This window comes from Pseudomonas sp. MPR-R2A5, from assembly GCF_058793055.1.
This window is the reverse complement of sequence record NZ_JBXAFK010000046.1, coordinates 1-56,105: the sequence shown is the minus strand read 5'-3', so window position 1 is coordinate 56,105 and position 56,105 is coordinate 1. Positions and strand designations below refer to the sequence as shown.

General features: G+C 60.0%; 53 protein-coding genes (1 of these 53 running past the window's edge). 26 read left to right on the top strand and 27 right to left on the bottom strand.

The features are described 5' to 3' along the window. On the top strand, window positions 1-3,397 hold the 3' portion of the coding sequence (locus tag AC1Q6I_RS27060) for a transporter substrate-binding domain-containing protein (protein ID WP_102625060.1). It extends 239 nt beyond the left edge of the window; the window shows 3,397 of its 3,636 coding nt (coding positions 240-3,636); its start codon lies beyond the left edge, outside the window; its stop codon occupies window positions 3,395-3,397. A 39-nt stretch (window positions 3,398-3,436) separates the two neighbouring features. Here AC1Q6I_RS27060 and AC1Q6I_RS27055 read toward each other — a convergent pair whose 3' ends face one another. After that, a complete protein-coding gene (locus AC1Q6I_RS27055; RefSeq protein WP_024074243.1) occupies window positions 3,437-3,919 on the bottom strand; it encodes a GAF domain-containing protein in 483 nt (160 codons plus the stop codon). After that, complete coding sequence (locus tag AC1Q6I_RS27050; protein ID WP_024074242.1) at window positions 3,916-4,806, bottom strand: ATP-binding protein; 891 nt, start codon at window positions 4,804-4,806, stop codon at window positions 3,916-3,918. Before AC1Q6I_RS27050 ends, AC1Q6I_RS27055 begins: the two co-directional genes overlap by 4 nt. Before the next feature lie 170 nt (window positions 4,807-4,976). Here AC1Q6I_RS27050 and AC1Q6I_RS27045 point away from each other — a divergent pair, with 170 nt between their 5' ends. Further along, entirely contained in the window at window positions 4,977-7,286 is a 2,310-nt protein-coding gene (locus tag AC1Q6I_RS27045) for a hybrid sensor histidine kinase/response regulator (protein WP_102625061.1), read from the top strand. Here the strand turns inward: AC1Q6I_RS27045 and AC1Q6I_RS27040 are convergent. From AC1Q6I_RS27040 to msrB, 3 genes are all read right to left on the bottom strand, one after another. Beyond that, window positions 7,267-7,731: a MarR family winged helix-turn-helix transcriptional regulator gene (locus AC1Q6I_RS27040; RefSeq protein ID WP_024074240.1), complete on the bottom strand. Its 465-nt coding sequence runs from the start codon at window positions 7,729-7,731 to the stop codon at window positions 7,267-7,269. The genes AC1Q6I_RS27045 and AC1Q6I_RS27040 overlap by 20 nt on opposite strands. Further along, entirely contained in the window at window positions 7,728-8,213 is a 486-nt protein-coding gene (locus tag AC1Q6I_RS27035; RefSeq protein ID WP_024074239.1) for a glutathione peroxidase, read from the bottom strand. The genes AC1Q6I_RS27040 and AC1Q6I_RS27035 overlap by 4 nt, the downstream gene beginning before the upstream one ends. 125 nt (window positions 8,214-8,338) lie before the next feature. Next, window positions 8,339-8,731, bottom strand: a complete 393-nt coding sequence (msrB, locus tag AC1Q6I_RS27030) for a peptide-methionine (R)-S-oxide reductase MsrB (RefSeq protein ID WP_024074238.1) — start codon at window positions 8,729-8,731, stop codon at window positions 8,339-8,341. Window positions 8,732-8,932: 201 nt separating this feature from the next. Here msrB and AC1Q6I_RS27025 point away from each other — a divergent pair, with 201 nt between their 5' ends. Together AC1Q6I_RS27025 and htpX are read left to right on the top strand one after the other, a co-directional pair. Then, a complete protein-coding gene (locus AC1Q6I_RS27025) occupies window positions 8,933-10,144 on the top strand; it encodes a pyridoxal phosphate-dependent aminotransferase (RefSeq protein WP_024074237.1) in 1,212 nt (403 codons plus the stop codon). Between the two features lie 303 nt (window positions 10,145-10,447). After that, window positions 10,448-11,335 (top strand): protease HtpX, encoded by an 888-nt coding sequence (gene htpX, locus AC1Q6I_RS27020; RefSeq protein ID WP_024074236.1) that lies wholly within the window; start codon window positions 10,448-10,450, stop codon window positions 11,333-11,335. A gap of 58 nt (window positions 11,336-11,393) precedes the next feature. Here the strand turns inward: htpX and AC1Q6I_RS27015 are convergent, their stop codons facing one another. Beyond that, window positions 11,394-12,050, bottom strand: a complete 657-nt coding sequence (locus AC1Q6I_RS27015) for a thiopurine S-methyltransferase (RefSeq protein WP_024074235.1) — start codon at window positions 12,048-12,050, stop codon at window positions 11,394-11,396. A 103-nt stretch (window positions 12,051-12,153) separates the two neighbouring features. Here AC1Q6I_RS27015 and AC1Q6I_RS27010 point away from each other — a divergent pair, with 103 nt between their 5' ends. Then, entirely contained in the window at window positions 12,154-12,921 is a 768-nt protein-coding gene (locus AC1Q6I_RS27010) for a DODA-type extradiol aromatic ring-opening family dioxygenase (RefSeq protein WP_024074234.1), read from the top strand. A 102-nt stretch (window positions 12,922-13,023) separates the two neighbouring features. On the opposite strand, the gene AC1Q6I_RS27005 is transcribed toward AC1Q6I_RS27010, so the two are convergent. Next, window positions 13,024-14,697 carry a DEAD/DEAH box helicase gene (locus tag AC1Q6I_RS27005; RefSeq protein WP_024074233.1) on the bottom strand — a complete coding sequence of 558 codons (1,674 nt, stop codon included), beginning with the start codon at window positions 14,695-14,697 and terminating at the stop codon, window positions 13,024-13,026. Between the two features lie 422 nt (window positions 14,698-15,119). Between AC1Q6I_RS27005 and AC1Q6I_RS27000 the strand changes: the two genes are divergently transcribed. Then, on the top strand, window positions 15,120-15,911 hold the full coding sequence (locus tag AC1Q6I_RS27000; RefSeq protein ID WP_102625062.1) for a crotonase/enoyl-CoA hydratase family protein: 792 nt from the start codon (window positions 15,120-15,122) through the stop codon (window positions 15,909-15,911). A 115-nt stretch (window positions 15,912-16,026) separates the two neighbouring features. On the opposite strand, the gene AC1Q6I_RS26995 is transcribed toward AC1Q6I_RS27000, so the two are convergent. Continuing rightward, window positions 16,027-16,782, bottom strand: coding sequence for a spermidine synthase (locus tag AC1Q6I_RS26995; RefSeq protein ID WP_069075562.1), 756 nt, complete (start codon window positions 16,780-16,782; stop codon window positions 16,027-16,029). A 125-nt stretch (window positions 16,783-16,907) separates the two neighbouring features. Between AC1Q6I_RS26995 and AC1Q6I_RS26990 the strand changes: the two genes are divergently transcribed. Then, window positions 16,908-18,254 carry a class II 3-deoxy-7-phosphoheptulonate synthase gene (locus AC1Q6I_RS26990; protein ID WP_041160874.1) on the top strand — a complete coding sequence of 449 codons (1,347 nt, stop codon included), beginning with the start codon at window positions 16,908-16,910 and terminating at the stop codon, window positions 18,252-18,254. Window positions 18,255-18,667: 413 nt separating this feature from the next. Here the strand turns inward: AC1Q6I_RS26990 and AC1Q6I_RS26985 are convergent, their stop codons facing one another. Continuing rightward, a complete protein-coding gene (locus AC1Q6I_RS26985) occupies window positions 18,668-19,885 on the bottom strand; it encodes a winged helix-turn-helix domain-containing protein (protein WP_102625063.1) in 1,218 nt (405 codons plus the stop codon). Between the two features lie 45 nt (window positions 19,886-19,930). Continuing rightward, window positions 19,931-20,137, bottom strand: a complete 207-nt coding sequence (locus tag AC1Q6I_RS26980) for a DUF1127 domain-containing protein (protein WP_024074228.1) — start codon at window positions 20,135-20,137, stop codon at window positions 19,931-19,933. A 70-nt stretch (window positions 20,138-20,207) separates the two neighbouring features. Here AC1Q6I_RS26980 and AC1Q6I_RS26975 point away from each other — a divergent pair, with 70 nt between their 5' ends. After that, complete coding sequence (locus AC1Q6I_RS26975; protein WP_024074227.1) at window positions 20,208-21,089, top strand: LysR family transcriptional regulator; 882 nt, start codon at window positions 20,208-20,210, stop codon at window positions 21,087-21,089. Here AC1Q6I_RS26975 and AC1Q6I_RS26970 read toward each other — a convergent pair. Continuing rightward, entirely contained in the window at window positions 21,079-21,828 is a 750-nt protein-coding gene (locus AC1Q6I_RS26970) for a sulfite exporter TauE/SafE family protein (protein WP_102625065.1), read from the bottom strand. The two genes, AC1Q6I_RS26975 and AC1Q6I_RS26970, sit on opposite strands and share 11 nt — an antisense overlap. Window positions 21,829-21,937: 109 nt before the next feature. Here AC1Q6I_RS26970 and AC1Q6I_RS26965 point away from each other — a divergent pair, with 109 nt between their 5' ends. The 4 genes from AC1Q6I_RS26965 to AC1Q6I_RS26950 all read left to right on the top strand — a co-directional run bounded on the left by AC1Q6I_RS26965 (window position 21,938) and on the right by AC1Q6I_RS26950 (window position 25,125). After that, the gene (locus AC1Q6I_RS26965; RefSeq protein WP_024074225.1) at window positions 21,938-22,888 is read left to right on the top strand and encodes a LysR family transcriptional regulator; all 951 of its coding nucleotides are present in this window, start codon (window positions 21,938-21,940) and stop codon (window positions 22,886-22,888) included. Between the two features lie 80 nt (window positions 22,889-22,968). Continuing rightward, window positions 22,969-23,421 (top strand): MarR family winged helix-turn-helix transcriptional regulator, encoded by a 453-nt coding sequence (locus tag AC1Q6I_RS26960; RefSeq protein WP_024074224.1) that lies wholly within the window; start codon window positions 22,969-22,971, stop codon window positions 23,419-23,421. 241 nt (window positions 23,422-23,662) lie between these two features. Next, on the top strand, window positions 23,663-24,082 hold the full coding sequence (locus AC1Q6I_RS26955; protein WP_024074223.1) for an organic hydroperoxide resistance protein: 420 nt from the start codon (window positions 23,663-23,665) through the stop codon (window positions 24,080-24,082). A gap of 26 nt (window positions 24,083-24,108) precedes the next feature. Continuing rightward, a complete protein-coding gene (locus tag AC1Q6I_RS26950) occupies window positions 24,109-25,125 on the top strand; it encodes an alpha/beta hydrolase (RefSeq protein WP_069075547.1) in 1,017 nt (338 codons plus the stop codon). Between the two features lie 65 nt (window positions 25,126-25,190). On the opposite strand, the gene AC1Q6I_RS26945 is transcribed toward AC1Q6I_RS26950, so the two are convergent. After that, window positions 25,191-25,763 (bottom strand): elongation factor P, encoded by a 573-nt coding sequence (locus tag AC1Q6I_RS26945; protein ID WP_024074221.1) that lies wholly within the window; start codon window positions 25,761-25,763, stop codon window positions 25,191-25,193. A gap of 49 nt (window positions 25,764-25,812) precedes the next feature. Further along, complete coding sequence (gene earP / locus AC1Q6I_RS26940; RefSeq protein WP_102625166.1) at window positions 25,813-26,946, bottom strand: elongation factor P maturation arginine rhamnosyltransferase EarP; 1,134 nt, start codon at window positions 26,944-26,946, stop codon at window positions 25,813-25,815. A 132-nt stretch (window positions 26,947-27,078) separates the two neighbouring features. Between earP and AC1Q6I_RS26935 the strand changes: the two genes are divergently transcribed. Beyond that, a complete protein-coding gene (locus AC1Q6I_RS26935; RefSeq protein ID WP_069075549.1) occupies window positions 27,079-27,447 on the top strand; it encodes a hypothetical protein in 369 nt (122 codons plus the stop codon). A gap of 12 nt (window positions 27,448-27,459) precedes the next feature. Further along, window positions 27,460-27,942 (top strand): GreA/GreB family elongation factor, encoded by a 483-nt coding sequence (locus AC1Q6I_RS26930; RefSeq protein ID WP_024074218.1) that lies wholly within the window; start codon window positions 27,460-27,462, stop codon window positions 27,940-27,942. Between the two features lie 5 nt (window positions 27,943-27,947). Here AC1Q6I_RS26930 and cysB read toward each other — a convergent pair whose 3' ends face one another. The 5 genes from cysB to AC1Q6I_RS26905 all read right to left on the bottom strand — a co-directional run bounded on the left by cysB (window position 27,948) and on the right by AC1Q6I_RS26905 (window position 31,868). Further along, window positions 27,948-28,922: an HTH-type transcriptional regulator CysB gene (gene cysB / locus AC1Q6I_RS26925; protein ID WP_017849520.1), complete on the bottom strand. Its 975-nt coding sequence runs from the start codon at window positions 28,920-28,922 to the stop codon at window positions 27,948-27,950. 105 nt (window positions 28,923-29,027) lie between these two features. Then, window positions 29,028-29,528 (bottom strand): universal stress protein, encoded by a 501-nt coding sequence (locus AC1Q6I_RS26920; protein ID WP_024074217.1) that lies wholly within the window; start codon window positions 29,526-29,528, stop codon window positions 29,028-29,030. Between the two features lie 70 nt (window positions 29,529-29,598). Further along, window positions 29,599-30,516, bottom strand: coding sequence for a 5'-nucleotidase (locus tag AC1Q6I_RS26915; RefSeq protein ID WP_024074216.1), 918 nt, complete (start codon window positions 30,514-30,516; stop codon window positions 29,599-29,601). Between the two features lie 15 nt (window positions 30,517-30,531). Beyond that, on the bottom strand, window positions 30,532-31,485 hold the full coding sequence (locus AC1Q6I_RS26910; RefSeq protein WP_024074215.1) for a putative 2-dehydropantoate 2-reductase: 954 nt from the start codon (window positions 31,483-31,485) through the stop codon (window positions 30,532-30,534). Further along, a complete protein-coding gene (locus AC1Q6I_RS26905; protein WP_024074214.1) occupies window positions 31,482-31,868 on the bottom strand; it encodes a YbbN family protein in 387 nt (128 codons plus the stop codon). The genes AC1Q6I_RS26910 and AC1Q6I_RS26905 overlap by 4 nt, the downstream gene beginning before the upstream one ends. Between AC1Q6I_RS26905 and AC1Q6I_RS26900 the strand changes: the two genes are divergently transcribed. After that, window positions 31,867-32,301, top strand: a complete 435-nt coding sequence (locus tag AC1Q6I_RS26900) for a PilZ domain-containing protein (protein WP_102625165.1) — start codon at window positions 31,867-31,869, stop codon at window positions 32,299-32,301. The genes AC1Q6I_RS26905 and AC1Q6I_RS26900 overlap by 2 nt on opposite strands. Window positions 32,302-32,432: 131 nt before the next feature. Next, window positions 32,433-33,509, top strand: a complete 1,077-nt coding sequence (locus AC1Q6I_RS26895; protein ID WP_024074212.1) for a 3-deoxy-7-phosphoheptulonate synthase — start codon at window positions 32,433-32,435, stop codon at window positions 33,507-33,509. Between the two features lie 79 nt (window positions 33,510-33,588). Here the strand turns inward: AC1Q6I_RS26895 and AC1Q6I_RS26890 are convergent, their stop codons facing one another. Continuing rightward, window positions 33,589-33,870, bottom strand: coding sequence for a GNAT family N-acetyltransferase (locus tag AC1Q6I_RS26890; RefSeq protein ID WP_003189869.1), 282 nt, complete (start codon window positions 33,868-33,870; stop codon window positions 33,589-33,591). A gap of 611 nt (window positions 33,871-34,481) precedes the next feature. Here AC1Q6I_RS26890 and oprI point away from each other — a divergent pair. Next, complete coding sequence (gene oprI, locus AC1Q6I_RS26885) at window positions 34,482-34,733, top strand: outer membrane lipoprotei OprI (protein ID WP_024074210.1); 252 nt, start codon at window positions 34,482-34,484, stop codon at window positions 34,731-34,733. 139 nt (window positions 34,734-34,872) lie between these two features. On the opposite strand, the gene AC1Q6I_RS26880 is transcribed toward oprI, so the two are convergent. The 3 genes from AC1Q6I_RS26880 to AC1Q6I_RS26870 form a co-directional block, all read right to left on the bottom strand. Further along, window positions 34,873-35,841, bottom strand: a complete 969-nt coding sequence (locus AC1Q6I_RS26880; RefSeq protein WP_024074209.1) for a L,D-transpeptidase family protein — start codon at window positions 35,839-35,841, stop codon at window positions 34,873-34,875. 86 nt (window positions 35,842-35,927) lie between these two features. Beyond that, the gene (locus AC1Q6I_RS26875; protein WP_016972348.1) at window positions 35,928-36,221 is read right to left on the bottom strand and encodes a hypothetical protein; all 294 of its coding nucleotides are present in this window, start codon (window positions 36,219-36,221) and stop codon (window positions 35,928-35,930) included. 58 nt (window positions 36,222-36,279) lie between these two features. Next, window positions 36,280-36,885 (bottom strand): arylesterase, encoded by a 606-nt coding sequence (locus tag AC1Q6I_RS26870; protein ID WP_024074207.1) that lies wholly within the window; start codon window positions 36,883-36,885, stop codon window positions 36,280-36,282. 10 nt (window positions 36,886-36,895) lie between these two features. On the opposite strand from AC1Q6I_RS26870, the gene AC1Q6I_RS26865 reads away from it, so the two are divergent. Continuing rightward, window positions 36,896-37,579 (top strand): ABC transporter ATP-binding protein, encoded by a 684-nt coding sequence (locus AC1Q6I_RS26865; RefSeq protein WP_102625164.1) that lies wholly within the window; start codon window positions 36,896-36,898, stop codon window positions 37,577-37,579. Then, on the top strand, window positions 37,579-40,089 hold the full coding sequence (locus tag AC1Q6I_RS26860; RefSeq protein WP_024074205.1) for an ABC transporter permease: 2,511 nt from the start codon (window positions 37,579-37,581) through the stop codon (window positions 40,087-40,089). Before AC1Q6I_RS26865 ends, AC1Q6I_RS26860 begins: the two co-directional genes overlap by 1 nt. 45 nt (window positions 40,090-40,134) lie before the next feature. Here AC1Q6I_RS26860 and greB read toward each other — a convergent pair whose 3' ends face one another. After that, window positions 40,135-40,608, bottom strand: a complete 474-nt coding sequence (greB, locus tag AC1Q6I_RS26855) for a transcription elongation factor GreB (protein WP_041161124.1) — start codon at window positions 40,606-40,608, stop codon at window positions 40,135-40,137. 126 nt (window positions 40,609-40,734) lie between these two features. Continuing rightward, complete coding sequence (locus tag AC1Q6I_RS26850; protein ID WP_024074203.1) at window positions 40,735-41,910, bottom strand: hypothetical protein; 1,176 nt, start codon at window positions 41,908-41,910, stop codon at window positions 40,735-40,737. 254 nt (window positions 41,911-42,164) lie between these two features. On the opposite strand from AC1Q6I_RS26850, the gene AC1Q6I_RS26845 reads away from it, so the two are divergent. From AC1Q6I_RS26845 to AC1Q6I_RS26835, 3 genes are read left to right on the top strand one after another with little or no spacing between them, the layout of a single operon-like run. Continuing rightward, window positions 42,165-43,091 carry an ABC transporter ATP-binding protein gene (locus AC1Q6I_RS26845; protein ID WP_024074202.1) on the top strand — a complete coding sequence of 309 codons (927 nt, stop codon included), beginning with the start codon at window positions 42,165-42,167 and terminating at the stop codon, window positions 43,089-43,091. After that, window positions 43,088-43,813 (top strand): ABC-2 transporter permease, encoded by a 726-nt coding sequence (locus AC1Q6I_RS26840; RefSeq protein ID WP_069075556.1) that lies wholly within the window; start codon window positions 43,088-43,090, stop codon window positions 43,811-43,813. The genes AC1Q6I_RS26845 and AC1Q6I_RS26840 overlap by 4 nt, the downstream gene beginning before the upstream one ends. Before the next feature lie 15 nt (window positions 43,814-43,828). Next, window positions 43,829-45,517 (top strand): Gldg family protein, encoded by a 1,689-nt coding sequence (locus AC1Q6I_RS26835; RefSeq protein WP_102625163.1) that lies wholly within the window; start codon window positions 43,829-43,831, stop codon window positions 45,515-45,517. 4 nt (window positions 45,518-45,521) lie between these two features. On the opposite strand, the gene AC1Q6I_RS26830 is transcribed toward AC1Q6I_RS26835, so the two are convergent. The 3 genes from AC1Q6I_RS26830 to AC1Q6I_RS26820 form a co-directional block, all read right to left on the bottom strand. After that, on the bottom strand, window positions 45,522-45,830 hold the full coding sequence (locus AC1Q6I_RS26830; RefSeq protein ID WP_041160873.1) for a hypothetical protein: 309 nt from the start codon (window positions 45,828-45,830) through the stop codon (window positions 45,522-45,524). A 259-nt stretch (window positions 45,831-46,089) separates the two neighbouring features. Further along, window positions 46,090-46,524, bottom strand: coding sequence for a DoxX family protein (locus AC1Q6I_RS26825; protein ID WP_024074198.1), 435 nt, complete (start codon window positions 46,522-46,524; stop codon window positions 46,090-46,092). Between the two features lie 103 nt (window positions 46,525-46,627). Further along, window positions 46,628-48,049 (bottom strand): MltF family protein, encoded by a 1,422-nt coding sequence (locus tag AC1Q6I_RS26820; RefSeq protein WP_102625162.1) that lies wholly within the window; start codon window positions 48,047-48,049, stop codon window positions 46,628-46,630. 236 nt (window positions 48,050-48,285) lie between these two features. On the opposite strand from AC1Q6I_RS26820, the gene AC1Q6I_RS26815 reads away from it, so the two are divergent. The 4 genes from AC1Q6I_RS26815 (at window position 48,286) to AC1Q6I_RS26800 (ending at window position 55,988) form a co-directional block, all read left to right on the top strand. Then, window positions 48,286-49,092 carry a TatD family hydrolase gene (locus tag AC1Q6I_RS26815; protein WP_024074196.1) on the top strand — a complete coding sequence of 269 codons (807 nt, stop codon included), beginning with the start codon at window positions 48,286-48,288 and terminating at the stop codon, window positions 49,090-49,092. A gap of 96 nt (window positions 49,093-49,188) precedes the next feature. After that, the gene (locus tag AC1Q6I_RS26810; RefSeq protein ID WP_102625161.1) at window positions 49,189-50,670 is read left to right on the top strand and encodes a methyl-accepting chemotaxis protein; all 1,482 of its coding nucleotides are present in this window, start codon (window positions 49,189-49,191) and stop codon (window positions 50,668-50,670) included. Window positions 50,671-50,868: 198 nt separating this feature from the next. Further along, a complete protein-coding gene (locus tag AC1Q6I_RS26805) occupies window positions 50,869-55,578 on the top strand; it encodes an RHS repeat-associated core domain-containing protein (RefSeq protein WP_492618409.1) in 4,710 nt (1,569 codons plus the stop codon). A 2-nt stretch (window positions 55,579-55,580) separates the two neighbouring features. Then, entirely contained in the window at window positions 55,581-55,988 is a 408-nt protein-coding gene (locus tag AC1Q6I_RS26800) for an Imm50 family immunity protein (RefSeq protein WP_102642603.1), read from the top strand. The last annotated feature ends 117 nt before the right edge of the window (window positions 55,989-56,105 follow it).

Genomic DNA, 56,105 nt, shown 5'->3' with positions numbered 1-56,105 from the left:
CGACTACGAAGGGCTGACTGCCGACTACGCCGGGTTGCTGGCCAAAGCGCTGGACTTGCCGATCAAGGTGATGCGCTACCCGTCACGGGAAAAGTCCATCCAGGCCCTCGAAGCAGGCGAGATTGACTTGTTGGGCTCCTCCAACGGCTTCGAGGCCGCGAATCCGAACCTGGTCCTATCAGCCCCCTATGCCGTGGATCAACCGGTGCTGGTCACTCGGGAGGGTGAGACACGCAGCCTCAGCGAGGCCCTGGCTGGGCTGCGCCTGAGCCTGGTCTACCATTACCTGCCCCTGAGCGAAGTGGAGAAGCTGTACCCCGATGCAATCATCAGCACCTATCCCTCTTATCAAAATGCCCTGAATGCGGTGGCGTTCGACCAGGCAGACGTGTTTCTCGGCGATACCATCTCGACCCACTACATGATCAACAAGGGCTACCTGAAGAACATTCACATGGCCAACTTCGGCAAACATGAAGCCTATGGCTTCAGTTTTGCCCTGCGCCGGGACCAGCACGTGTTGCTGGGCATTGTGAACGCAGTGCTGGCGGCCGTGCCCACCAACGAACGCGAGAGCATCGCCAAGCGCTGGAGCGCCGGCAGCGATATTTTGCTGACCGACAAGAAACTGCAATTAACCCCGCGCGAGGAGCGCTGGCTCAAAGAGCATCCCGTGGTGAAAGTGCTGGTGAACGAAACCTTCGCGCCCCTGACCTTTTTCGACGCGGACGGCAATTTTCGCGGCATTACCGCCGACCTCCTGGAGCTGATCCGCCTGCGCACCGGCCTGCGCTTCGAGATCCAGCGCGGGCGGGATGTGCACGCGATGATCGAACAGGTCAGCAACCACGACGCCGACATCATCGGGGCCATGACGCCCAGTGTCGAACGGGAAGCGCAACTGGATTTCAGCCGGCCCTACCTGGAAAACTCCTACGTGCTGCTGACACGCAAAGAGCCCGGCGCCCCCTCGAACCTGGAGCAGATGGCAGGCAAGCGCCTGGCGATTACCCAGGGCAACCCGCTGCATGCGGTCCTGCGCAGGGACTTTCCACTGATCCGCCTGGTGGAGACCAGTGACACCTTCAAAGCCTCGGAGCTGCTCGCCCAGGGCCAGGTGGAGGGTGCGGTGAATTCGTTGGTAATCGCCAACTATTTCCTGTCATCGCCGATGTTCCAGGACAAACTGCAAATCAGCACCAGCATCGGCACTCTTCCGGCCACCTTTTCCCTGGCGACCTCACGCCATGCCACCGAACTGAGTTCAATCCTCGACAAGGCCCTGCTGAGCATCGCCCCGGATGAACTGGGCGTGATCAACAGTCGCTGGCGGGGCTACACCGCCGCCTCCGACAGCTACTGGCGCAATTACCACCACTTGATCGCCCAGATCATCATCGGCACCGGCTTGCTGCTATTGATTTCCCTGACCTGGAACGCCTACATGCGTCGCCAGATCAAGCACCGCCAAATGGCTGAGCGCGCCCTTAACGATCAGTTCGAGTTCATGCGCGCGCTGGTCAACGAAACGCCCCACCCGATTTATGTACGCGACCGCAACGGCCTGCTGCAGACCTGCAACGACAGCTACCTGCAGGTGTTCGACGCCAAGCGCGAGGACGTGATCGGCAAAAGTGTGGTGCAGATCGGTACGGCGCTGGAAACGGAGGCCGCGCAATACCATGCGGACTATTTGCGCGTCGTGGCACAGGGCGACCCAATGATCCTGGATCGCCCGCTGCACATCCGTGGAAAAAAACTGACGATCTACCACTGGATCCTGCCCTACCGCGACTCAACCGGTGAGGTCCAAGGCATTATCGGTGGCTGGATCGACATCAGCGAACGGCGCCAACTGTTCGATGAACTACGCGCCGCCAAGGAGCAGGCCGACGAGGCCAACCGGGCCAAAAGCACGTTTCTGGCGACCATGAGCCACGAAATCCGCACGCCGATGAACGCGGTGATCGGCATGCTGGAGCTGACCCTCAAGCGCGCCGACCAGGGTCACCTCGATCGACCGGCCATCGAGGTCGCCTACAACTCGGCCAAGGACTTGCTGGAGCTGATCGGCGACATCCTCGACATCGCGCGCATCGAATCCGGCCGCTTGAGCCTGGCCCCCGAGCGGGTCAACCTGAAGGAAGTGATCGAATCGGTGGTCCGCGTGTTCGACGGCCTGGCGCGTCAGAAAACCTTGAGTCTGTTGCTGGAGTTCAAGCCTGAACTCGAAGACACCGATGTGCTGATCGACCCACTGCGCTTCAAGCAGGTGCTGTCCAACCTGGTGAGCAATGCAATCAAATTCACCGAACGTGGCCAGGTAAAGATCAAGGTGGACGTTCAAGCCACCGAAATGCCCCAGCAGGTCGAGCTCAAGCTGGTGGTCGAGGACACCGGCATCGGCATCAGCCGGGACGACCAGCTACGCCTGTTCGAGCCCTTCGCCCAGGCCGATAATTCCGGCCACTTGGCCAGGAGTGGCGCGGGTCTTGGGCTGGTCATCTGCCGTAGCCTGTGTTCAATGATGGGCGGGCAACTGAGCCTGAGCAGCGTGCCGATGGTGGGCACCCAAGTGCATGTCAGCCTGAAGATGAACCGCCTGCTGCCGGTCGTGGCCGCGGACGAATCCAAGCCCATAGCAGCGGCACCGGCGCCGGTGCTCAATGTGCTGGTGGTGGACGATCACCCCGCAAACCGCCTGCTGATGTGCCAGCAACTCGGTTACCTCGGCCATCAGTTCACCGCCGCCCAGCACGGGGCGGCCGGGTTCCAGGCGTGGCGCCAGGAACACTTCGACCTGGTCATCGCCGACTGCAACATGCCAATCATGAACGGCTATGAGCTCTGCCGCTCGATCCGCGAATATGAGCAGCGAGAGCAACTGCCCGCTTGTGTCGTGCTGGGCTTTACCGCCAATGCCCAGCCCGAAGAGAAACTGCGCTGCGCCGAAGCGGGCATGAATGATTGCCTGTTCAAGCCCATCAGCCTCACGGCATTGGAGCGGCAACTGGCGCAGATCGAGCCACAACGGCCGGCCATGCAGCTGGACCTCACCAGCCTCGACGCCCTGACGGGAGGCGACCCACAGTTGAGTCGACGCCTACTCGAGGAGTTGTTGAGCAGCAGCGCCCATGACCGCCAGGAACTCGTCGCGATGTTGGTTCGACAGGCCTCGCCCCAGGACATCATCGAGCAAGCCCACAAGATCAAGGGCGCCGCCCGCATCGTGCAGGCCGTCGGGCTGGCCGGTCAGTGCGAAGCGCTGGAACAGGCATGCGCCCGAGGCGATGACTACCGCGTGATCGAAACCGGTATCAAGGCCCTGGAGAAATGCATGCTGGAAATGGAGCGAATGCTGCACATGCAGCTCAACAGCCTGAATTCATCGGGATAGGCAGACGCGAGCTTGACCGCTCGCGCCTGCCGCCACCTGTCAGCAGTCGGTCAACCGCAGGAAAATCGCCGCCAACTGTTCGATACCGGCCTGGTCCTGCACGGTAAAGCGGGCCAGCGAAGGGCTATCGAGGTCGAGGACGCCAATCAGTTGGCCGTTCTTGACCAGCGGCACCACCAGCTCACTGTTCGAGGCACTGTCACAGGCGATATGCCCGGGGAACGCGTGCACGTCTTCCACTCGCTGGGTTTGCCGCGTTGCCGCGGCCGCCCCACATACGCCACGACCGAAGGGGATACGCACGCAGGCGATCTGGCCCTGGAACGGGCCGAGCACCAATTCATCATTGCGGTTGAAGTAAAAGCCGGCCCAGTTCAGGTCGTCCAGCTGGTTGAACAAGAACGCAGAAAACTGCGCGCTATTGGCGATGAAATCCCGCTCATCGGCCAGCAGCGACTCCAGCTGCGCGCACAACAGGGCATAGCCATCCAGACCGGTACCGGCCTGTTGCAAATCGATCATGGTTGACGCTCCAGCAATTTAAGGCCCACCCAGTAACGGGCGAACTGATACGCGCACCGGCCGTTGCGATTGCCACGCCCGGTGGCCCAGCGTACGGCGAGGATGTCGAGGGCTTCATCGCGCTGCCACGGCAAGCCGGCCTTGTTCGCCAGCTCACCGATCCAGTGCTCGACCACGTTAAGGAAGTGTTCCTGGGAAAACGGGTAGAACGACAACCACAGGCCAAAACGGTCGGACAAGGCGATCTTGTCTTCCACCGCTTCACTGGGGTGCAGCTCGCCATCCACGCGCTTCCAATTGTCGTTGTCGCTCTGGTTTTCCGGCACCAGGTGACGACGGTTGGACGTGGCGTACAGCAACACGTTCTCCGGGGCCTGCTCCAGGGATCCGTCGAGCACGCTCTTGAGTACGCGGTAGTCGCCTTCGCCAGCCTCGAACGACAAATCATCGCAGAACAGGATGAAACGCTGCGGCAACTTGAGCAATTGCTCGACCACGCGCGGCAGGTCAGCCAGGTGATCACGTTCGATCTCGATCAGGCGCAAGCCGGCCTTGGCGTGCTGGGCGAGTAAGGCCCGCACCATGGACGATTTACCGGTGCCGCGCGACCCCCACAGCAACGCATGGTTGGCCGGCAAGCCGTCGAGAAACTGCTGGGTGTTGCGCGCCAGTTGTTCACGCTGCTTGTCGACGCCGATCAAGTCAGACAAGCGCATGTCCAGGCTCACGTCCAGGGGCAGCAAAAAGCCGCTGCGACCGTCACGCTGCCACCGGGCGGCGAGGCACTGGTTCCAGTCGATGGTTTGGCGCGGAGCGGGTAACAAGGGTTCCAGGCGAGCGAGCACAGCGTCGGCACGCTCAAGAAAGGCATTCAATCGAGAATCCACGACTATTCCTCTGGCAAGTTCTTGCAAAAGATGGCGTATTGGCAACCCTACGGCTGACTGCTGGGGGCTGCCCCCATAAAACCTAACGATTCGTGCCGGGCAAGCCAGAGCCTGTGGATGTTCAGCTATGCTTGCCGGGCGAAGGGACACGTGAAGTGGTTCAACACTCGATGGATATCAAGTTCGCCCACCGCTTGTCTTATAAACAAGCCAGATTGACGGTGCTGGTCGGTTTCGTCTTGGGAACCTTGCTCAGCCTTATCCAAATCGGCATTGATTATGCCAGCGAAGACGCATCCATCAACCGTGAAATTCGTTCCCTGATCGAAATCAGCCATAACCCCGCGTCTCGCATTGCCTACAACATTGACGCCGAACTGGCCCAGGAATTGACCCTGGGTTTGTTGCATTCCCCCGCTATCATCCGCGCACAGTTGATCGACAACAACGGCGTGGTGCTGGCCGACGTCGACCGACCGCGCAAGGAAAGCCCGTATCGGCCCTTCAGCGACTTCCTGTTCGGCGCCAACCGCCAGTTTGAAGACCGCCTTTTCCTCAGCCATATGCCCAACGAAGCCCTGGGCGTGTTGCGCCTGGACGTTGACACCTACGCTTTTGGCAGTCGCTTCCTGCGTCGCGCCGAAATCACCTTGCTCAACGGCTTCGCGCGCAGCCTGCTGCTGACGGGGATCTTGCTGGGCCTGTTCTACACCATGCTGACCCAGCCTCTGGTGCGCATCATTCGTGAGCTGAGCACCCGTAAACAGGCACGCCTGGACTGCCCGCCAGGGCATGAACACGATGAAATCGGTGTGCTGGTCAACGTCGCCAACCAGCAATTCGAAAACATGGAAACCGAGATACAGCAGCGTCGCCACGCCGAGGACCGTCTCACCGAGTACCTGGGGCAACTCGAGGACATCGTCTCCGCCCGCACCCTTGAGCTCAAGGCCAGCAACCAGCGCCTGAGCCAGTCCAACAAGGAACTGCAGGCGGCAAAGCTGACCGCCCTGAACATGGCCCAGGCGCGGGCGGCGTTCCTGGCGAATATGAGCCACGAAATCCGCACACCGCTCAATGGCTTGCTGGGCATGATCGCACTGTCCCTGGACAGCCCGCTGACCGCCGAACAACGCCAACAACTGTCGATCGCCCACGACTCCGGCAAAGTACTGGTGGAATTGCTCAACGATATTCTCGACCTGTCCAAGTTCAACGCCGGCCAGTTGGAGCTGGAACGCATCCCCTTCGACCTGGGCTCGCTGGTGGAAGACACCGCCAACCTGCTGTCGCAGAACGCCGCGCCCAGTGTCGAACTGACGTGCCTGATCGACCCGCAGTTTCCGGCCCAGGTGCTCGGCGATCCGACGCGCGTGCGGCAGATCGTCAGTAACCTGCTGTCCAACGCCCTCAAGTTCACGCGCTTTGGCCGTGTGGATGTTCGCCTCAGCGCCCACGATGGCCGGGTCAAAATTGATGTATGCGATACCGGTATCGGCATTGCCCAGGACGCACAGGTCAAGATCTTCCAACCGTTCACCCAGGCCGGCGCGGGGATTACCCGGCAGTTTGGCGGCACCGGCCTGGGCCTGGCACTGACCCATAACCTGTGCGAGGCAATGAAGGGGCGGTTGAGCATCAGTTCGGAGGTCGGCTTTGGCAGCCAGTTCTGCGCCGACCTGCCCCTGCCAGCCCATTTGCCCGCCACCCGGCAACCGCCGCTCAAAGGTGAAGTGCTGGTCATTACCAACGCCGGCAGCGGCCTGACGGAACTGCTCACCACCCTGCTGCCCCACTGGGGGCTGACCGCCCATTGTCGTGCCCTGGATGATGATTTGAGCGGGCAAGCCCCGGACCTGCTGATCACCGACTGCCCGGAGTGCCTGTTTCGCCTGCGGCCGGCGATCACGGCGCCGATCCTGCTGGTGACCGCTTATGGCAATTTCATGCCCAGCGAAGAAGTCGCGGCGCTGGCGCCATTACAGCAACAGGCTCGCCCGTTGAGCCGTACCGCGCTGTACCAGATCCTGCAACGCAACCTGCGCAGTGATCCACAACTGATCCTTGAGTCCATCCCGCTCGACGCCGCGCCGCCTGCAAACCGCGCGCGGATCCTGCTGGTGGAGGACAACCCGGTCAATCAACTGGTGGCCAAGGGCATGCTGAGCAAGCTGGGTTGCGAAGTGATCGTCGCCGCCCATGGTGGCGAGGCGCTCAAGTGCCTCGAAGAGCGCCCCTTCGACATGGTGCTGATGGACTGCAACATGCCGGTGATGGACGGTTACGAAGCCAGCCGGCAGATTCGCCGCAGCGGACGCTGGCCAGACCTGCCCATTGTCGCTTTGACGGCCAACGCGCTGTCGGAGGAGCGCGAGCGTTGCCGTGCCGCGGGAATGAATGATTACCTGGCCAAGCCGTTCCGCCGGGAAGAACTCAACGCCCTGCTGGACCTGTGGGTGCCTAAGGCGACAACGCTCTGATCTGAGCCAGCAATTGGTCCAGGCCGTCGCGCAGGGCGTCGGCCTGGTTGAGGTCGACGCCGCTGTCGCACAGCAATCGGGTTTTCAATTGATGGGCCTGGCCGCGCAATTGCACCCCGGCTTCGCTCAGGCTCAAATGCACTTCACGCTCATCGCGCAGGCTGCGTTGGCGCTTCACGGCGCCAAGCTGCTCCAGGCGCTTGAGCAACGGCGTCAAGGTGCCCGAATCGAGCATCAGGCGCTCACCCAAGGCCTTGACCGTGGCCTGGGTCGCCGCTGCGTCATGCCATTCCCACAGCACCAGCATCACAACGTATTGCGGGTACGTCAGGCCCAACTGGTCCAGCATCGGCTTGTAGGCGCGTGTCACCGCCCGCGACGCCGCGTAGAGCTTAAAACACAGCTGGTCGTCCAGGGCCAGGGACACGGAAGGTACGCCAGTCATTTGAGCAGGGCTTCGATCTCTTGGGTCAAGTCCTGCGGCTTGGTCGTCGGGGCAAAGCGCTTGACGACCTGACCGTCGCGGCCGATCAGGAATTTGGTGAAGTTCCACTTGATGCCCTTGGAGCCCAGCAGGCCCGGCGCCTGTTTTTTCAACTGCACAAACAGGGGATGGGCCGCGCTGCCGTTGACATCGATCTTCTTGAACAGTGGAAAGCTGACGCCGAAGTTCAGCTCGCAGAACTCGGAAATCGCGCCTTCGTTGCCCGGTTCCTGCTTGCCGAACTGGTTGCAGGGGAACCCCAGCACCACCAGGCCCTTGTCCTTATAGGTCTGCCAAAGCTGCTCCAGCCCCTTGTACTGCGGGGTAAAACCGCACTTGCTGGCGGTATTGACCACCAGGATGGCCTTGCCGGCGTAATCGGCCAAGGTCTTTTGCTCACCCTTGATGGTGGTGCAAGGGATACTCAGCAGGTTGTCGCTCATGGCAGTGCCTCGAATCGGGAGAGAAGCGAAAACATAGCGCTCAATTCAATTGCGTGCAATTTAATTGATCGGACTGATACCTCGCCATAGATCGTCCCTGCCGACATCACAGGGACGCCTCACGCTCAACGTGGCACCAGGTCCAGGCACACCGAGTTGATGCAATAACGCAGGCCCGTCGGCGGCGGACCGTCGGGAAACACATGCCCAAGGTGCGCATCGCACTTGGCGCAGGTGACTTCGGTGCGGATCATGCCGTGGCTGACATCGCGGATCTCGATCATCGCGCTGTCGGCGATCGGCTCATAAAAGCTCGGCCAGCCGCACCCGGAGTCGAATTTGGCCTTGGAGTCGAACAGTGGCTCATTGCAGCATATGCAGTGGTACACGCCATCCGTCTTGGTGTCGTTGTACTTACCGCTGAAAGGCCGCTCGGTGCCTTTGAGCCGGCACACGTTGTACTGCTCTGGATCGAGCATTGCCTTCCACTCTTCAACCGTTTTTTGCAACTTTTCCATCGATACACCTCGGCAACTTAAAAAGCCTGATCTGTGTCTTTTCCATGAACCAGGCGGCACGTATGATTGCGCCTCTTCAACACGCCAGTCTGGCACCCGCGTTAGCGGCATTCAAACGTATTTATGGGTGCACCAACGCAGGATTCCCGGCACGGTAGGCTCCGCACCGTCTGGATCGTTCATTTTCAGGATCACATCGCCATGCAGGTCAGCAAATCGAACAAGCTCGCCAACGTCTGCTACGACATTCGCGGCCCAGTGCTCAAGCACGCCAAGCGCCTGGAAGAGGAAGGCCATCGCATCCTCAAGCTGAACATTGGCAACCCGGCGCCCTTTGGTTTCGAAGCACCGGACGAAATTCTCCAGGATGTGATCCGCAACCTGCCCACCGCCCAAGGCTACAGCGACTCCAAGGGACTGTTCAGTGCGCGCAAGGCGGTCATGCAGTACTACCAGCAGAAGCAGGTCGAAGGTGTTGGCATTGAAGACATCTACCTGGGCAATGGCGTGTCCGAGCTGATCGTGATGTCGATGCAGGCCTTGCTCAACAACGGCGACGAAGTGCTGGTGCCAGCGCCCGACTACCCGCTGTGGACCGCTGCGGTGACCCTGGCCGGTGGCCATCCGGTGCATTACCTGTGCGACGAGGGCGCCGACTGGTTCCCGGACCTGGCCGACATCAAGGCCAAGATCACCCCGAACACCAAGGCCCTGGTGATCATCAACCCGAACAACCCCACTGGCGCGGTGTACTCCAGGGAAGTGTTGCAGGGCATGCTCGAACTCGCACGCCAACACAACCTGGTAGTGTTCTCCGACGAGATCTACGACAAGATCCTCTACGACGACGCCGTGCATATCTGCACCGCGTCCCTGGCGCCGGACCTGCTGTGCCTGACCTTCAATGGCCTGTCCAAGTCCTATCGCGTGGCGGGCTTCCGCTCCGGCTGGATCGCCATCTCCGGTCCCAAGCACAATGCCCAGAGCTACATCGAAGGCATCGATATGCTGGCCAATATGCGCCTGTGCGCCAACGTACCGAGCCAGCATGCGATCCAGACGGCGCTGGGTGGCTACCAGAGCATCAACGACCTGGTATTGCCCCAGGGCCGCCTGCTTGAACAGCGCAACCGCACCTGGGAACTGCTCAACGATATCCCAGGAGTCAGTTGCGTGAAGCCAATGGGCGCGCTGTATGCCTTCCCGCGGATCGACCCGAAGGTCTGCCCGATTCTCAACGACGAGAAGTTCGTACTCGACCTGCTGCTGTCGGAAAAGCTGCTGGTGGTGCAAGGCACAGCGTTCAACTGGCCGTGGCCGGATCACTTCCGCGTGGTGACCTTGCCGCGTGTGGATGACCTGGAAATGGCCATTGGTCGTATCGGCAACTTCCTCAAGTCCTATCGCCAGTAAGGGCCATGGCGCTGTACGACCGGCATTCGGTCGTACAGCGATTATCTGGCAACACTTCTTTGCCTTCATTCTCCCCGGCAGGTCCGTTGCCCCCTGCAAAGCATCTACCCCCTGTAATTACAGGGCGGCAAGGGGATGGGAGACCGATAACATGCGAGATTTCTTGTCGGAAAATCCTTTCAAGGCTTTACATTCAGGCTGTAGGACACAGTTTGAAATAGTCGCTCGGTTGAATCACCCCAGGCCGCACCTTATATACCCCGCAGTACGCGACATATTAAGCATGAGGAGAACTCTACAACCATGATGCGCATCCTGCTGTTCTTGGCCACTAACCTGGCGGTCGTGCTGATTGCCAGCATCACCCTGAGCCTTTTCGGCTTCAACGGGTTCATGGCGGCCAACGGGGTTGATCTGAACCTCAATCAGCTGCTGATTTTCTGTGCGGTCTTTGGTTTTGCCGGCTCGCTGTTCTCGCTGTTCATTTCCAAGTGGATGGCGAAGATGAGCACCAGCACCCAGGTCATCACCCAGCCACGTACCCGCCACGAGCAATGGCTGCTGCAAACCGTTGAGCAGTTGTCCCGCGAGGCAGGCATCAAGATGCCCGAGGTCGGGATCTTCCCGGCCTATGAAGCCAACGCCTTTGCCACCGGCTGGAACAAGAACGACGCGCTCGTTGCAGTGAGCCAGGGCATGCTGGAACGCTTCTCGTACGATGAAGTGAAGGCGGTACTGGCCCACGAGATCGGCCACGTGGCCAACGGTGACATGGTCACCCTGGCGCTGGTCCAGGGCGTGGTGAACACCTTCGTGATGTTCTTCGCGCGGATCATCGGCAACTTTGTCGACAAGGTGATCTTCAAGAACGAAGAAGGCCGTGGCATTGCCTATTTCGTGGCGACCATCTTCGCCGAAGTGGTGCTGGGCTTCCTGGCCAGCGCGATCGTGATGTGGTTCTCGCGCAAACGCGAATTCCGCGCAGACGAAGCGGGGGCCCGCCTGGCCGGTACCGGGGCGATGATCGCAGCCCTGCAACACCTGCGCTCCGAACAGGGCCTGCCGGTGCATATGCCGGACAGCCTGACCGCATTCGGCATCAACGGCGGTATCAAGCAGGGCCTGGCACGCATGTTCATGAGCCACCCGCCGCTGGAAGAGCGGATCGACGCACTGCGTCGTCGCGGCTGATAACCCGCAGTCACGCAAAAAGGGGCGATCTGATCGCCCCTTTTTTTGTGCGTGCGATTTACCCCTTGGTCAAGCGATAGACACGCTCTTCAAGGCGCGTGACGCCGTCCTGAACGAACTTCCAGCTATCGCCCAGGATGTCCTGCTCCTCGAGGATGTCCAAGGTCCAATGTGCGCCCAACAATACTTTCACCTCTTCATCGGTGACCGCAAAGGGCGGGCCGGCCTTTTGCGTCTGATCGTAATCGAGGGTGATCAGCAGCCCCTTGCAGCCCGAACCCAGCAGGCGATTGAGATGCTCGGTGTATTGCGCCCGCATCAGCGGCGGCAGTGCAATCAACGCCGCGCGATCATAGAGCGCGCAGCAATCGGCCACGGCCTCAGCATCGAGGGCGAAGAAGTCGCCGCACCACACCTCGATCACATCAGCCTGATACACGCTGAACACGCCGTGCTGGCTGATACGTGGCGTCAGCCCCTGCTCGCTGAAGAAGGCTTGCACCGCCTGCTCCGATAACTCCACCCCCAGCACGGGGTGCCCATGGCTGGCCAGCCACACCAGGTCCAGGCTTTTGCCACACAGCGGCACCAACACTTTTGCTCCATCCGCCAAGCCCAGTTGCGGCCAATGCCGTTGCAGATGTGGATTGACCTGCGGCAAGTGAAAGCCGATCTGATTGCGCGCCCAGCGCTCCCGCCAAAATGTAGGCTCCATAAATCACCCTGAAAATTCGATCAAAAGGCGCTAAAACTTATATTAGATTTAGATCAATGATCTGATTGAAGATAGCGCCATATTAACGCTCAGGATCCCTCCTATGTTCCCCAGCCTATTTATCTCTCACGGTTCGCCCATGCTCGCCCTGCAACCGGGTGCCAGCGGCCCGGCCCTGCAGCGCCTGGCCGCTGAACTGCCACGGCCCAAGGCGATCGTGGTGGTGTCGGCGCATTGGGAGAGCCAGGAACTACTGGTCAGCGGCGGCGCCGCCCCCGAAACCTGGCATGACTTCGGCGGCTTCCCGCGCGAATTGTTCGCGGTCCAATACCCAGCGCCGGGCGATCCGCAACTGGCCGCCGAAATTGTCGAACTGTTGCATGCCGATGGCCTGAATGCCCGCATCGACGAGCATCGCCCGTTCGACCATGGCACATGGGTACCGTTGTCGCTGATGTACCCGGCGGCGGATATTCCAGTGGTACAGGTCTCCCTCCCCAGTCGCATGGGCCCTGCCCTGCAGACACGAGTCGGGCATGCTCTGGCCAGCCTGCGCGAACAAGGTGTGCTGCTGATCGGCTCCGGCAGCATCACCCACAACCTGGGTGAACTGAACTGGCACGCCGGCCCCGAGAGCATCGAACCGTGGGCGCGGGAGTTCCGCGATTGGGTGGTGGACAAGCTCGCTGCCAATGACGAAGCCGCGCTGCACGACTATCGCCGCCAGGCGCCCCATGCAGTGCGCAGCCATCCCAGCGATGAGCATTTGTTGCCCCTGTACTTCGCGCGGGGTGCCGGGGGGCCCTTCAGCGTGGCGCACCAGGGCTTCACCCTGGGGGCCCTGGGCATGGACATCTATCGCTTTGGCTGATGGAGATCTAAATGTGGGGGCCCACCCCTTTTCCACATGACAAAAAAAATCCCCGAACCAGTCGGGGATTTTTTATGTGCGATCAATCAGCCCAAGGGCGGATCAATCTTCGCGGTAGCGACGCAGTTTGAGCTGCTTACCGGCAACGCGAGTGTCTTTCAGCTTGGTCAGCAGTTTTTCCAGACCGTCTTCCGGCAGTTCCACCAAGGAGAAGCTGTCACGGACCTGGATACGACCGATGGCTTCACGTGCCAGGCCACCCTCGTTGAGGATAGCGCCCAGCAGGTTCTTAGCCGCGATACCGTCACGCGCGCCCAGCGCGGTACGGCAACGAGCACGACCTTCAGCCAATGGGACCGGAGCACGACGCTCACGATCACCACGGTCTGGACGGTCGCCCGAACGCTCTGGACGATCACCGCGTGGCGCGCTGTTCGGAACCAGTGGACGTTCTTTCTCGATGGCTGCCAGGGTCAGGGCCTGACCGTTGGTGGCCTTGCGCAGCAGGGCTGCGGCCAGGGCACGCGGGGTGCAACCGATATCGGCGGTCAGGCGGTCCAGCAGGTCGCCGTGGGTCGACTCAGCGTCAGCCACCAGCGGCGCCAGGCTGTTGGTCAGTTTCTTGATGCGGGCATCGAGAACGGCCTGGGCATCCGGCAGGCGGACCTCGGCAACCTTCTGGCCGGTGACACGCTCGATCACTTGCAGCATGCGGCGCTCACGCGGAGTCACCAGCAGCAGTGCACGACCTTCGCGACCGGCACGGCCAGTACGGCCAATACGGTGAACGTAGGACTCTGGATCGTAAGGCATGTCAACGTTGAACACGTGGGTGATACGTGGAACGTCGAGGCCACGGGCAGCAACGTCGGTCGCCACAACGATGTCCAGACGGCCATCCTTGAGGGAGTCGATCACGCGCTCACGTTGGTTCTGGGCGATGTCACCGTTCAGCGCAGCGGCTTTGTAGCCTTTGGCTTCGAGGGCACTGGCCAGGTCCAGGGTCGCTTGCTTGGTGCGCACGAACATGATCAGGGCGTCGAAGTCTTCGACTTCCAGCAAGCTCAATACAGCCGAGGTCTTCTGGTCAGCGTGAACCAACAGGTGAGCCTGTTCGATCGCGGTAACGGTCTGGGTCTTGGTCTGGATCTTCACGTGTTGCGGATCGCGCAGATGGCGTTCGGCAATGGCACGGATCGACTGTGGCAGGGTGGCCGAGAACAGTACGGTCTGACGGGTCGGTGGCAGCGCCTTGAAGATGACTTCCAGGTCATCCATGAAGCCCAGCTTCAACATTTCGTCAGCTTCGTCCAGAACCAGGTGGTTCACGGTCGACAGGACTTTCTCGTCACGACGCAGGTGGTCACACAGGCGACCCGGGGTGGCGACAACGATCTGTGCGCCATTACGGATTGCTTTCAGTTGTGGGCCCATTGGCGCACCGCCATAGACGGCCACAACGGTAACGCCCGGCATTTGCTTGGCGTAGGTTTCAAAAGCGGTTGCTACTTGCAGCGCCAACTCACGAGTTGGCGCCAGGATCAGGGCTTGCGGTTCGCGCTTGGCAGGATCGATGCAGTGCAGGATAGGCAGGGCGAACGCGGCGGTTTTGCCGGTACCGGTTTGCGCCTGGCCAATCATGTCCTGGCCGGCCATGATGATCGGGATCGATTGCTGCTGAATCGCCGAAGGTTCTTCGTAGCCGGTCGCAATGACGGCAGCAAGAATGTTCGGGTTAAGATTAAAAGCGGCGAAGCCGCCGGTTTCCTGGGTCATGGGTCTGCCTCTAAGTGCATCCGCAAAGACCCATGCTCCAAAGCTGCGCATGCCGTGTTGAGACTCAAGAGTCGCCCTGGCTGCTTTGTCGGCGGGGATTTGCGAAAACGAATGAATGAAAAAGATTCGTCAAGGAAGAGTCCGCTGTGCGGACGTGCAGCCGAAGCTGACTTCGGGGAATTGCGCTACCTAAACGCGGCCCGGTTAAAGGCCGGCGCGCACTATACCGGAAATAGCTGAAAAAGGGAGCTTTTTTTATCGCCAAGCGCCGATAAACCGCACCGCGTCACAGCCTTTGCAGTTAAGTGCGGCAGGGTCTATTTTTCAAAGGCCCGGCCCTGTTGGCCAGAACACTTAAACGGTTCACCTCCCCCGTGAGACCTTTGGTCTGAAACCTTCCCCTGCGCCCGAGGGCACACCCGATGAATCAAGCCAGCAGCAGCCGCGTCAGCCGTGAACTCCGGGACCATGTCCTGCTGTTAGGCCTGGACAGGGTAGCCAAGCGCAACGCCTTTGACCTGGATCTACTCAATGAGCTGAGCCTGGCCTATGGCGAATTTGATCGAAACGATGAGGCTCGGGTTGCGGTGGTCTTTGCCCATGGCGACCACTTCACCGCCGGGCTGGACCTGGCCAATGTCAGCGGCGTGATGGCGGGGGGTTGGCAGCCCCCGCTGGGGGGCTGTGATCCGTGGGGGGTATTCGCCGGCCCCAGGGTCAGCAAACCGGTGATCGTCGCCGCGCAGGGCTACTGCCTGACCATCGGTATCGAGTTGATGCTGGCAGCGGATATCAATCTCTGCGCCAGCAACACCCGCTTCGCGCAGATGGAAGTCCAGCGGGGGATCTTTCCCTTTGGCGGTGCGACGTTGCGCTTTCATCAGATCGCCGGCTGGGGGAACGCCATGCGCTGGCTGCTCACCGGCGATGAGTTCGACGCCCACGAAGCCCTGCGCCTGGGGTTGGTGCAAGAGGTCATGGCCAGCGAAGACCTGCTGCCCCGCGCCATTGAACTGGCCAGCCGTATTGCGCGCCAGGCACCGCTCGGCGTGCAGGCCACCTTGATGTCGGCACGCCTGGCGCGGATGGAAGGCGAAACCGTGGCGGCGGCTGCGTTACCGCCGATGGTGGATAAATTGCTGAACAGCGAGGATGCCAAAGAAGGCGTGCGGGCGATGGTCGAGAAGCGGCCGGGGGTGTTCAAAGGCATTTGAGTTGGTAGTAGCGACGCCATCGGGGGCAAGCCCCCTCCCACATTTGGAACTCATTTCAAATATGGGAGGGTGGTGTGACGATTCGGCTTGCCCCCGATGGCGTCGCTACAGACAACTACGTCGCGGGCCGAATCGCCTTGATCAATGGCTGCAACGAATACCCCAAGCGCGGCGCCAAGGCTTCGGCGCGGGCCGTCAGTGCGTCGATGTCCAATGCTTGATCCAGCTCCGACGGTACCAGCAGGATCACATTGCCCTCCTTCACCGGCAGTTCCCAGTAATGCCGGTGATACAACCCACGCAGCAAGGCCGCACCCAGCGGCTTGCCATCGTCGGTGGCCCACTGGTTGATGACCAGCCAGCCGCCGGGGTTGAGTTTCTTCTGGCAGTTTTCCAGGAATGTCCAGGCCAGGTGCCCGACACCTGGACCGACATCGGTGTACAGGTCGACGAAAATCAGGTCTGCCGTTTCGGCAGTATCCAGCAACTCCAGGGCATCGCCGATACGGATGTACAAGCGCGGGTCATCGTCCAGCCCCAGGAACTCGATGGCCAGGCGCGGCACATCGGGGCGCAGCTCGATGGCTTCGACATCCTCCAGCGGCAGGAACCTGAGGCAGGCCTGGGTCAACGTACCGGCGCCCAAACCGAGGAACAACGCGCTCTCCGGCTGTTCATGGCACAACGCGCCAATCAGCATCGCGCGGGTGTAGTCGTACTCCAGCCAGCTCGGGTCGGCAGTGAACACACAGCTTTGCTCGATGGCATCGCCGAACTCAAGAAAACGGTAATCGGCCACTTCGAGCACACGGATCATGCCGAAATCATCATGGACTTCGGCCAGCAGGCGCTCGACACGCTCCTCGGTCATCACTACTCCTAAAAGGGTTTACCGCATGGCAAAGGCGCGATTGTCAGCCAACCGGCGGCAACAGGTCACGCACTAATTGCTGATAACATTGGCGTCCGACCGTCAATCAGCCAATCGAGTTCATGATGAGCCAACCCTGGAGCCCCGACAGCTGGCGCGCCCTGCCGATCCAGCAACAACCCCAGTACCCGGACGCTGCACACTTGCTGCAAGTGGAGCAGAACCTGGCCAGCTACCCGCCGCTGGTGTTCGCCGGGGAAGCCCGCGAGTTGCGCCGTCAGTTTGCCGAAGTGACCCAGGGTCGTGCATTCCTGCTGCAAGGCGGCGACTGCGCCGAGAGCTTCGCCGAGTTCTCCGCCGCGAAAATCCGCGACACCTTCAAGGTGCTGTTGCAGATGGCGATCGTGATGACCTTCGCCGCCGGTTGCCCGGTGGTGAAAGTCGGGCGCATGGCCGGCCAGTTCGCCAAGCCGCGCTCATCCAACGATGAAACCATCGACGGCATCACCCTGCCCGCCTACCGTGGCGATATCGTCAACGGCATCGGCTTCGACGAAAAAAGCCGTGTGCCGGATCCGGACCGCCTGCTGCAGTCCTACCACCAGTCCACCGCCACCCTCAACCTGCTGCGCGCATTTGCCCAGGGCGGGTTTGCCGACCTGCACCAGGTGCACAAGTGGAACCTGGACTTTATCGCCAACTCGGCCCTGGCCGAGAAGTACAGCCAGTTGGCGGACCGTATCGACGAAACGCTCGCGTTTATGCGCGCCTGCGGCATGGACAGTTCGCCGCAATTACGCGAAACCAGCTTCTTCACCGCCCACGAAGCCCTGCTGCTCAATTACGAACAAGCCTTTGTGCGCCGTGACAGCCTGACCAACGATTACTACGACTGCTCGGCCCATATGCTGTGGATCGGCGATCGCACCCGCCAGTTGGATGGCGCCCATGTCGAGTTCCTGCGCGGGGTCAACAACCCGATCGGGGTCAAGGTCGGCCCGAGCATGAACCCGGATGACCTGATCCGCTTGATCGACATCCTCAACCCGGACAACGACCCCGGCCGCCTGAACCTGATCGCGCGCATGGGTGCCAACAAGGTCGGTGACCACCTGCCTGCGCTGCTGCGTGCGGTGCAGCGCGAAGGCAAGCAGGTGCTGTGGAGCTCCGACCCGATGCACGGCAACACCATCAAGGCCAGCAGCGGCTACAAGACCCGCGATTTCGCGCAGATCCTGGGTGAGGTGAAGGAGTTCTTCCAGGTGCATGAAGCCGAAGGCACCTATGCCGGCGGGATTCATATCGAGATGACCGGACAGAATGTCACCGAATGCATCGGCGGCGCGCGGCCGATTACCGAGGATGGCTTGTCGGATCGCTACCACACCCACTGCGACCCACGGATGAATGCCGATCAGTCGCTGGAGCTGGCGTTCCTGATTGCCGAAACACTGAAACAGGTCAAACGCTAGGATGGACAACTGAACCGGTGGCAAGCCCCAATGCCGGTCAGTTAAGGAGACACACTGTAACTGTGGCGAGCGGGCTTGCCCTAATGCCGTTCAGTTAAGCGTACATCGCCTTCTGTAGGAGCGAGCTTGCTCGCGAAAAACGTCAACGATAACGCGTGTTTCCTGAGTGAACGCGGCGCCTGTGAGTTCTTCGCGAGCAAGCTCGCTCCTACAAAAAAGCCTTAACTGAACGGCATTAGGGCTTGCCCCGCGTTGGGGCGCGTAGCGGCCCTAAAACCAGTCTCCCGGTTCAACAAGAAGAAATGCGGTGACCTTATTGGGGCGGCCTCGCAGCCCAACGCGGGGCAAGCCCGCTCGCCACAATCAAACCCGCTTGCCGCAACACGCTTGTTCACCACACAAGTACCGTGCGCTTACAAGTGCAGCATGGCTATCCGCAACCGGGCGGCACTGGGCCGCTGGCAATTGAGCTGGAGGTGTTCCAGCCCCAGCCAGTCGGCCATTTGCCGCAGGTTCAGCGCCAACGCCTGCATCCCCTCCTCATCCAGCCCCGGCTCTTCCTCGTGCACCGCGTGCACGGCCAGGCGCCCATTGGCGCGTTCGGCACGCAGGTCGACTCGCGCGGCAATGCGCTCGTTGTGCAAGAACGGCAGCACGTAGTAGCCGTACACCCGCTTGTCCTGCGGGGTGTAGATCTCCAACCGATAACGGAAATCGAACAGCCGCTCGGTGCGACTACGCTCCCAGATCAGCGAATCGAACGGCGACAGCAATGCGCTGGCCGACACCTTGCGTGGCACCTTCGGCTCGGGCAGGCAATACGCCGGCTGCTTCCAACCTTGCACCTGACAGCTCAGTAATTGCCCGTCCTCCACCAGTTCAGCCAGGCGACTGCGACTGTCGGCAGGCTCCAGACGGAAGTAATCGCGCAGGTCTTTTTCAGTCCCGATGCCTAACGCGGTCGTGCTGTGCAATAACAAACCACGCTGGGCGTCGGCTTCACTCACCGAGGCTTGAAGCACCTCATCCGGAATCACCCGCTCCGGCAAATCATAGAGCCGCTCAAACCCGCGCCGGCCGGCAACGGTGACCAGGCCTGCGGCAAACAGCCATTCGAGCGCGTGCTTTTCATCACTCCAATCCCACCAGGGGCCGGCACGCTCTTCGCGGGTAGACAGGCTGCCAGCACCCAGGGCGCCCTGTTGCTCGACGATCTTCAGAACGCGCTGGATCGTGGCCTGCTGCTCACGCCCGAACCGCGCCATCTGCTGATAGATCCCCTGCCCCTGCTGCGCCCGTTGCATGCGCCAACGCATCAACGGGTACAACGCCATCGGCAGCAGCGAAGCTTCATGCCCCCAATACTCGAACAGCGAGCGCCGTCGCCCCTGGCTCCAGGCGGCCTGTTCAAGCAGCAAAGGGGAGTAAGTGCCCAAGCGGGAAAACAGCGGCAGGTAGTGGGAGCGCACCACGGCGTTCACCGAATCGATCTGCAACACACCGAGGCGCTCAATCACACGATTGAGGTGCGCGGCCCTGATCAGCGCAGGCGCCGGGCGCCCGGAAAATCCCTGGGCGGCCAGCGCCATGCGTCGAGCTTGCTTGAGGGAAAAGGACAGTTCAGCGGGCATGGACATCTCCTTGGGTGCTCGCGACCTACCCTACTGCATCCCAGGTCATTTTCGCAGCGGGTCTTCCCAGAAATGCCAGTGGCTTTCCCGCACCACGTCGGCACGACTAAGCCCGATATCCTTGAGCGCCGCGTCGCTCAACGTCGCCAACAACTGACGCTCATGGCGCAGCGTCTGCCAACGCACGAGCGTCTGCAACAGCCCGAAGAGCGGCCGCTTCGCCAGCCACACAAAACCTCTTTGACCTTTCATCTTCTCGCCCTCCCGTGGGGATGACGCGAGTGTGTACCTGGCCTTATGATCAATCCAACGAATGTTTCTTATGCAATACATCTCGGAGATTGATCAATTGTCCGGCTACCCCAGCATCGACACCGAAGTGCTACGCACCTTCGTCGCCATCGCCGACCTGGGCGGTTTTACCCGTGCAGGTGAACGAGTCAACCGCACACAGTCGGCGGTGAGCATGCAGATGAAGCGCCTGGAAGAGGATGTGTTGCAGCGCAAGTTATTCGAGCGCGACGGTCGCCAGGTACGGCTGACGCCCGAAGGCCAGGTGCTGCTGGGGTATGCGCGGCGCATCCTGAAACTGCACAGCGAAGTGTTCAACACGTTGCGCGAGCCCCATATGGTCGGGCTGGTACGGATCGGCACGCCGGATGACTACGTGATGCGTTTTCTGCCTGGCATTCTCAAACAGTTTTCCAAGGCTTACCCACTGATCCAGATCGAGATGCACTGTGAGTCCTCAACGGTGCTGATGCAGCGACAGGACTTGGCGTTGACGGTGATCAGTCGCGAACCGGGCAACGACCTCGGTGAGTTGTTGCGCACCGAGCGCATGGTGTGGGCGGCAGCGCCGTGCTTCTGCACGGACGAACACGACGCCTTGCCACTGGCCGTTTCTGGCGACGACTGCCTTTACACCCAGTGGGCCTGCGCAGCATTGGAGACGACCGGACGGGATTATCGCCTGGCCTATCACAGCTCCAACGGGGCGGCGATCCAGGCCGTGGTCAGCGCCGGCCTCGCGGCCATGGTCAGCATGGAAAGCCTGGTCACCGACGACCTGCGTGTGCTCGGCAGCGACGACGGCTTCCCCCCCTTGCCGTCGATGAACCTGCGCTTGTTGCGTAACCCGCTGATGGCCTCGCCCATCACCGATTGCCTAGCCGATTACATCGTCGAAGGTTTCAAACTTTAAAGGTCAGCATCACCGCGCACACCACCAGGAAGCCGCAGAACAACCCGCGCAATAACCGCTCCGGCAGCGCATGGGCGACTTTCACGCCCCAACTGATGCTGAGCAGGCCACCGAGCGCCAGCGGGATGCCGATCATCCAGTCGACCTCATGGTGCCAGGCATAGGTGGCCAGGGTGACGCTCGTGCTCGGCAGCGCCAGGGCCAGGGACAACCCTTGGGCGACCACCTGAGTGGTGCCAAACACACTGGTCAGCACCGGCGTGGCAACCACTGCGCCCCCCACGCCAAACAAGCCGCCCATGGACCCGGAGACGGCACCCAACACCCCGAGCCATGGCCAGGAATAACGCATCTGCGCAGTCGGCGGTGCATTACGCGTGAACATGCGCACCAGGTTGTAGGCCGACAATGCCACCAGAAAGACAATAAAACCGATACGCATCGCGCCGGCATCCAGGCCCACCGCCCAGATCGAGCCCAGCCAGGCAAAGCTGAAACCCATCACGCCCAGCGGCAATGCGTGGCGCAGCTCGATACGGTTACGCTGGTGATAGCGCCACAGGGCGAGCATCACGTTGGGCACCACCATCACCAAGGCAGTGCCTTGGGCAATCTGCTGATCCAGGCCGAACCATACGCCGAGCACCGGGATGGCAATCAGCCCGCCCCCGATGCCAAACAAACCGCCCATCGTGCCCAGGGCCGCGCCCAATACCAAGTACATCGCTAGATCCAACACCACTTGCCACTCCACAAATCCCAGGCCTTGCATGCTACGCAGTCGGCCCTGGCGCGGATATGCATAGCGACGCACAATGGCTGTGCCAATTTCGCACAAGCATTTGCCCATGAACCCCAATACCCTCACCGACCAACTGAGCCTGTTCCTCGATGTATTGGAGTCGGGTAGCTTCTCCGCGGCCGCACGCCGCCATCCACTGACGCCCTCGGCGGTGGCCAGGCGCATCGACAGCCTGGAAAATTCGGTGGGCAGCCGCTTGTTCCAGCGCAGCACCCATGCGGTGGTGCCGACACCGGCCGGCCTGGCCTTTGCCGAGCGGGCGCGGCGGATTGTCAGCGAGTTGCAACTGGCGCGAGCCGAAGCCGTCTCCCTGAGCCACGCGCCGGAAGGATTGATTCGCGTGGACGCCCCGGCGGCTTTCGGGCGACGGCATCTGGCACCGGTGATTGCAGACTTCCTGAATGTGTATCCGGGACTGGATGTGCACCTGCATTTGATCGACAGTTTTGTCGATATGCAGGGCGCGCATTTGGGCAAGGTCGACCTGATATTGCGCGCCGGGCATATCGTCGATACCCGGCTGATTGCCACGCCGCTCGCCAGTATCGTGCGCATCGCCTGTGCCAGCCCGGCCTACCTGAAAAGCCGCGGCACGCCGACTCATCCGCGGGAACTGAGCGAACACGACGGCCTGGACTGGGATGGCCTGGCGCCGATGTTCGCCTGGCGCTTCGAACTGGACGGGCGCCGCGCCACCTATCGCCCGCAACGTATCCGCATGAGCGCCAACAACGCTGAAGCCCTGCTGTCAGGGGCCCTCGCCGGGTTGGGTATCGCCCACCTGCCGACCTGGCTGGCCAGTGAATACCTGGTGCGTGGCGAATTGTTGCCACTGTTTTGTGAAAACGGCCTGCCCAGCCCGGAAACCACCGGGATCTATGCGCTGCGCCTGGAGCAACAGCCGAATGCACGCAGCCGGTTGTTGCTGGAATACCTGAAATCCCGTTTCAGCCCCGTGCCGCCCTGGGATCTGGCATTGCAAAGCGGACTGGCCTGACCGCTCGGCCAGAATTATCTGGCGCATTAAAGATTTGCCCGCTAGATTCCAGGCCATTGACGCTTTTTCGAGGCCCCGCCATGAGCAAAAATCCCGCCCCTTGCGAATCCCTGCTGCTGGACAACCAGCTGTGTTTCGCCCTGCACTCCACGTCATTGCTGATGACCAAGGTCTACAAGCCACTGCTGCAAGCGCTTGGCCTGACCTACCCGCAGTACCTGGCAATGATGGTGTTGTGGGAAGAAGATGGCTTGACCGTCGGCGAAATCAGCAGCCGCCTGCTGACTGATCCAGGATCGCTGACGCCCCTGCTCAAGCGCCTGGAGGCCGAGGGCCTGCTCAGCCGCACTCGTAGCCGCGAAGATGAACGCGTGGTCGTCGTGGAACTGACCGAGGCCGGGCGTACCTTGCAGGAAAAGGCCATGGGGGTCCCACAGTGCATCCTCGGTGCCAGCGGCTTGGAGCTGGAGCAACTGCGCAAGTTGCAGGCGGATTTGATTGCGTTGCGAGGCAACCTGCAGAACGCGATCTAAACACAACAGCAAAACACTCAACATGTGGGAGGGCGCTTGCTCCCGATGGTGGTGGGTCAGTCAACCAATCTATTGACTGACCCACCACCATCGGGAGCAAGCGCCCTCCCATATTGCTTTGTAGCGCCCCACAAAAATATTTGTAAATTTATCTTGCGCACAAAACATTAGCGCTATACATTCGCCTCACCAACTACTTAGCGCGCAAACATTTAGCGCTATAAACCAAGAGGACCACACCATGCAAACTCTCTACACCGCAGTAGCCACTTCCACTGGCGGCCGTGACGGTCGTGCTGTTTCCAGCGACAACATCCTCGACGTCAAACTCTCCACACCTAAAGAACTGGGCGGTGCCGGTGGCCAGGCCACCAACCCTGAGCAACTGTTCGCCGCCGGCTACTCGGCCTGCTTTATCGGCGCCCTGAAATTCGTCGCCAGCCAGACCAAACGCAAGATCCCGGATGACGCCTCGATCACGGCTCATGTCGGTATCGGCCAGATCCCCGGCGGTTTCGGCCTGGACATCGACCTGCACATCAGCCTGCCCGGCCTGGCTCAGGACGATGCGCAAAGCCTGGTCGACGCGGCTCACCAGGTTTGCCCTTACTCCAACGCCACCCGTGGCAACGTCGATGTGCGCCTGCACGTAACCGTCTAACCCTGCTGCGACACCTGGAGAAGAACATGAACAGATTTGGCAAAGCGCTTACTGGCACCCTGCTCGCCCTGTCCATCACCCACGCGTTCGCGGCGACGGATGATGTCGAGCACAACACCCAGGCATTCCTCGATGTCTTGAACGCCGGCACCGGCAAGCCGATGGAGCAACTGACGCCCAAGGACGCCCGTGCCGTGCTGACGGGAGCTCAGGCGGGTGTGAAGTTGACCTTGCCCAAGGCAGACGTCAGCCAGAAGACCATCCAGGTCGATGGCCAGCCGCTGGGCCTGACCATCGTGCGGCCAGCCGGGGTCAAGGGCACATTGCCGGTGTTCATGTTCTTCCACGGCGGCGGCTGGGTATTGGGCGATTACCCGACTCACGAGCGCCTGGTGCGCGATCTGGTGGTGGGTTCGGGGGCCGTTGCGGTCTTCGTCAACTACACGCCTTCACCGGAAGCGCACTACCCGGTGGCGATCAACCAGGCCTATGGCGCAACCAAATGGGTCGCCGAGCACGGCAAGGACATCAACGTCGACGGCAAACGCCTGGCGGTCGCGGGCAATAGCGTCGGCGGCAATATGGCAGCCGTCGTCAGCCTGATGGCCAAGGACAAGGGCACACCCGCGATCAAGTTCCAGTTGCTGCTGTGGCCGGTGACCGATGCCAACTTCGAGACAGCGTCCTACAACCAGTACGCCGAAGGGCACTTCCTCACCAGGAACATGATGAAGTGGTTCTGGGATAACTACACCACCGACGCCAAGCAGCGGGCCGAGATCTACGCCTCGCCGTTGCGGGCGACCACCGATCAGCTCAAGGGCTTGCCGCCCGCGCTGATTCAGACGGCCGGTGCCGACGTGCTGCGGGACGAGGGCGAAGCCTATGCGCGCAAGCTGGACCAGGCCGGCGTCCCAGTGACCGCCGTGCGCTATAACGGCATGATCCACGACTACGGCTTGCTCAATGTGGTCAGCCAAGTGCCAGCGGTGCGTTCGGCCTTGCTGCAGGCATCGCAGGAGCTGAAGCAACACCTGAAGTAAAAAGCAGCGCCCACGAAAAAGCCCGACTCAAGGTCGGGCTTTTTTTCGTATCAGCGGGGCCAGAATTACTTCTTGGCGCGGCCTTTGTACGAACCACCTTCGCGGGTGTCGATTTCGATCAGGTCGTCGATTTCGATGAAATCGGCAACTTGCAGCTCGGTACCGTTAGCCAGCTTGGCAGGCTTCATCACCTTGCCCGAAGTGTCGCCGCGAGCGGAACCTTCGGTGTAGGCAACCTTACGCACGATGGTGGTCGGCAGCTCTACGGAAACCAGGCGCTCTTCGAAGAAAATAGCTTCGCAGACGTCGGTCATGCCTTCTTCAATGAACGGCAGAACGGCTTCGATGTCTTCAGCGTTCAGCTCGTACATGGTGTAGTCAGTGGTGTCCATGAACGTGTAGGCGTCGCCGCTGATGAACGACAGGGTCGCTTCTTTACGGTCGAGGATCACGTCGTCCAGCTTGTCATCGGCGCTGTAAACGGTTTCGGTCTTGTAACCGGTCAGCAGGTTCTTCAGCTTGGTCTTCATGATCGCGCTGTTACGGCCCGACTTGGTGAACTCAGCTTTCTGAACCAACCAAGGATCGTTGTCGATACGGATCACCATACCGGGTTTCAGTTCTTTACCAGTTTTCATTGCAGATATCCGAAATTTGGATGGGGTTTACAAAAATCAAGGTCGCGTATCATATCCAACTTTCATAAAACTGTACCAGCGCCGTCGCAAGATCGGCCTGCAAGCCTTGTTCCAGACACCACGTTTCGGCGTGTGCGCTCACTTCCGGCCAGTGTTCCAGCAGTCTTTTCCACGGCTGCGCCATATCGCCGTCCGTATTCCAGGCCTGCCAAAGCGCAACCAACGCCGCCCTGGCGGCCGGCGATAATGCAGCGGTGTACAACTGCAGGAAGGCGTCGAGCTTGTCCAGGTGGATGTCTTCGTCCTGGCGATAGATGTGCCACAGCAAAGGACGCCCGGCCCACTGGGCGCGCACGAAGGAGTCTTCGCCACGTACGGCATTGAACTCGCAGCACCACAGCAGGCGGTCATATTGCTCCTGGCGCACGAAGGGCAGCACCTGCACGGTCAGGGCTTGGCGCTGGTGGACGTCCCCCGCCTCCAACCCATCGACCCCGAGCCAACGCTGCACATCACCGAGGATGCGGCCTTCCGGAACCAACAGATGAGTGGCACGCCCATCCGTCGAAAGAACGTCAAGCCAGCTGGCGAGGCCGGCATTTTCGTAGGCGAACAGTGACATCAGCCGCGTACCGGTTGCAGGAAGTACGCCCAAGGAGCGCAGGAATTGTTGCTGCGCAGCGGCATCCTGTTGAAACGCCTGGCGCTGTTGCAGCAAACCGGCCTCGCGCAACAGACCACCGGTACCCGGCCGAAAACCGGGGAAAAAGAAGTACTTCTGTACCCCTTTGAACTTCACCGAAGGCAGGCGATGGCAACCCACCACCCACTCCTCGGCACTGAGGTAGTCGAGGTTCATCCATAACGGCGTACGCGCGCGCGCGGCCATGGCTTCCATGTAGTCAGGGGGCAATTGGCAGGCAAAAGCGGCGATCACCACATCAGCGGACGGCGTGGCAGCCCAATCCGCCGGCCAATGATGCACGTCAACGCCCTCTTGCCATTGCTGCCCCGACTGCACGTCAATCTCAGGGCACAGGCGCTCGAACGCCCGCAAGTCATCGACCCACAAACGCACATCACAACCGTGCTCTACCACCAGTTGCCGGGCCAGGCGCCAGGTCACGCCGATGTCGCCATAGTTGTCGACGACGCTGCAAAAAATATCCCAGCGGGCTTTCATTCCGGGCTCCAACGCTCAAAGGCTCGATTGTCCGCATAAATGCCCTGATGCAGAAGGCTTGATCGCGATTATTCTGCACAGTGGCTGTGCGACAATCGCCGCCACGCCACAAATGCCTGCCAGGAGGCCGCCATGTCTGATCGCCCATTGTCGTTGCTCAAGCTCTGTGTCGCCATCGCCCTCGGCGTGTGGCTGGGGTTCATCGCCATTGCGTTGACCACTTGGCTGGCGTCGCGCTACCTGTTCCCGCAAAGCCTGGCCCCCGTAGCCCAGGCCGTTCAGCAACTCGGCAAACCGGCCCCTGCTGCACCGGAACCACCCAACCGTATGTTCGAGCAGTATCAAGACAACCTTCGCAAGCAGGAACAACAGCAGACCCTGGACCAGGCGCGCAACAATGCGCGCAACCTGTCCAACCCAAAATGCCAGTTCTGGTTGCAACAGGACCAGAACGCGCCGAATGAAAAGAGCAAGGCCAATGTCCTGCAATTTTGCGAATGATCAAGCACAGCCATGAATAAACACGCCGTCCTCCAGTTGATTCTGGAAAAACTCACCGTCGACCTCGATATTGCACAGCGCGCCGCGCAGACCGCCTACGAAACCGCGACCCACGAAGAAAATATCGCCGAAAACAAATACGACACCCTCGGACTCGAGGCATCTTACCTGGCGGCCGGACAGGCCAAACGCGTCGAGGAAATCAAGCAGTCGCTGGCGCTGTGCCAGAACCTGCCACTGCGTGCGTACGATGATCAACGTGGCATAGAAGTCGGCACGCTACTGGGCCTGGAGGACGAGAATGGCCGCCAGCAGTGGCTGTTCCTGGCACCGGATGCGGCGGGCTTGAAGGTGGATGTGGTGGGGCAACCGGTGACCGTCATCACCCCGCGCTCCCCCCTGGGCAAAAGCCTGCTGGGCAAGTTCGAAGGTGATGAGGTGGAGATTCTGGTGGCAGGCGCCCGGCAACACTTTACGGTTACCGAGGCCAGATAAACCACTTAATGGACGGGCAATTCTACGCCGTCGAACAGCTCTTCCAATTCCTGCTTGTTGTGGCACTGGATCGCCTTGGCCATGACTTCGCGGGTCAGGTGCGGGGCGAACTTCTCGATGAAGTCGCACATGAAGCCACGCAGGAAAGTACCGCGACGGAAACCGATCTTGGTCACGCTGGACTCGAACAACTCGCTGGCGTCGAGCACGACCAGGTCTTTATCGAGCTGCGTGTCGACCGCCATCTTGGCGACAATCCCCACGCCCAGGCCCAGGCGAACATAGGTTTTGATCACGTCGGCATCGGCTGCGGTGAACACCACTTTCGGCGTGAGACCGCGATGGCTGAAGGCTTCGTCGAGCTTGGAACGGCCGGTAAAACCGAACACGTAAGTCACGATCGGGTATTCCGCCAGGGCTTCCAGGGTCAGCTTCGGCAGCTTGGCCAACGGGTGACCTTGGGGCACGACAACGCAGCGGTTCCAGCGGTAGCACGGCATCATCACCAAGTCGCCAAACAACTCCAGGGCCTCGGTGGCAATGGCAAAGTCGACGGTGCCGTCAGCCGCCATTTCGGCGATCTGCATCGGCGAACCCTGGTGCATGTGCAGGGCCACGTCCGGGTACTGCTTGATGAAATCGCGGATCACCGGCGGCAATGCATAACGCGCCTGGGTATGGGTGGTGGCGATCGACAGGGTCCCCTTCTTCTCGTTGGAGAACTCCTGGGCGATCTGCTTGATGCTCTCGACTTTGCGCAGGATCTCGCCAGCGGTGGTAATGATGCGCTCACCGGCTGGAGTGACACGGGTCAGGTGCTTGCCGCTGCGTGCGAACACTTCGACGCCCAACTCGTCTTCGAGCAGGCGGATCTGCTTGCTGATACCGGGTTGCGAGGTGTAAAGGCTTTGAGCGGTAGCGGAAACGTTGAGGTCGTGGTGCGCCACTTCCCAGATGTAGCGCAGTTGTTGAAGCTTCATATGTGTCCCTCAAAGCAGATAGACGCCACGGGTATCAGCGACGGTATATAACTATATTAAAGGTTCGACAGATAAATCTAGAACTTTTTATCCTTCATTGACCGATCACATGTCATCACTGCGCCGACGCTGCAACAGCGGTACCAGATAGACCGGTACCTGGGACAACTGGAGCACTCGCGCAGCGGTTCGCCCCAAGGGTGTTGCCACCCCGACGGTTTGGGTATGACTACCTACGATCAGCAAATCCACGGAGAGTTTCTGTGACTGACCAAGGATCACTTCGCAAGGGTCCCCCTGGATCACTCGTACCGAACGGATCAACTTCAGGTCCAGCGCACCTTCCCCCAACTCTTCGCGAAAGCTCTCCAGCACACGCTGCTCGATCGTCGCCATCACCGTGGTCAGCCCCTGGCTCTGCCATTCGTTCAGGGCTTTCTCATCAAGGTAGCTCTGCAACACCGATTCGGCGAACAAGCCGATGGGCTCGACCACATGGATCACATACAGGTCGGCCTTGAACGTTCGCGCCAGCGCCAGTGCATGTTGCATCACATAAGGCGCATACAGACCAAGGTCCGTGGCGTACAGCATCGAACGAATCATAGAACCTCCTGGACTGCCAGGATGGCGGGGATTGAATGAGCTTAGCAGCGCCTCGGCGAGTTCGACTGACTTAGCTCTCGGCCTGAATCTTCACCTCATTACTGATGCCATGGGGCACATGCCCGGTGGCCACCACCTCTCTGGCTTTCTCACAATGACCGGCCTGGTCATCGAAAAACACATCGGCGGCGAAGGCCTCCAGAAACGCGGATTTTTCCAACCCGCCAAGAAACAACGATTCGTCCAGGCGGATATCCCATTCGCGCAAGGTACGAATCACGCGCTCGTGGGACGGTGCTGAACGGGCTGTGACCAAGGCCGTGCGAATCGGGCACGCCTCGTCGGGAAACTCACGCTGTAACAGGTTGAGTGCGGCGAGGAAGCCTTTGAACGGACCACCGTGCAACGGTTGGCGCGCCGACTCGCGCTCGCTGGCCTGGAATGCCGCCAAGCCACCGCTTTGGTAGACACGTTCGGACTCATCGGAAAACAGCACCGCATCCCCGTCAAACGCGATCCGCAATTCCTCGCTCGACGCCCGGCGTGCACCGCCCGACAGAATCGTCGCAGCGGCAAACCCGGCGTCAAGGGCACTGCGCACATCTTCAGCATGGGTGGAAAGAAACAGATGGCAACCAAATGCCGCCAAATAAGGATAAGGACTACGCCCTCCTACGAAGGCTGCGCGGGAAATATCCAGATCGTAATACTGGATCGAATTGAACACGCGCAACCCAGTGTCGGCACTGTTGCGCGACACCAGCACCACCTCGACCCGGGCGCGGCCCAGGCTGGCATTGAGGCTCAGCAGCTTCTTGACCAGCGGGAACGCGTCACCGGGCTCCAGGATTTCTTCCTCATGTTCGATCTGGTATTTGCGGTAGGTCTCGACCCCTTCGGCCAGGTAGACCTTATGGCTCTCGCTCAGGTCGAACAGCGCCCGCGATGAAATCGCCAGCACCAGTTTGTCGCCCAGTCCATTCGCCATGTGCTTTCCTCCGAATCAGCGGTTATGCCGATCAATAAAACTCAAGGCCTGGTACAGCGCCTGCATCCGCGGCAATTCGCAACCGGCGGCCTTGGCGGCGGCCAGTGGCCGGGCGTAGATGGCGGCCAGCTCCAACGGGCGTTTGTGCACGTGGTCGTGGTACATGCTCGGCAGGTAGTCGTCCATGGTCTCGGTCATGGTGAACATCTGCTCGGCATAGCTGGCCGGAATTTGATGGCCGCAGGCATGGGCGCCCTGCACCACTTCGGCCATCAGCGCCTGGATCAGTTCCCGGCTGGATTCGTCCGCCATCATGGCCGTGGTTCCCGCGCCCAACAGCACGGAGAGACCGTTGTAGGGCACGTTCCACACCAGTTTATGCCAGCGCGCCAGGTGCACGTTGGCCATGGCCTGAGACTCAATGCCCGCCTGATGAAACAACGCGGCGCCCTCTTCGACAATCGCTTTCTGACGAGCTTCATCGTTGGCCGCAGTACCGCTGTGGTACCCCAGGTTGACCCGGCCCAGGGCCTGATGCTCGACGACGCCGGGCCCGGAGCGATGCACGCCGATATAGCACAGGCCGCCGAGCAGATGCAGCGACGACGGCAAGTGCTCGCGCAGGCTGTCTTCGACGTCGAGGCCGTTTTGCAGCAACACGACCTTGGCGTCCGGCGCCGCGATCTGAGCAAGGGTGGGGGCCAACTCCGGGTTACCGGTGGATTTGGTGCCCACCAGCAGCCAATCGCACGGCGGCATGTCAGCGGCGCGGGCATAGGCCTGCACCGGGTGCAGGTGCAAGCGGCCATGCACCGTACTGTTGAGGTGCAGGCCACGTTCGCTGACCGCCGCATATTCGCTGCGCAGCAGGAAGTGCACGTCGAACCCGGCGCGCGCCAGCATCAGGCCATAGAAACCACCGATGGCACCTGTGCCGATAATACCGATGCGGGGCGACTGTACGGTCATGGCAAATCCTCTGGAGTACGGGTAAGTGCTTGATTAATGGCGTCGGCAAGCTCGGCAGCCACGATCGGTGTGTGTATTTGCCCAAGGAATTGACCCTCGCACACCACGAACAGCGCCGGCAAATGAAAGATCTCGTAGCGTTCCACCGCACCGCCGTTGTGCCCGGCATCGACCCAGCACACCCGGTCCACGGGCAAACGCCAGCCCGGCACCTGCTGGCGTGCCCAGCGGCAACTGGAACACCCCTCGCTGACGAACACGACGAGCGAAATGCCTGGCAAAGCCAGCAATTGCTGGTCAATATCCAGGTCGGTCAATACCTGTTCCTTCACTATACTGCTGCCACCGCCGTCAACTGAACGGTGCTCGGAGTCCGTGTACATGGGTCGTTTTTTACCTCACCCTGATGATGTCGCTGCCCTGTTGATCCAACGTCCCGCTCCCCCCCTTCCCCGCCAACGCCTGCACACTATCGGCCTGAGTGGCATCGCCTGCAATTGCCCGCGCGCCTGGCGCCAGGGTACCGCGATCGAGTTTCGCATTCCCTCACTGGGCACCAGCGCCCGTTATCCGGGCTATGTGGCGTGGTGTCGCAAGGCTGGCAGTGGCTATCGCGTGGGGGTTGCCTTTACCGATGAACATGCCTTGTTCGGTGCAAGAATGGGCGAGCAAGTGTGCCAGATCGAACGCTACTGCCGCCTGCACGTAGATACCGAGCCGACGCCCCAGCAGGTCGAGGCACTGGCCCGCGAATGGGTTTCGCGCCATGCCGGCGAGTTCTCCCATGAGGCGCTTGTGCAGCCAGCACTGGATTAAAGCCGGCTTTGCCCATTGTCGCGGGCCCGTGTTACGCGCTAAGGTTCCTCCCCCCTGCATTCAAATCATGCTGTGCTCCGCCGCACGGGGATGGCTGGCGGCCGGCACCCGTGACCCTGACGAGTAACACGATGGCTGATTTACCGATCAATGACCTTAACGTCGAATCCAACGAGACGCTGATCACACCTGATCAGCTCAAGCGCGAAATCCCCTTGAGCGACGCTGCCCTGCAGACCGTCACCAAGGGTCGCGAAGTCATCCGTGACATTCTCGACGGCACTGACCACCGCCTCTTCGTCGTCATCGGGCCTTGCTCGATCCACGACCTCAAGGCTGCCCACGAATACGCCGAGCGCCTCAAGGTGCTGGCGGCGGAAGTGTCCGACACCTTGTACCTGGTGATGCGCGTGTATTTCGAGAAGCCGCGTACCACCGTCGGCTGGAAAGGCTTGATCAACGACCCGTACCTGGACGACTCGTTCAAGATCCAGGACGGTCTGCATATCGGTCGCAAGTTGCTGCTGGACCTGGCCGAAATGGGCCTGCCCACTGCCACCGAAGCCCTCGACCCGATCTCCCCGCAGTACCTGCAGGACCTGATCAGTTGGTCGGCCATCGGCGCGCGCACCACTGAATCCCAGACCCACCGCGAAATGGCGTCCGGCCTGTCCTCAGCCGTGGGCTTCAAGAACGGCACCGACGGCGGCCTGACCGTAGCGATCAACGCGCTGCAATCGGTTTCCAGCCCTCACCGGTTCCTGGGGATCAACCAGGAAGGCGGCGTCTCCATCGTCACCACCAAGGGCAACGCCTACGGTCACGTGGTGCTGCGCGGTGGCAACGGCAAGCCCAACTATGATTCGGTCAGCGTTGCGCTGTGCGAACAGGCGCTGGCCAAGGCCAAGATCAAGCCGAACATCATGGTCGATTGCAGCCACGCCAACTCCAACAAGGACCCGGCCCTGCAACCGTTGGTGATGGAAAACGTTGCCAACCAGATCCTCGAGGGCAACCAGTCGATCATTGGCCTGATGGTCGAGAGCCACCTGAATTGGGGTTGCCAGGCGATTCCAAAGGACCTCGCCGACCTGCAGTACGGCGTGTCGATCACCGATGCCTGCATCGACTGGACTGCCACCGAGAACACCCTGCGCAGCATGCATGCCAAGCTCAAGGACGTATTGCCCAAGCGCAAACGCAACTGAGACCGCACCTGTATCTGAATTGGGCGCACACAAAAACGCCGGGCCATGGCCCGGCGTTTTTCATGGTGCTGTCACTGCCTTACAGTTTAGCGGCGTGGCGCTGATGCCGCTCCATGTAGCGTTCGACATAGGAGCACGACGGGATCACCGTATAACCGGCTTCTTCGGCGAACTTCAGCGCCTCCTCGGTCAACGCGGCCGCAATGCCACGGCCTCGCAGTGCGTTGGGCACGAAGGTCCGATAGATATCCAGGGTCTGCTTCCCGAGGTCCATGTAGGTCAGGTAGGCACGATGACCGTCCACATTGGTCTCGAACTGATGACCAGCCTGGTCATGGTGGATGGACAACGCCTCGCTCATCACTACTCCTCGCGGGTCTTGAATTTTGACCCCTACCTTACCGATGTTTTTCCGGCGAAGGAACATCTACGCCACCCCGTGCCGGTTTCGACAACGAGAAAACCCTGAGCGCTCACAACCAGCACGTAGAGAATAGTAGGCACCAATCCCGCAATTGCTCAAGGCGCGCTCGTCATCCCTGCCACTGGTGGATATAGAAAGAGCCTCGATCAACCGGTGACCGATAGCCTGAACATTGCCGGCAGTTGAACCTTGAGACGAACTGCCGCTCTTAAAGTCACCTCTACATGCGCAAAAGATGCCTGGGGCGGTAACGGCGACCGGAACGAAAGTGTCAGCTTCTTTATATAAATCTTCATCTATTTACAAGGCCTAACGCATGCGGGGCGGCGATTTCAGCCCGGCCTCAATCCTCCTGCGACTGCAAAAAATTGAACACTTTTTATACAAACTGCCAAAAGATTAGCCAAAATAGATTCGGCACAAGAATTTTTTTTGCTTCTTGCGCTACGTCAGTTTACTTACTACAAGTAATGGGTAGTATGTACGCCGGCTATTAGCTCACCCTGAGAAAGTAGCCATTTAATAGAAAGTCCTTGAAGGGGAACACGATGAACAACGTTCTGAAATTCTCTGCTCTGGCTCTGGCCGCAGTTCTGGCTACCGGTTGCAGCAGCGTCTCCAAAGAAACCGAAGCTCGTCTGACTGCAACTGAAGACGCAGCAGCTCGCTCCCAGGCTCGTGCAGACGAAGCCTACCGTAAAGCTGATGAAGCTCTGGCTGCTGCTCAAAAAGCACAACAGACTGCTGACGAAGCTAACGAGCGCGCTCTGCGCATGCTTGAAAAAGCAAGCAAGAAGTAATAATCCTTCGGGGTTGTTATCAAGCCGATCCATTTTTGGATCGGCTTTTTTATTGCCTGAATTTCACGCTCCCGGCGGGAACAGGCAATAAAAATCCCGCCCCGGCGCAAGGCCGAAGCGGGATTTGGGTCAAGCAGGCTTACTGCTGCAGGTCGATCGGCGTGCTCGACACCATCGGCGCTGCGCTCGGCACACCGATCTCAGTCGGCAGGCCATCTTCGGCAGCCACCACATCACGCACCTGATCCCAGTTCACCCGCAGGTGATTGGCCAGGTCTTCACGCTTGAGCAGGGCGTTGATCACCGCCGTATGCTTGTCGACCACCGAAGGGGTGCCGTCGTCGTTCAGGGGCGTATGCGCTTCCAGGTACACCTTGCCACCGCGGCTGCCGAACTTGTAGGCATCGTTGATGATGCGCACCGACGTGCCCACCGGCACCATGCTGGCCATCTCCAGCACGTTGTTGTTGAACATGCGGAAGCAGCCATGGCTGGTACGCGTACCGATACCGAACTTCTTGTTGGAACCGTGGATCAGGTAACCCGGCGTGCCCAACGTGAACTTGAACGGCCCCAGGGGGTTGTCCGGGCCGGCGGGCACGACATTCGGCAGCGGGTCGCCCTCGGCGGCATGCTCAGCCTTGATCGAGGCGGGCGGGGTCCAGGTCGGGTTCGGCGTCTTGGCGATAATGCTGGTATGGGCGACCGGCGAGCCCCAGCCTTCACGACCAATCCCCAGCGGGAAGGTGTAGACGACGTTCTGGCCCTTCGGATAGTAGTAGAGACGGTATTCGGCGAGGTTGATCACAATACCTTCGCGAGGGCCTGGCGGCAGGATGAACTGCGTCGGCAGCACGATCTCGGTGCCCGCGCCGGGCAACCAGGCATCGACGCCCGGGTTGGCGGCGACCATCTCCGAGTACCCGAGGTCGTAGGTGGTACCCAGGTCGGCAAAGGTGTCTTCGTATTTGGCCTTGATCACTTGGACCTGGCCGACAATGTCTTCACCGGGTGGTGGCAAGGGCAACTGCAAGGCGGCGGCAGAGCCAGACGCACACAGGGCAGCAAGAGACAGGCAGCAGGTGACGACGGAAAGGCGCGACAACATCCGGTAAATCCTTCGCAGAACGACGGGTAGGTAAAAATCGATTGTATACGTGAAGCGGGCGGCTAGCTGCAAGCTTGTCGCGGCCCCTACAGCTCGAAACGCAGCTCCGGCCAGATTGGCGGCGTGCCGCGCTTCTGGGATTCGAGGATCGCCCGGCACAGAGGGCACAGCCGCTGGTCCTGGAAGATCGAGCGATCCACCGACGACCAGCGTGGCTGCGCAGGCAATAACGTGCCGCAGAGCGTGCGGTCGATCGAGCCCCCCAACTCCAGTTGACGCGCGACCAGATGCACCCGGACTTCCTGGCAGGCGAACAGATCCAGCTGCTCGTCCGGCTCGATCAGTTGGTAGTTAAACAAGGACCAGGCAGGACGCGACATCGAGGGCTCCAAATCGGGGGGGCGCCACCTTAGCCGAAAGCCTGCCGGTAGAAAAGCGTCATAGCAGCGGTTTTAGCGTCGGCCATACATTTTCCAGCAACTTGCCCTGGGCGCCGACCGCCGGGTGCAGTTGATCGGCCTGCATCAACTCGGGATGGCCGCCGACCCCGTCGAGAAAAAACGGCACCAACGGGACGCTCTTCTCCTTGGCCAGCGCACCGTAGACTTCGGCGAACGCCTGGGTGTATCTCGGGCCGTAGTTGGGTGGCAACTGCATGCCCAACAGCAGCACCTTGGCGCCCTTGGACTTGGACTGGTCGATCATCGATGCAAGATTTTGTTTCAATTGTGCGGGAGGCTGCCCACGCAAGCCGTCATTGCCTCCCAGTTCGATGATCACAACGTCCGGCTGATGCGCTGCAAGCGCCGCCGGCAGCCGCGCCAGGCCTCCGGCACTGGTATCGCCACTGATGGAGGCGTTGACCACTTTGTCGTCGAAACCTTCGTGCTTGAGCCGTTGTTCCAGCAAGGCTACCCACCCTTTGCTGGTATCCAGTCCGAAACCGGCACTGATACTATCGCCAACGATCAGGACTGTACCCGCCGCTGCGTTCTGGGCCATGCACATCAAGGCCAGGCCAGCACTCAAAAACCACATTCGCATCGGATTCTCCATGGGCGCAAGCATTCTCACCGCGCGAAACCTTAGCAAAGTGGTTCCCAGCGCGGAAGGTGAACTGACTATCCTGCACGAACTGAGCCTGGAACTGAACCAGGGCGATAGCCTGGCTATCGTCGGCGCCTCGGGTTCCGGCAAATCCACCCTCCTCGGCCTATTGGCCGGGCTCGACCTGCCCAGCAGCGGCGAAGTCACCCTTGCCGGCCAAGCCCTGAGCAGCCTCGACGAAGACCAGCGCGCGCGCATCCGCGCCGAGCACGTGGGTTTCGTCTTCCAATCCTTCCAGTTGCTCGACAGCCTCAACGCCCTGGAAAACGTCATGCTGCCTTTGGAACTCGATGGCCGCAAAGACGCTCGCGAGCGCGCCAAGCACTTGCTCGAACGCGTCGGCCTGGGCCAACGCCTGACCCACTCGCCGCGCCAGCTGTCCGGGGGCGAGCAACAACGTGTGGCCATCGCCCGCGCGTTCGCCGCCGAACCGGACGTGTTGTTTGCCGATGAACCCACCGGCAACCTCGACAGCCATACCGGCGAGCGAATCAGCGACCTGCTGTTCGAGCTCAATAAAGAGAACGGCACGACCCTGGTGCTCGTCACCCATGATGAGCGTCTGGCCCATCGTTGCCGACGCCTGATCCGCCTTGAAGCCGGCCCGATGGTCGCGCCCCTGGAGCCTTGATGGCACGTTTGCCGCTGTTGCGCCTGTTCAGTCTTGCCATGCGCCAATTACTGCGCGATGCCCGCGCCGGCGAATTGCGCGTATTGTTCTTCGCCTTGCTGGTGGCCGTGGCGGCCAGTACCGCCATCGGTTACTTCGGTGCGCGCCTCAACGGCGCCATGATGTTGCGGGCCACCGAGTTTCTTGGCGCCGACCTGGTACTTGAAGGCAGCTCGCCCGCACGCCCGGAGCAGATCCGCTCCGGCACCGAACTGGGCCTCGATCACGCGCGCGTCGTGGAGTTCTCCAGCGTCATCGCCGCCGACAGCGGCATCCAACTCTCCAGCATCAAGGCGGTCAACGAGCAGTACCCGCTGCGCGGCGAGCTGAAGAGCGCAGCCGCTCCCTTTGGGGATGAAACCCCAGGCGGCGGCCCGAAACCTGGTGAAGCCTGGGTGGAAGCGCGGTTGCTGACGGCACTGGGCCTCAAGGTTGGCGACAGCATCGATGTCGGCATGAAGACCCTACGCCTGGCCCGCATACTGACCTACGAACCGGATCGCGCCGGCAATTTCTACAGCCTCACACCGAGGGTGATGATCAACCTGGCGGACCTGGACGCTACTGGCGTGGTGCAACCCGGCAGCCGTGTCAGCTACCGCGAACTGTGGCGTGGGCCGCAAGGCAGCACGGCGTTGCAAACCTATCGTGACCTGGTCAAGCCGGGGCTCGCCGCCAACCAGCGCCTGCAGGATTCGCGGGACGGCAACCAGCAGATCGGCGGCGCCCTGGGCAAGGCCGAACGCTACCTGAACATGGCCAGCCTGGTGGCCGTGCTGCTGGCGGGGGTCGCCGTAGCGCTATCGGCCAACCGTTTTGCCAGCCGACGTTTCGATGCCAGCGCGTTGTTGCGTTGTCTCGGTTTGTCACGCCGCGAAACCATGCTGCTGTTCAGCCTGCAACTGAGCGTACTGGGACTGCTGGCCAGCCTGACCGGCGCCGTGCTCGGCTGGCTGGCGCAGTTCGGCCTGTTCTATTTCCTCCACGACCTGCTCCCCGCAGACGTACCACCGGGCGGGCTGTTACCGGCGGTTGCCGGGATCGGCACCGGGCTGGTTGCCCTCGCCGGCTTCGCCCTGCCACCACTGGCGGCGCTGGGCCGTGTACCGCCGCTGCGCGTGCTGCGGCGCGACCTGCTGCCTATTCCTTCCAGCACCTGGATGGTCTATGGCGCGGCGCTGTTCGCCCTGGGCCTGATCATGTGGCGCCTGAGCCTTGACCTGGTGCTGACCTTCGCCTTGCTGGGCGGAGGCGTGGTCGCCGCGCTGATCCTCGGCGGCCTGCTCCTGCTGCTGTTGCAAAGCCTGCGCCGCCTGTTGGCCCGCGCATCCCTGCCCTGGCGCCTGGGCCTGGGCCAGTTGCTGCGACACCCATTGGCGGCGGCCGGCCAGTCCCTGGCGTTTGGCCTGATCCTCTTGTCCATGGGCTTGATCGCCCTGCTGCGCGGCGAGTTGCTCGACACCTGGCAAAACCAGTTGCCCAAGGACGCCCCCAACTACTTCGCGCTGAACATCCTGCCCGCCGACAAGGAAGCCTTTGGTGCACGCCTGCTGGACCTGCAGGCGCAATCGGCGCCGCTGTATCCGGTGGTGCCAGGCCGACTGATCAGCATCAATGGCGAACCGGTACAGGAAATTGTCAGCAAGGACTCCAGCGGCGATCGTGCCGTGCAACGTGACCTGAGCCTGACGTGGGCTGCCGACCTGCCACCGGGCAACACCCTCACCGCCGGCGCCTGGTGGGCGCAACAAGCGCCCGATGATATCCCCGGGGTCTCGGTAGAAGCCAAGGTCGCACAAAGCTTGAAGCTCAAGCTTGATGACCATCTGGTGTTCAGTGTCGGCGGTGAAAATCGTGAAGCGCGGGTCACCAGCCTGCGCACCATCAATTGGGATAACTTCCAGCCCAATTTCTTCATGATTTTCCAGCCGGGCACCTTGAAGGACTTGCCAGCCACCTACCTGACCAGCTTCTACCTGGCCCCCGGCCACGACCAGCAGATCGTCGACCTGTCACGCGCCTTTCCGGCCGTGACGATCCTGCAGGTCGAAGCCCTGCTGGAACAACTGCGCAGCATCCTCGCCCAAGTGACCCTGGCGGTGGAATATGTGCTGCTGTTTGTCCTGGCCGCGGGGATGGCGGTGCTGTTCTCCGGCTTGCAGGCGACCTTGGATGAGCGAATCCGTCAGGGCGCGTTATTGCGTGCGCTAGGCGCGGAACGCAAGTTGCTGGTCAAGGCACGGCGCATCGAATTCGGCTTGCTGGGTGCAGTCAGTGGCTTGCTTGCGGCACTGGGCACCGAGTTGGTGACCTGGGTGTTGTACCGTTATGCCTTCGACCTGGTCTGGCACCCGCACCCCTGGTTGTTGCTCCTGCCATTGATCGGTGCCGTGTTGATCGGTGGCGCCGGGGTCTTCGGAACGCGCCGCGCGCTGAATGCCAGTCCACTGACGGTATTACGCGAAGGCTGAAACGCCGATGGCCCGTGCTCTTCACAGAGCACGGGCCATCCTTGCCTACTTCACATACTCGATACCGGTAATCCACCAGCACACTTCGCCACTCGGGGTCTGTACGATGGCCTCATCATCGACTTGCTTGCGCAACAACGCGCGAGCCATGGGCGAATCGATGGAAATGTAATCCATCCGCTCATAAATCTCGTCATAGCCGACAATACGAAAACGCTTGGTCTCACCCTGCTCGTTTTCAATATCGACCCAGGCACCAAAAAAGACTCGCCCTTCCTGCTCGGGCATGTACTCGACCACGCGCATGTCTTCCAGGCGCTTGCGCAAGTAGCGCACCCGCCGATCGATCTCACGCAGCAGCTTCTTGTTGTACTGGTAGTCCGCGTTTTCGCTGCGGTCTCCCAAGGAAGCGGCCCAGGTCACTTTGCGTGTGGTGTCCGGCCGCTTTTCTCGCCACAGGTAATCCAGCTCTTTCTTCAGCGCTTCATGACCTTCTTTGGTAATCAGCTTGGTACTCAAACGCGTGCATCCCCAGGCAATGTCCATTGATTCCAATACGCCGCGGCATCAAGGCCAGGCGTCAGCGAACAGAGAGTGATGATAAATGAACGCGACAAAGTTGCCAGGCCGACGGTCACTATCAGGTCAAACCGAGATCGCCCAAAAATCGTCGCTGGGTTGAGCCAGCTCAGTCTTGGCGAGACAGTCCAGGGTCTGATCCAGTTCGGTCAGCATTGCGTGCAGGTTTTGTCGCAGGCCAGACAGTTGCGCAATCGTAACCGACACCTTCTCCGCCCGCAGGTGAACCAACGACTCCTGGCTTTTGATCTCGGAGACACGCTTTTCAAGGGCATGAGCACGCTCATCAAGTTGGCGCTGCTCATGCTGCTGCGCGCTCGAATCATTCGCCAACTGGGCTTCACGGCTGTCCAGCGCCTGGGCCTGCAACTGCAGGGTGGCTTCTTTTTCCAATGTTCGGTTAACCAGTTCCTGACGTTTCTGCTCCAGATCCGCCTGGTCCTGTTGCAACCGGACGCGCCATTGCTCCAGTGCCTCCTCTTGCTTGAGAACAACCTGTTTCTGTTGCGTCAAATCCTGGGCAACGCGTGCAAGGTTCGTCAGGGTGCTGTCCACCTCAAACAACGAATTGTGTTCCGGCTGGGCGCCCAACGTCGGTCGCGCACCAAGCACCGGAGGAACAGGTGCCAGCTCAGTTGATGCAGGGACTATGGGAGGCTCCGGCTGGGGTTCCGGCTGAGGCTCCGCCAGTTGTTCAAGCAGGGGCGGCTGGGCCGAGTCAGGCTGGCTCGCCACCTTGGGCGGCGAGACCATCTGCGAAGAAAAACGAATGGACGGCACAATCAAAGTGGCACTTTCGATGGCCGGTGATGCAGGAGCAGAAGTGCCCAGGGTGATCACCTTCATCACCAACGCTTTCTTGATAATTACGGAATGATGATCCTCTGGCCTGGCAGGGGGCAACTTGCAGCCTTTCAAATCGACAAAGTGATAGGGAATCTGGGTTTCAGTAGCGTTGCCGGATCTGGCACCTGACGCTGCCAGGGTCAATATTTGTTTAAATACCCGCATTGCAACTTGCAGGTCTTCCTGAGCGTCGACGCCGCCCAGAAAATACCGCTCAAGTTTCTTACGCAATGCGGCGACGTATACCCGCGAGTTCCCAGGCTCCGTTTCTTCATCGAGACTGTAGACAAGAAAGTTCGAGGCAATTTGAGGAACAGCGAAACCACAGAGCAGTGCACCGTTGACCGGAGCATCCTCACCGGAGCGTTCAAGAACAAGGGTACGTAAAAGCATCATGGTTGTCGGGCCTCATGACGATAAGCAAGTCTTGTTTAAACATCAGATAAACATCTGACCATTAATACGCATTAGTCACCGAACGATTGTTTCAGCGCACTCTAATCCTGAACGTAGGACTTGTCTTATTAACGTAATTCAGCATTTCCAATCTCAGACATTAAAAGTACCATTTTTAAATCCGAGCCCCTGCCCCTCTCAACCAAGGCGCTTTCCTCTTCATATACACCCCGAACAATCAGCAGAAAAACATAATGATCGAGATAAGCAGCCTGACCAAATACCAGGGTAAAAAGACTGTCATCAGTAATGTTTCATTTTCTGCCCAGCGCCAAGAATGCCTTGGATTATTTGGAATGGAGGGCGCAGGTAAAACCACACTTCTGAAGATGATAGCGGGTTCACTCCGCCCGTCTTCAGGGCAGGTGAACATTCTGGGGTTCGATCCCCAAACCCATGCACACCAAGCCCGCATGGCCGTCGGTTATCAGCCCGAGTCCGGCATCAACCACCTCAGGATGTCCATCAGGGACCTGCTCGACTACATCGCCTCCCTCCGCGGATTCCAGGGTGCCGAAAAGCGCAGTCGGGTGGAACGCGCCGTCACCCGGCTCGAATTGTCATCGGTACTCAGCTATCCGATCCACACACTGCCCCCGAGTCTCAAGCGCAAAGTCGCGATTGCCCAGGCCATCCTGCATGACCCAGGGGTCCTGTTGCTGGACGAACCCTTTGACGGCCTGGCGCCGCATCAGCAAGGCAAGCTCAGGACACTTATCCAGTCCCTGACCGAAGAAATGACCGTCATCGTCGCTTCACGCGATTGCGAAGCACTGGCCGGCATCTGCACCCGCGCCCTGGTCATCGGCGGTGGACGCCTGCTGGCGGATGCGCCGATGCCCGAGTTGCAGCGTAGCTCCCGGCACTTCCGCGCCGTGACCCTGGCCTCGGAGTCCGCGCCTGATTTACTGGCCCTCGCGGTACTACCAGGCGTTGCAGGTATCGAAGAGGATCGCCACAGCCCTGGCACGGTGACCGTTCTCGCAATGCCAGGCCACACCATTTACCCCTCTGTCAGCGCACTGATTACCGACCGGTACTGGCCAATACACTCACTGAAACTGGAGCCAGGCCGCCTGAATGATGTTGTTCATCACTTGAGCCAAGAGGCTTCCCTTTGAAACTGCTGCTCCCCGTTTTCAAGCGCCAGCTTGCAAGCTATTTTTCTTCACCGGCCACCTACCTGAGCATCGCCATCTTCCTGGTGCTTTCGGCATCACTGGGGTTGCACACCAGCGAACTGCTGGAGCGAAACAGCAGTGATTTGCAGGCCGTCTTTGAATGGCACCCCTGGCTGTACCTGTTACTGATCCCAGCCCTGTCGACGCAACTCTGGGCGGACGAGCACGGGAGCGGCTTTGGCGACCTGATAAAAACAATGCCTATCAAACCCACCCCACTGGTGATGGGGAAATTTCTCGCAGCCTGGGTTGTTACTGGCGTGGCATTAGTGCTGATGTTTCCGATGGTGATGGCAGTCAATGTACTGGGACCGGCGGATAACATGCTGATTGCCTCGCAATTCCTGGCCAGTTGGTTGTTGGCCGGCAGTTACCTGTCTGTAGGTTGTTTTATTTGCGTATTAACCAGCCGGCGCCTGGTCATTTTCCTATTGACGCTGAGCCTGCTGTCGGCGGCCAGTGGTTTGGCCTCCGTACTTGATGCTCTTGAACATCAAGCGCCAATATGGGTTCTCGACAGTTTGATGTCCCTTAGTCCATCGTTGCGCTTCAGCATCATTGATCACGGCTTGCTGACCCTCCATGAAAGCCTTTACTTCATCAGTATGATGTTTGCCTTTCTCTGCGCGACAACTATTACCCTCAACTATAAAAACAGCTGAGAAGGAGCGTTCTCGATGCGATCCGCTCTGCGCACCGGTATGACGCTGAGTGTCATATTGTTACTTTTCCTGGCATTCAATCTGGTGTGGGTTGTTAAACTTCCTGATCTACGCTGGGACTTTTCACAACAAAAAAACAATTCGTTGTCGCCTGCCGTAATGCAATTACTTGCCACATTGGACAGCCCACTGGACTTTTACTATTTCAACGCCAGCAAGCCCGCCTTGAAGAGCAATACGTTGAAACAGTACGGCAAACGCGTCGAAGCAAAACTGAAGGCCTTCGAACAAACGGCCAGAGGCAGGATCAACCTGCATATTATTGATCCCGCACCTTTTTCAGAGGACGCCTACAAAGCGGGGCTTTATGGCCTCGACGATCAGCAGGGTTTCCTGGGCCTGATCGGCACCCGCGACGGTCACGCCGCACAGCGCATCGAATCATTCAGACCGGACAGGGAACACTTACTGGAGTATGAAATCAGCCACCTGATCAGCCAGTTGCTCCACCCCACCCCTCCTGTTATCGGACTGCTATCAGGGCTGCCTGCAGGAGAGCTGATCGAGCCGCTCGTGCAAGAACTGCGTGGCCACTTTGACCTTATCGAGTTGGAGGCGAGTGCCCACCCTATCCCTGCGCGTATCAAAACCCTGATGCTTGTGCACCCGCGCATGCTGTCCGAACAAACCCTTTACGCGGTAGACCAGTTTGTACTGGGAGGCGGCAAGTTATTGATGTTTATCGATCCACTGAGCGATATGGATCCAGAGCCCCCCCCCACTGCCTCCAGGCTTGACGGGCTGCTTGTTGCGTGGGGTATCCATATGCAAAGCGACAAGATACTGCTCGATCGTACCTACGCCTCATCGGAGCATGAACCCGGCCTGCTGACGCTGCCGCGAGAAGCGATGAACGAGAGCGACGTCAGCACCTGGAAACTGGAATCGGTGACGGTGTCAAACAGCGGTGCCCTTCTTCCCCTGGACAACAGCCGGACCACCTTCACCCCGCTGTTGCAAAGCTCCAAGCAATCAGCCTTGCTGGAACCGGGCGCACCGGACAGCGAAATCGTCCCACAAGGCGAACATCACGTCATCGCGGCTCGCATTGAAGGGGCGGCTTATTCGGCGTTTCCTGACGGCATTGACGGGCGGCCACCCGGCCTGCAAAAAGCCGCCCAGATCCATGTCGTGGTGGTTGCCGACACGGATGTACTCAGCGAGGAAATCAGCAGTTCGGCACCACACGGCAACAGCCTGTTTGTACTGAACACACTGGATAACCTGGCAGCCCCTTCTGTACTTGCGGACATTCGACCACGCGTGATGACGCGTTCGTTGCAAACACTGGCCAACCTGCGCGAAACCACCGCACACGCCTATCAAACTCGGGCGAACGATCTTGAGCGACGACTGGCGCAAACCGAAAAGGAATGGCAGCGCCTGAACCCCGAGGCGACGGCCCTCGGCACCGAGGTGGTCGATACCAATACCCAGTTGCAAGCACTCAACAAAGAGCGCTTGCGCTTACCGATGGAACTGCATGCGCTGAGGATGGAGGCCTACGCGCCGCTGCATCGCCTGGAGCGCAAGGTGAAATGGCTGGTGATAGCACCCATGCCTGCATTGCTCTGCTTGCTCGCCGCGGGGCTGTTTCGATGGCAGCGTCGCCATCGGCCGATACCTGCCACCGCGCTGTACTGAAGGCTCAACGGCGCGCAATCAGGCCTTGTCGTGCAATGCGCGTCAACTGGCGAATCACCTCGGCAGCGTCGCCAGCAGTGGGGGCCTGGATCACCGCAAGGTCAAAACTGTTGCTGGCGAAGCGTGCGAGGGAATCGCCATCTTCGACAAACTGGATCAGGAATGCCGAAGGCCGGCCGGTGCGACGTGGCCAGCCGTCCAGGTAACGCAATAGCGTCGGCTGGTGCTTACCGCCCAGGAGTATTTTTGGATTGCGTTGGGTGAGGTCCGCGGTGATCGGGGCCAGGCGTATGAGGGGGCGTAGTGCATTCATCGTGTCGAGTCTCTGCCTCAAAAGTCTGCGGGCAGGTGAGAGGCAACACCGAACCAGCGCTTTAGCGGTATTTCGAAGCACGCTCCTTGAATGAGAGCTGACTTCTGTCGGGCTGCATCGAGTCCCTGTGGCGCCCCGCAATTAGCTGTTTAAATCGGCGCATGGGCAGCATCCTAGAGAAGCCGGTGGGGCGGTGTCAAGAATCCCAGGCAACGAAAAGGCCCGCACAGGCGGGCCTTTCCAGGGTTTTGCGCAAGGATCAGTGGGCGATGGCGCGGTCGGCAGACAGTTTGCCAGCGCCTTCCAGCAGCACCGCCAGCGAGCCGCCCAACAGGGCCAGTGCGAACTCATAACCGTTGTTGGCCATGAACAGACCGTTGTGGATATGCACCGAGAAGATCGCCACCAGCGACAGGATGGTCAGGCCCAATGCCGCTGGGCGTGCCAACAGGCCAATGATCAACGCCAAGCCAGCGAAGAACTCGGTCCCTCCCGACAACAGCGCCATCAAGGTGCCTGGCGCCAGGCCAATACTTTCCATCCATTGGGCAGTGCCCGCCAAGCCGTAGCCACCGAACCAGCCAAAGAGCTTTTGCGATCCGTGGGCGGCAAAGATGATGCCGACGACGATGCGTAGAATGGTCAGGCCATAACCGGCACGGGTGGACAGGAGGTTTTTGATCAGTGGGCTCATGGTGCGAATCCTTTTTAAAGTAGGGGTTGGTTGGCCGCTATATTAATCAGTTTAGGCAATGATAAAAGCCGAAAAAATGCCTTATAAATATCGATATATTCGATTATTTTCGTGAGGCGATTTTTGGCCCCGACGGCTCCAGGGACTCCCGTTCCCGATCAAACGCCAGATAGTACTTATTGACGCTATTAACATAGCTGACGCCGCTCATCCCCACCTGCTCCATGGCAATGCGTTCAACCTGGAAGAACCACTGGTTGGGGTTAAGCCCCCGGCGTTTCGCCTCGGTGCGCATGCCCTGCACCCGCTCCGGCCCCATGTTGTAGGCCGCCAGGACAAAAGCCATGCGTTCGCGCTCGTTAAGCTTGGGGCTGGCGAAAAACTTGCGGCGGATCATCGCCAGGTAGCGCGCCCCCGCCTGCACGTTGCTGTCGAGGCTTTCGATATTATTGACCCCCACCCGCTGCGCCGCCGAAGGCGTGATCTGCATCAACCCCGTGGGCCCGCCGCTGTTACGCGCGCCCGGGTCGAGTGCCGACTCCTTGAAGGCGAGCGCGGCGAGGTTCAGCCAATCCATGCCCTGCTCGCGCGCGTGTTTTTGCAGGATGGGGCGCAGTTTCTCCAGGCGCTGGCGGTCGATCCGGGCCAATGGGTTACGTACTTGATAAAGGCGACGGTAGATCCGTTGGAACGCCACATCCTGATCGGAAGGGGTTCGGTAGCTCTTGAGGAAACGATCGATACTCGCCCGCAGCATCGAAGCATCCTGGCGCACGAACCAGTACTCATCACCCGGCTCGTTGATAACCACCTGTTTGTCGAAGCGCAATTTGGGCAGGATCTTTGACCAGCGCTCGGCAATCGGCTTCTCGACAATGGTCAGGTGGAATATCCCGGCCTGGACCATCTCCAGCACATCCTCCACGGCCAGCGTCGGGTCGACCCATTCCACCTTGATCGGCGGCTGCTTGTGCAGGGCCAGTTTCTGATTGACCTGGCTGATGGCATCCGCCGCTGCACTGCCGGTGGTCAGCGCCAGGGTGCGCCCGGACAGTTGCTCCAGCTTGGTAAACCGTCGCTCGCCCTTCACCCCGACCAGCCACAACGGCACACCGCTGGCGATCGGGTCACTCGTACTGATCCTGTGGGCCGCCTTCATATCCAGCAACTCACCTGGCGCCACCAGGTCGCCTTCGCCACGCGCCAGCGCACCGAGCAGTTGATCCTTGGCCTTGGGGATGATCTTGAGGTTGATTTCCTGGCCGTCACGGGCATGGCCATTGAGGTATTGCTTGAAGGCGCGCAGGCGATGGTATTCGACACCAATGGCCTGGCCCTGAATCTCACCGGAACTGTTGCGGCTTTGGTTGACCAGCACGCGCAGGGTGCGACTGGAGCGAATCTCCGCCAGGTCGCGGACCTTGCTGGGCTTGGTCACTTCCAGCGGCCCGTCCAGACGCGCGACCGCCGCCATGGGCAGCAGTAACGTCAGGCACAATATAAGCAACGCCGAGGGTCGGATCATCCGCTCTCCGGAAAGAATACTGGCCAGCACCTTCGCGAAAAACGCAGGACTGGAGGTCAGAAACAGAGCGCTTTATGCGCTGGCAAGGCACGCAACGGCGGCATCAGGCAGGGCGACTCGCCAACCACAATGTCGCTTGCGACGTTCAAAGACAGCTATAACTCGTTGTAGTTCTTCGTTTTTCTTATAAATCTACAGCTCTGATATGCTTTCCGGCCGCAGGCGGAGATAGCACCATGCAACTCATTGATATCGGCGTCAACCTGACCAACCCCAGTTTCGACGAGAAGCACCAGGCCGTTCTTGACCGAGCCTATGCCGCTGGCGTGCAACAATTGGTGCTCACCGGCACCAGCATCGAGGGTAGCGAACAAGCGCTGGAGTTGTGCATAAAGCTCGATGAAAGCGGGCAACGCCTGTTCAGCACCGCCGGCATCCATCCCCACGCCGCCAGCGATTGGAACGGTGATAGCGACCAGCGCCTGCGCGGCTTGCTCAACGAAACGCGCGTTCGCGCCGTAGGCGAATGCGGGTTGGATTTCAATCGTGATTTTTCCCCGCGCCCGCAGCAGGAGAAAGTCCTGGAGGCGCACCTGGCCCTGGCCGTCGAACTGAAGTTGCCAGTGTTCCTGCACGAACGTGACGCCAACCAGCGCCTGCTGGACATCCTCAAGGACTACCGCGACCACCTGACTGCCGCCGTGGTGCATTGCTTTACCGGCGAACAGTCAGCGTTGTTCAGCTACCTCGACCTCGATTTGCACATTGGCATCACCGGCTGGATCTGCGACGAGCGCCGTGGCACACACCTGCACCCACTGGTCAGGGAAATACCCCGAAACCGCCTGATGCTGGAGAGCGATGCGCCCTACCTGCTGCCGCGCACGCTGCGCCCCAAGCCAAAAAACGGTCGCAATGAACCGGCCTACCTGCCAGAAGTGCTGCGCGAAGTTGCCCTGCACCGCAACGAAAGCATGGAAGACCTGGCCCGGCACAGCACCGCCTGCGCCCGCGCCTTTTTCGGGCTGCCTGTCGTGGATTGATGCGGCGCATTGACCCACGTCAAAATGATTTTCCTCAATAGCGGCACTATAATGGCACCTTGCCAATGCTGTTTCCGCTATCAGAGAAAACCTTCCATGGGTGCCTGGCTTAGCAATATCTCGCTGAAGTACAAATTCTGGGCCGTCAACGCGGTCGCCTTTATCACCACCCTGCTCCTGGTGCTGTATGCAGTGCATCTGGAACAGCAGTCGCGCAGCCATGCATCCCAAGCCGCGGCACAAACCGAGGCGCGCCTGCTCAGTGCGTGGCCAGCCGACAAGGCGCTGCCCAAGGGTGAGTCTTGGCTGACGTTTGCCCGTGGCCAAGCCCCACAGATGGCCGATCAAGACCTGTCAGCCCTGAACAGCGCCAGCGGCTGGGTCGAACTCAATCACCTGCCATTGTTCGGCGAAAACCCACTGATGGGCGCCGAAGTCATCACGCGCGCCGATGGGCAACAGGTCGCCGTGCTCGCCTACGCACCGAGCCTGAGCCAGGTGTTCAGTGAACGCTTCGCCAACTACGCCATCGCCGTGTTGATCCTGATGCTGGCGATGCTCTGCGCCTCGCAGTTGCTGATCCGCTTCCTGCTCAGCCAGCTCAACACCCTCAAGGATGTGATGCTGCACGTCGAAAAGACCGGCGACCTCTCAGCCCGCGTGCCTCTGGCCTGCAAAGATGAAGTCGGCCAGATGGCCAGCGCCTTCAACGCCATGCAAGCCGGCTACCAGCGGGTGGTCAACACCGTGGCGCGCACCGCCAAGCTTCTGGACGACGGCGCCGCGCGATTGGCCAGCAGCATGAACGAGGTGCAACACGGCATGCTCGGCCAGCAAAGCGAAACCGACCAGGCCGCCACCGCGATCAACGAGATGACCGCCACCGTCCACCACATCGCCCAACATGCCGGCGCGACCCGTGACCTGTCCCAGACCGCCGACACCCTGGCCGGCAGTGGCCAGGAAGTCGTGACCCGGGTGCAACACTCGATTGCCGGGCTGTCCAGCGGCGTGCAGCAGACCGCCGAGATGATCCAGAAACTCGCCGAGGACAGCCAGAAGATCAACAGCGTAGTCAGCGTGATCCACAGCATTGCCGAACAAACCAACCTGCTCGCCCTCAACGCCGCCATCGAAGCCGCCCGCGCCGGTGAAATGGGCCGAGGTTTCGCCGTGGTCGCCGACGAAGTGCGTAACCTGGCCAAGCGCGTGCAGAGCTCCACCGACGAAATCACCCGCATGGTCTCGGCCCTCCAGGCTGGCACCCGCGACGCCGTAGACTTTATGCAGGAAAGCTCGTTCAAGGCCGACGACTGCGTACAGCAGGCCCAGGAAGCCGGCGCAGCACTGGCCGAAATCACCGGCGCCGTGGCGCAGATGCGTGAAAGCAACACCCAGATCGCGGTTGCCGCCGAGCAGCAAAGCCATGTGGCCGAAGAAATGAACCGAGCGGTAGTGAGCATTCGTGATGTGACCGAAAACACCGTGCAACAGACGGTGGATTCGGCGACCACCAGCAATGAGCTGGCGACCTTGGCTGGGGAGTTGAGCAAGGCGATTGGGCAACTGAAGCTGTAGGGCTTCTCCACCTGTAATCCGACTCCTACGATCGACTCCCCGTTTACCCGAAGTTTTGGCGAACCCTCCTAGCCGTCCTGGCGAATAGCGCCGACTTCTTTACCTGACGAACCTCTCCAAAGTCTCTCGCCTGATCATTCAGTGCGAGGGACCGCCGATGTACCCACCCGTTAATGCCCCGGTTGTCGGGGCTGCCTCTTGATTCCCGTCATTGCCAGTTTTGTCCTGGCCCCCATGGATGCCGAGGCGCCGGACGTTGAGCGCGTCTTTCGTGACTTGCGCGGTTGCCTGAACACCTTTGATGAGTGGGCCGAGAGCTTCTGGAGCGTTTCGGCACTGGCAGTGGAGCAGGTGTTCAAAGTTGGGGAAGAGGTGGCGTTGGTGGCGCCGGCTTCTTCCAACGCCCCAAGTAAAACGGTCGCCATGTGCAATACCCAGGGATCGTTGACTCTGGTGCATATGTTCGAAAGCACTCGGTTTGTGCCGATCGGCAATACGCCGGTGATGCTGCAAGCCATTACCCAGGACGGCGGCCCGCTCGGCGCACCACTCCATAGAACCATCGGTCCCAGCGGCATCCTCGAAATCACCGAGTGTGATCGCAACCAGCAGTACCAAATCACCTTCTATCCCAACGTTTCCAAGGATCACGTCAAGGCGCTGTATGCGTCTTATCAGTCGGTGATCGCGGGCTTGGAAGGTCACCTGCGTGACGAATGGACCAAGACCTTCCAGCCCCAGTGGGACGACTTCGCCAACGCTACGCGGTTCGAGCGCAGCGCGATGCAGCGCTTGGCCTTTTCCACCGGGATAGCCAAGGCGCTCTACAACCTGTGGGACAACATTACGCAGCTGTATGACTTGTTGGCGAACCTCAAAGCCAACGGCGAGAAATTGCTGCAGTACATCACCCAGGCCGAACTTGATGAATTGCTGAGACTGGGCAACGACACCCTCGCAAAGGGGCTGTTGGTGCTCAGCGATGAGCCGCTGCTGTTTATCTACGTGTCGGCCATGGTCAGTTGGATACGCCTGCTACCGCCGCCCGAGATGTATGAAGTGCTGGGCGAGATCACCGGCGAAGTGTTGATCAATCTATTGCTGATCTGGGCGACCCGTGGCATGGGCGTGCAGATTCGCCTGGGCGCTCAGGTGCTGGGGCATATCAAATCCGGACGAGCGCGCCAGTGGCTGGAGATGCTGGCCGATCAGTTGCTGGGGCCGAAGTTGGACGCGCATGCCGAGGCGTTGAAGCCTTTGCTGCTCGGTGGACCGGCGACGGCGATCAAGACTGTACCGGTGGCGCCGTTGAAGGCTGGGAAGCACGTGGTTTCGAACCCAGTGCCGGCGGTTCGTAACAAGACACAGAAGACGGTGTTGGTCAGGCAGGAGCCTGTCGATGATGTGCCTGTTTCGGGGAAAAACCCTGCGGGGGATGCTGCCGCGTCTTCGGACAAGACCGTCACCAACGGCTGCCCGGTGTCGATGGTTACCGGCGAGGAGCTGCTCACCCTGACCGATGGCACGCTGGACGGGATTTTGCCGTTCGAGTGGACCCGGTTGTACCGCACCAGTGCGGTGGAAGTGGATTGCGGGTTGGGGTTTGGCTGGAGTCATTCGCTGGCGCACAGGCTTTCTGTGGTGGGCGATTCGGTCGTCTGGATTGACCATGAAAACCGCACGACTGAGTTCCCGCTGCCCACCGCGGCTCGCCCCGCGATCACCAACAGCCTGGCTGAAGCGGCGATCTATCTGGGCGCTTCGCCGGATGAACTGGTGCTGGCCCAGGCGGCGCGGTTTTATCACTTTCGCGACGGTGTATTGGTCTCGATCAGTGACGCGTATGACAACCGCCTGCGAATTTTCCGCGACGTATTGGGGCGCATTGAGCGGTTGGATAACGGCGCGGGCCGGTCGCTGTTTTTGCGCTATGAACGGGGCCGCATTGTGGCGGTGGACTACCAGGTTCAGCGCGCCAAGGGGCATGAACCCTACGTCTGGGTGACGGAGCAGCACGTTGTTGCCTACGCCTATGACGACGATGGACGGCTGGTCTCGGCGACCAATGCCGTCGGCGAAAGCGAGGTTTACCGCTACGACGATAAGCACGTCATTCTCGAGCGGCAATTGGCCGGTGGGGCGAGTTTCTTTTGGGCGTGGGAACGGTCTGGCAAGGCGGCGCGATGTGTCCGGCATTGGGCCAGCTTTTCGCAGATGGACACGCGCTATGTGTGGAGTGAGGACGGGCGCGTCACGGTGCACAACGCCGATGGCAGTCAGGAAATGTATGTCCACGATCAGCGTGCGCGCTTGGTGCAGCGGATTGATCCGGACGGTGCGCAGCACTTCAAATCCTACGATGAAAAGGGCCGGCTGACGGTCGAGCAGGACCCGCTGGGGGCGGTGACGGCGTATCAGTACGACGAAGCCGGGCGCTTGGTCGCGCTGTTTCCGGGGGATGACGAGCCGACGTCCTACGAGCATGACAATGGCTTCGTACGGGTTGTAAGGCGGGGTCTGGCGGTCTGGAAGTACGAGCGCAATGACCAGGGCGACATTACGCGTAAGATCGATCCCGACGGCCATGTCACCGACTACAGCTACGACCAATACGGACAACTGGTTGGGGTTTGGTACCCGGATCACAGCTGCCAGCGGCTGGTGTGGAATGAGCGCGGGCAACTGCTGGAGCAGACGCTGCCCAATGGCGGTGTGCGGCGCTATCGCTATGACGACTTGGGTCGACAGATTGCCCGCGAGGATGAGCATGGCGCGCTGACCCAGTACCAGTGGGATGCTGCCGGACGCCTGGTCAAGCTAACCCAACCGGGTGGCGCCACGCGGGAATACAGCTACAACCCCTACGGAAAAATCACCGCCGAACGCGATGAACTCGGGCGCGTCACCCGCTACGAATACGCCGACGGCTTGCACCTGATCAGCCGCCGTATCAACGCCGATGGCACCCAGGTCCACTACCGCTACGACAACGCCCGGCTACTGCTGACCGAGATCGAAAACGAGGTTGGCGAGACCTACCGGCTCGACTACCACCCCAACGGGCTGATTCAGCAGGAAGTCGGGTTTGATGGGCAGCGTACGGCTTATGCCTACGACCTCAACGGCAACCTGCAGGAAAAGACCGAACACGGCGACGATGGCAGTCAGCTCGTTACTCGTTATGAGCGAGACCACGCCGGTCGCCTCGTACGAAAAACCCTGCCCGACGGTAACCTTGTTGAATATACCTACGACCGCCAAGGCAACCTCCTCAGCGTCGACGACGGTCACTGGGCGTTAGCCTACGAATACGACCCACAAAACCGCCTGACCGCTGAACACCAAGGCTGGGGCACCTTGCGCTATGGCTACGACGCCTGCGGTCAGCTTCAAAACCTGCGCCTGCCCGACAACAACCGCGTGGTGTTCAACCACAGCAAAGGCGGCCACCTCGCCACCGTCGAGTTAAATGGCGCACTGCTGACCTCTCATCTTTTCAAGGCCGGCCAAGAACACCAACGCCAACAGGGCCAGCTCCTCAGCCACTACCACTACGACGAACAACACCGCCTGCACGCCCACACCGTCGCGCAACAGGACACCCCCCTCTACCAACGCCACTACGACTACGACAAAAGCGGCAACCTCACCCGTTTAGTCGACAGCCGCAAAGGCGAACACCACTACCACTACGACCCCCTCGCCCGCCTCACCCGCGCCGACCACACGCAAGACCCGCACGAACGCTTCGCCCACGACCCGGCCGGCAACCTGCTCATGCAAGACCGCCCCGGCCCCGACATCGTCGCCGGCAACCGCCTGATGATCCAGGGCGACCGCCATTACGACTACGACGCCTTCGGCAACCTGATCCGCGAACGCCGCGACAAGGGTCACCAACTCGTCACCGAATACCGCTACGACTGCCAGCATCGGCTGATCGGCATTACCCAGCCCAACGGCCAAACCGCGAGCTATCGCTATGACCCGTTTGGGCGGCGAATCAGCAAGACGGTCGACAACATCACCACGGAGTTTTTCTGGCAAGGCGACAAACTGGTTGCCGAACACCACGCCGAAAAGCATCGCAGCTACCTCTACGAACCGGACAGCTTTCGCCCGCTCGCCCTGCTGGAAGGCTTCGGTCCAAAAGAAACGAAGCCCTACCACTACCAACTCGACCACCTCGGCACCCCGCAGGAACTCACCAACCCCGAGGGTGAAATCGTCTGGTCCGCGCACTACCGCGCCTACGGCGAAATCACCCGGCTAGACATCGGAGAAGTCGACAACCCACTGCGTTTTCAGGGTCAGTACTTCGATCAGGAAAGCGGGCTGCACTACAACCGCCATCGCTACTACAATCCGGATGTTGGTCGTTACCTGACACCGGATCCGGTGAAGTTGGCGGGTGGGATTAACGGGTACCAGTACGTGCCCAATCCTACGGGGTGGATAGATCCTCTAGGATTGAACGCCAACTGTCCGCCCAAAGGAAAAAAACAGCTCGCTTGTAAAATACCGGATGAACCGGACGCCCCCGATATTTCTCGCAAAGGTGCGTTCAGAGAAGCCAAAAGAGATGCCAATATACCCATGATGCAGAGCCCTGATATCGTCGTAGATCCAGAAACTGGAAAAGCCAAACAATACACGATTGAAAAAATGACGGACAAAAACAAAAAAACAGTTTTAGATGAAACCGGCAGAGCGATTAATACAAGAGTTTATAAATTTACACGACCAGACGGCTCAAAAATCCTTATTCAAGACCACTCTGCCGGCCACAAATTCGGCAGGATAGATGGCGTCGGAGACCATTCATCGCACTTCAACTTGCGCCCCATCGAGAAGCCTCGGAAAGGATATATTCCAAAGGCAAAGAAACACTATCCTTTTAGGAAATAAAAATGAAACACTGGAACGAATTAGACGGAAGCATATTTTTTAGTAAGATCTTTAGTCTTCCTATAAAAATCGGTAAAATTGCTCTTTTTTCTTTAAGAATAGAAAATGATCAGCCTTGTGTCGGACTGGGCTTCGACATACCCGAATTCCCAGACAAGCTTCCTGAAAAATGGAAAAACAAAGGCTACAACACCTGCAGAATAGGTATAACCTGCAACGAAATCGAAGATTTAAAAATACAAAACATACCTATTCATAAAGAGTTTTTTGTAACAATAGAAAAACAAAATAACCATTTCAAATTCAAAGCAACCAACGACAGTGCGCTGATAGAATTCAAAGCTAAATTCATTTCACTTAGTGACCCTAACGTTTACATAAACGGACCGGACGATTACTTCTTCAAATAAATATTTATCATATCCAAAAGCATCGCACTCGACCCAGTCGAACTTAAGGAAACTCTGAAAAAAACTTTCTGATTTGGCAAAATACCGCGACCCCACCCACCGAGTTTCCCGATGAAG

Excerpts from the sequence above, each read along its gene's own strand:
- AC1Q6I_RS27055 (WP_024074243.1), bottom strand. The coding sequence starts at position 3,919 with ATGATCGATTTGCAACAGGCCGGTACCGGTCTGGATGGCTATGCCCTG.
- AC1Q6I_RS27045 (WP_102625061.1), top strand. The coding sequence starts at position 4,977 with ATGGATATCAAGTTCGCCCACCGCTTGTCTTATAAACAAGCCAGATTG.
- AC1Q6I_RS27040 (WP_024074240.1), bottom strand. The coding sequence starts at position 7,731 with ATGACTGGCGTACCTTCCGTGTCCCTGGCCCTGGACGACCAGCTGTGT.
- AC1Q6I_RS27035 (WP_024074239.1), bottom strand. The coding sequence starts at position 8,213 with ATGAGCGACAACCTGCTGAGTATCCCTTGCACCACCATCAAGGGTGAG.
- msrB (WP_024074238.1), bottom strand. The coding sequence starts at position 8,731 with ATGGAAAAGTTGCAAAAAACGGTTGAAGAGTGGAAGGCAATGCTCGAT.
- AC1Q6I_RS27025 (WP_024074237.1), top strand. The coding sequence starts at position 8,933 with ATGCAGGTCAGCAAATCGAACAAGCTCGCCAACGTCTGCTACGACATT.
- htpX (WP_024074236.1), top strand. The coding sequence starts at position 10,448 with ATGATGCGCATCCTGCTGTTCTTGGCCACTAACCTGGCGGTCGTGCTG.
- AC1Q6I_RS27015 (WP_024074235.1), bottom strand. The coding sequence starts at position 12,050 with ATGGAGCCTACATTTTGGCGGGAGCGCTGGGCGCGCAATCAGATCGGC.
- AC1Q6I_RS27010 (WP_024074234.1), top strand. The coding sequence starts at position 12,154 with ATGTTCCCCAGCCTATTTATCTCTCACGGTTCGCCCATGCTCGCCCTG.
- AC1Q6I_RS27005 (WP_024074233.1), bottom strand. The coding sequence starts at position 14,697 with ATGACCCAGGAAACCGGCGGCTTCGCCGCTTTTAATCTTAACCCGAAC.
- AC1Q6I_RS27000 (WP_102625062.1), top strand. The coding sequence starts at position 15,120 with ATGAATCAAGCCAGCAGCAGCCGCGTCAGCCGTGAACTCCGGGACCAT.
- AC1Q6I_RS26995 (WP_069075562.1), bottom strand. The coding sequence starts at position 16,782 with ATGACCGAGGAGCGTGTCGAGCGCCTGCTGGCCGAAGTCCATGATGAT.
- AC1Q6I_RS26990 (WP_041160874.1), top strand. The coding sequence starts at position 16,908 with ATGAGCCAACCCTGGAGCCCCGACAGCTGGCGCGCCCTGCCGATCCAG.
- AC1Q6I_RS26985 (WP_102625063.1), bottom strand. The coding sequence starts at position 19,885 with ATGCCCGCTGAACTGTCCTTTTCCCTCAAGCAAGCTCGACGCATGGCG.
- AC1Q6I_RS26980 (WP_024074228.1), bottom strand. The coding sequence starts at position 20,137 with ATGAAAGGTCAAAGAGGTTTTGTGTGGCTGGCGAAGCGGCCGCTCTTC.
- AC1Q6I_RS26975 (WP_024074227.1), top strand. The coding sequence starts at position 20,208 with ATGCAATACATCTCGGAGATTGATCAATTGTCCGGCTACCCCAGCATC.
- AC1Q6I_RS26965 (WP_024074225.1), top strand. The coding sequence starts at position 21,938 with ATGAACCCCAATACCCTCACCGACCAACTGAGCCTGTTCCTCGATGTA.
- AC1Q6I_RS26960 (WP_024074224.1), top strand. The coding sequence starts at position 22,969 with ATGAGCAAAAATCCCGCCCCTTGCGAATCCCTGCTGCTGGACAACCAG.
- AC1Q6I_RS26955 (WP_024074223.1), top strand. The coding sequence starts at position 23,663 with ATGCAAACTCTCTACACCGCAGTAGCCACTTCCACTGGCGGCCGTGAC.
- AC1Q6I_RS26950 (WP_069075547.1), top strand. The coding sequence starts at position 24,109 with ATGAACAGATTTGGCAAAGCGCTTACTGGCACCCTGCTCGCCCTGTCC.
- AC1Q6I_RS26945 (WP_024074221.1), bottom strand. The coding sequence starts at position 25,763 with ATGAAAACTGGTAAAGAACTGAAACCCGGTATGGTGATCCGTATCGAC.
- earP (WP_102625166.1), bottom strand. The coding sequence starts at position 26,946 with ATGAAAGCCCGCTGGGATATTTTTTGCAGCGTCGTCGACAACTATGGC.
- AC1Q6I_RS26935 (WP_069075549.1), top strand. The coding sequence starts at position 27,079 with ATGTCTGATCGCCCATTGTCGTTGCTCAAGCTCTGTGTCGCCATCGCC.
- AC1Q6I_RS26930 (WP_024074218.1), top strand. The coding sequence starts at position 27,460 with ATGAATAAACACGCCGTCCTCCAGTTGATTCTGGAAAAACTCACCGTC.
- cysB (WP_017849520.1), bottom strand. The coding sequence starts at position 28,922 with ATGAAGCTTCAACAACTGCGCTACATCTGGGAAGTGGCGCACCACGAC.
- AC1Q6I_RS26920 (WP_024074217.1), bottom strand. The coding sequence starts at position 29,528 with ATGATTCGTTCGATGCTGTACGCCACGGACCTTGGTCTGTATGCGCCT.
- AC1Q6I_RS26915 (WP_024074216.1), bottom strand. The coding sequence starts at position 30,516 with ATGGCGAATGGACTGGGCGACAAACTGGTGCTGGCGATTTCATCGCGG.
- AC1Q6I_RS26910 (WP_024074215.1), bottom strand. The coding sequence starts at position 31,485 with ATGACCGTACAGTCGCCCCGCATCGGTATTATCGGCACAGGTGCCATC.
- AC1Q6I_RS26900 (WP_102625165.1), top strand. The coding sequence starts at position 31,867 with ATGGGTCGTTTTTTACCTCACCCTGATGATGTCGCTGCCCTGTTGATC.
- AC1Q6I_RS26905 (WP_024074214.1), bottom strand. The coding sequence starts at position 31,868 with ATGTACACGGACTCCGAGCACCGTTCAGTTGACGGCGGTGGCAGCAGT.
- AC1Q6I_RS26895 (WP_024074212.1), top strand. The coding sequence starts at position 32,433 with ATGGCTGATTTACCGATCAATGACCTTAACGTCGAATCCAACGAGACG.
- AC1Q6I_RS26890 (WP_003189869.1), bottom strand. The coding sequence starts at position 33,870 with ATGAGCGAGGCGTTGTCCATCCACCATGACCAGGCTGGTCATCAGTTC.
- oprI (WP_024074210.1), top strand. The coding sequence starts at position 34,482 with ATGAACAACGTTCTGAAATTCTCTGCTCTGGCTCTGGCCGCAGTTCTG.
- AC1Q6I_RS26880 (WP_024074209.1), bottom strand. The coding sequence starts at position 35,841 with ATGTTGTCGCGCCTTTCCGTCGTCACCTGCTGCCTGTCTCTTGCTGCC.
- AC1Q6I_RS26875 (WP_016972348.1), bottom strand. The coding sequence starts at position 36,221 with ATGTCGCGTCCTGCCTGGTCCTTGTTTAACTACCAACTGATCGAGCCG.
- AC1Q6I_RS26870 (WP_024074207.1), bottom strand. The coding sequence starts at position 36,885 with ATGCGAATGTGGTTTTTGAGTGCTGGCCTGGCCTTGATGTGCATGGCC.
- AC1Q6I_RS26865 (WP_102625164.1), top strand. The coding sequence starts at position 36,896 with ATGGGCGCAAGCATTCTCACCGCGCGAAACCTTAGCAAAGTGGTTCCC.
- AC1Q6I_RS26860 (WP_024074205.1), top strand. The coding sequence starts at position 37,579 with ATGGCACGTTTGCCGCTGTTGCGCCTGTTCAGTCTTGCCATGCGCCAA.
- AC1Q6I_RS26850 (WP_024074203.1), bottom strand. The coding sequence starts at position 41,910 with ATGATGCTTTTACGTACCCTTGTTCTTGAACGCTCCGGTGAGGATGCT.
- AC1Q6I_RS26845 (WP_024074202.1), top strand. The coding sequence starts at position 42,165 with ATGATCGAGATAAGCAGCCTGACCAAATACCAGGGTAAAAAGACTGTC.
- AC1Q6I_RS26835 (WP_102625163.1), top strand. The coding sequence starts at position 43,829 with ATGCGATCCGCTCTGCGCACCGGTATGACGCTGAGTGTCATATTGTTA.
- AC1Q6I_RS26830 (WP_041160873.1), bottom strand. The coding sequence starts at position 45,830 with ATGAATGCACTACGCCCCCTCATACGCCTGGCCCCGATCACCGCGGAC.
- AC1Q6I_RS26825 (WP_024074198.1), bottom strand. The coding sequence starts at position 46,524 with ATGAGCCCACTGATCAAAAACCTCCTGTCCACCCGTGCCGGTTATGGC.
- AC1Q6I_RS26820 (WP_102625162.1), bottom strand. The coding sequence starts at position 48,049 with ATGATCCGACCCTCGGCGTTGCTTATATTGTGCCTGACGTTACTGCTG.
- AC1Q6I_RS26815 (WP_024074196.1), top strand. The coding sequence starts at position 48,286 with ATGCAACTCATTGATATCGGCGTCAACCTGACCAACCCCAGTTTCGAC.
- AC1Q6I_RS26810 (WP_102625161.1), top strand. The coding sequence starts at position 49,189 with ATGGGTGCCTGGCTTAGCAATATCTCGCTGAAGTACAAATTCTGGGCC.
- AC1Q6I_RS26800 (WP_102642603.1), top strand. The coding sequence starts at position 55,581 with ATGAAACACTGGAACGAATTAGACGGAAGCATATTTTTTAGTAAGATC.